This is a genomic window from Cryobacterium sp. Y62 (assembly GCF_002929785.1).
Classification (GTDB): domain Bacteria; phylum Actinomycetota; class Actinomycetes; order Actinomycetales; family Microbacteriaceae; genus Cryobacterium.
In genome coordinates this window covers 1-56,464 of record NZ_PJJK01000114.1, presented here as the reverse complement: position 1 = coordinate 56,464, position 56,464 = coordinate 1, and the positions used below count along the sequence as shown (strand labels likewise).

Genomic DNA, 56,464 nt, shown 5'->3' with positions numbered 1-56,464 from the left:
CTGTGCGGCGAAGGGGGTCGACTTGCGCGAACCCTTGAAACCAACCTGGCCCGACGAGGCCCAGCTGATGACGGCACCGGTCGTGTCGGTAATCGACACGATCGTGTTGTTGAAGGTGCTCTTGATGTGGGCCTGGCCCACAGCAATGTTCTTCTTTTCTTTCTTACGCGGCTTCCGTACGGCCGACTTGGGTTGTGCCATGAATTTCTCCTGAATCCTAAAGGCGTTAGCGGGCTAGGCCGAGGCCTAGCGCGCCTTCTTCTTGCCGGCTACGGTGCGCTTCGGGCCCTTGCGGGTGCGAGCGTTGGTCTTGGTGCGCTGACCGCGAACGGGCAGGCCCTTGCGGTGGCGGATGCCCTCGTAGCTGCCAATTTCAACCTTGCGGCGGATGTCGGCGGCAACCTCACGGCGGAGGTCACCCTCAACCTTGAAGGTGCCCTCGACGTAGTCGCGAAGAAGGACGAGCTGGTCGTCACTCAAATCCTTGACGCGGATGTTTCCGTCGATTCCAGTGTCGGCGAGGGTCTTGAGGGCCCTCGTACGGCCAACACCGTAAATGTATGTCAATGCAACTTCCACGCGCTTATCGCGCGGGATGTCGACGCCGGCTAGACGTGCCATTGTGTCTCCTGTTTAGTGATGGAGGTCTGTAACAGTTCCTGTACACCGGCCTCCAACCGATGGTGTCACCCCGAAGAGCTCCCGGAACTGCTATCTAGCTGTGCTTATTTACTGCGGATACTCAGGTAAATCTCGAAGGGAGATTAACCCTGGCGCTGCTTGTGACGCGGGTTCTCGCAGATGACCATCACGTTGCCGTTACGGCGGATGACCTTGCACTTGTCACAGATCTTTTTAACGCTGGGCTTGACCTTCATGGTGATTCCTTGTTTTTCGCTGTCTTCGTACCAACGGGATGCCGTCGGCCGTTACTTACAGCAGTCGTTACTTGTAGCGGTAGACGATCCGGCCGCGGGTCAGGTCGTACGGGCTCAGCTCAACGATCACGCGGTCCTCTGGAAGGATACGGATGTAGTGCTGACGCATCTTGCCCGAGATGTGGGCAAGAACTCGGTGGCCGTTTGACAGCTCAACGCGAAACATCGCGTTGGGCAGAGCTTCGACTACCGCGCCCTCGATTTCGATGACACCGTCTTTTTTGGCCATACCCTCACTGTCGCTCTGTATTGAATGCTGGTCACGCGGGATTGGTGCCAGACACGCCACGAAAGACGGCACCAGACACCAAGGATCAATCTTATGGTACGAAATTGCCTTTTGGCAATTCAGTCCTATAATCGACCGGCGCCGGCGCGCCAGGACCGCCATCGGACGACGTTGGCTGCCTGCGAAATGCGCGAAGCGTTATCTCGCGTTTACCTCCTGTTTACCTTGCGGTCGGTCGGCGGTTACCTGCCTTGTTTAACCTCGTTCTGGGTCAGCACCGGCCCACGCACCAGCAATCATGTCTTGTTCTCCATCTTGAAAGGGATTCACGTGAACTTCAAGCGTTTCGGCCGCCCCGCGGTCATCGCCATTGCCGCAGGCCTCGCACTCTCCTCCTGTGCAGCAAACGAAGGCGATGTTGCCACCACCGGCGACGGTGCATCTGCTAGCACGCTCACCGGCACCCTGAACGGCGCCGGCGCCTCCTCCATGGACGCCGCCCAGCAGGCCTGGATCGCCGCGTTCCAGACCGCCAACAACGGCGTGACCATCAACTACGAGCCCTCCGGCTCCGGCGGTGGCCGCGAAGCCTTCATCGCCGGCGGCACCGACTTCGCCGGCAGCGACTCCTACATGAGCACCGAAGAGCTCGCGGGCACCTTCGCCTCTTGCGCTCCCGACTCCAAGGCTGTCGACCTTCCGGTTTATATCTCCCCCATCGCCGTGATCTTCAACGTCGACGGTGTTGACGAACTCAACATTGACGCCGACACGCTCGCCAAGATCTTCTCGGGCGCCATCACCAGCTGGGACGACGCGGCCATCGTTGCGCTGAACCCCGACGCGACCCTCCCCTCCGAGGTCATTCACGCCGTACACCGCTCAGACGACTCGGGTACCACCAAGAACTTCACCGATTACCTCGGCCAGACCGCACCCACCGTCTGGACCGAAAAGGCGTCTGACACCTTTCCGTTCGGCGGAGAAGGCGCCAAGGGCACCTCGGGCGTCGTTGACGCTGTCACCAACGGCACGAACATGATCGGCTACGCCGATGCATCGCAGGCCGGAACGCTCAGCACCGCCAAGCTCATGGTCGGCACCGACTTCGTCGCTTACACCCCCGAGGCCGCGGCCGAAGTTGTCGCCGGATCGCCCCTCGTGGCCGACCGCGCAGCCGATGACCTCGCGCTTGACCTGAACCGCAAGACCACCAACCCGGCGGAATACCCGCTGGTTCTGGTGAGCTACGCGATCGTCTGCAACGAGTACGCCGATGCTGCGCAGGGCGAGCTCGTCAAGGCCTACATCGAGTTCATCTCCAGCGCTGCCGGCCAGGCCGTTGCTGAAGAGCACGCCGGTGTCGCGCCGCTGTCTTCCGAGCTCGAAGCCAACGTCGCCGCGGTTCTCGCGACCGTCAAGTAGCACCTGAACACACCTGCCCGGTCCGCTCTCGCACAACTGCGTGGGCTGATCGGGCAGACTGGGGTGTGCACGTCTTCTTGAATGACGCTCGCAGCCCAATACCGATACCCCGCATCAGGATTTCACCATTTTTTTGTTTTCTAGGGAGACCCCGGCATGACCACAGTTGCCGCCACGAACGTCAAGGCCAGGCAACGACCGGGTGACCGCATCTTCTCCTCGGCTACCGTCATTGCCGGCAGCCTGATTCTTGCCATGCTCGCCGCCGTGGCACTCTTCCTCCTCGTGGAGAGCCTGCCGGCGTTCGTCGCCGCACCCGATGATTTCAGCGGCGACGTGACCAACTTCTGGTCCTACGTGGGCCCGCTGGTTTTCGGCACCATCTACTCGGCCATCCTGGCCCTGCTCATGGCCGTGCCCGTCGCCATCGGCATTGCGTTGTTCATCTCGCACTTCGCCCCGCGCAAGCTCGCTCAGGGGCTCGGCTATCTGGTCGACCTGCTCGCCGCCGTTCCCTCGGTGGTCTTCGGGCTCTGGGGCATCGGCGTACTCGCCCCGATGGTGCAGCCGTTCTACACCACCCTGGTGGAATGGTTCGGGTGGTTCACCCCGTTCCAGGGCCCCGCCTCGGGCACCGGACGCACCATCTTCACGGTCGCCATTGTGCTCGCCGTCATGATTCTGCCGATCATTACCGCCATCTGCCGCGAAATCTTTCTGCAGACGCCGCTACTGCACGAAGAAGCCGCCCTGGCCCTCGGTGCAACGCGCTGGGAAATGATCCGCATGGCGGTACTGCCGTTCGGACTGCCCGGCATCATCTCCGCCTCGATGCTCGGCCTCGGTCGGGCTCTCGGTGAGACCATGGCAGTTGCCATGGTGCTTTCCCCCAGCTCGGAGGTTATCTTTCAGCTGTTCACCGCTCAGAATTCGAACACCATTGCCTCGAACATCGCGTTGAACTTTCCGGAGGCCCACGGCGTCGGCGTGAATATTCTGCTGGCCACCGGCCTCGTGCTGTTCGTGGTCACCCTGCTCGTGAACATGCTGGCCCGAGTCATTATCAACAGCCGTAAGGCATTTTCGGGAGCCAACTGATGACATCCGTTTTGGAAGCTTCCCCGCTGACCAACTCGCTCACCGCCGGCAAGCTACCCCGGCGCTCCTCGCTCTGGATTCTGCTGGCCAGCTGGGCCGTGTCGGCCGCGTTCTTCGCCATGCTCTTTCTGTCGGGGACCGTTGATGGTTTCAACATCGTGGGCACGATCGTGTTCGGCACGGTGCTGTACTGCGTGGCGATCTACGTGCTGTCCCGCCTGGTCGAGGGCTCGCGCAAGGCCAAAGACCGCTTGATGACGGCGCTTGTGACCGCGGCCTTCATCATCGCGCTGCTGCCGCTCGTGTCGATCATCTACACGACCGTGGTCAACGGGCTACCCGCGTTTCTGACGCCGACGTTCTTCACCTCCTCGCAGCGCAACGTGGTCGGTGCCGGCGGCGGCGTGCTGCACGCCGTCATCGGCACGCTTCTGGTGACCGGCATGGCCACGCTCATTTCAGTGCCGATCGGGCTGCTGGCGTCGATCTACCTGGTTGAGTACGGCCGTGGCAAGCTCGCCAAAGCCATCACCTTCTTCGTCGACGTGATGACCGGCATCCCCTCGATCGTCGCCGGACTGTTCGCGTTCGCACTGTTCGCGCTGCTGTTCAACGACCCGGGTATTCGCTTTGGATTCGGAGGCGCAATTGCCCTGTCGGTCCTGATGATTCCCGTGGTGGTGCGCTCGAGCGAGGAGATGCTCAAGCTCGTGCCGAACGAACTTCGCGAGGCTGCTTTTGCACTCGGGGTGCCGAAATGGCTGACCATTCTCAAGGTCGTGCTGCCGACATCCATTGCCGGAATCGTCACCGGCGTCATGCTGGCGATCGCCCGCGTGATCGGTGAGACCGCGCCGCTGCTGATCATCGCCGGATTCACCTCGAGCATGAATTACGACCTGTTCGGTGAGCGCATGATGACGTTGCCGGTGTTCGTCTATACGCAATACGCCAACCAGGGAGCGGATTCGCAGGCGTACGTCGACCGGGCCTGGGCCGCGGCGCTCACCCTGATTGTGATCGTCATGGCGCTCAACGGACTAGCCCGCCTGATCGCCTACTGGTTCTCGCCCAAGCTGGGCCGCTAACACTTCTTCTTAGAAAGGGACTCATGTCTAAGCGCATCGAAGTCAACGACCTCAACGTCTATTACACCAACTTTCTCGCCGTCGAAGGCGTGTCCATCGTGATCGAGCCCCGCACTGTGACCGCGCTCATCGGGCCGAGTGGCTGCGGAAAATCCACGTTTATACGCACACTCAACCGCATGCACGAGGTCATCCCCGGTGCCCGCGTCGAGGGTGAAGTGCTCATCGACGGCAACAACCTCTACGGTCCCGGCGTTGACCCGGTGCTCGTGCGCCGTCAGGTCGGCATGGTCTTTCAACGACCGAACCCGTTTCCGACCATGTCGATTCAGGACAACGTGCTGGCCGGCGTCAAGCTCAACAACCGACGCATGTCGAAAACGGATGCCGACGACCTCACCGAAAAAGCCCTCCGCGGCGCAAACCTGTGGAACGAGGTCAAGGACCGCCTCGCGCGTCCCGGATCGGGCCTCTCCGGCGGGCAGCAGCAGCGACTCTGCATCGCCCGCGCCATTGCGGTCGAGCCCGACGTGATCTTGATGGACGAGCCGTGCTCGGCGCTCGACCCCATCTCGACGCTCGCCATTGAAGACCTCATCGAGGAGATGAAGAGCGAGTACACGATCGTGATCGTGACGCACAACATGCAGCAGGCCTCGCGAGTGTCTGACCGCACCGCGTTCTTCAATATTGCAGGCACCGGCAAGCCGGGCAAGCTCATCGAGTACGACGACACGACGACGATGTTCTCAAACCCCAGCGTGCAGGCGACCGAGGACTACGTTTCTGGTCGGTTCGGGTAGGTCGCTCGCTGGTCGGAGTCGTGAGTTTCAGGGCATCGACTCAGTAGACAACTTTGGTGGGTGACGCCCGACCTTCACCCACCGAAGTTGTCCACTGAGACCCGTCCGTGGTCAGCTAGCCCGCGAAGAAGTCGGCGCCGTGGGTGACGCGACCGGCCAGGAGCGTCGCGGCGACGGGCATCCGTTCGAAGACTGCGTCGGAGACGGTCAGCGGGTCACCGTCGAGGATGGCAATGTCGGCGACGTCGCCGACGCGCAGGCGGGTGCGTCCGCGGGCTGAGGCGGCGAGTGCCTGGGCGCGGGTCACGACCTGGTCGGGGCGCCAGGGTTCGCGGCCGTCGCTGCGGGCCCGCGACGACGCGGCGCTCATGGCGGTGAACGGGTCGAGGGGTGCGACGGGGGCGTCGGATCCGAATGCGAGTGTCGCCCCGGCGTCGAGCAGTGAGCGCAGGGCGAAAACACGGTCGGCGCCCGCGGCCCAGTTCAGTTCTACGGTGTCGCGGTCGTCGAGCGCGTGCTCCGGTTGCACGCTTGCGATGACTCCTAGGCGGGCGAAGCGCGCAAAGTCGTCGGCCTGCAGAAACTGGGCGTGCTCGATGCGGCCGGCGGGCGCGCGACCGGTCATCCCGATGCGAGCAGCCAGGCTTGCTGGGTCGATGGCCTCGGCGAGGGCGGTGCGGCCGGCGCTGTCGAGGCGGCCGGCGGCGGCCCGTTCGAAGGCGTTGAGCGCGATCGTGTTCGCAGCATCGCCGATCGCGTGTACCGCGGGCAGCAGCCCGGCCGCGTTGGCGTTGAGGAGAATTTCAACCAGCTCGTCTTCACTCACAGTGAGCACGCCATGCCCGCCGACCGGATACTCGTCGACGCAGAACGCCGTGCGGGTTCCCAGCGACCCGTCGATGAGCAGCTTGAGCGGTCCCACGGTGAGCAGGCCGCGGGTGTCTGCGATGCGGTCGCCGGTGTGCATCCGCTCGGCAATGGCGCGGTCGAGGTCGGCCAGGTAGACGCCGGCGTCGATTCGCAGGGAGTCGAATCCGCTGGCGATGCGGCGCTGCCAAACGTCGCGGTTCCAGGTCATTTCGAAGTCGACGACGCCGACGACGCCGCGGGCTGCGGCGCGGGTTCCGGCCTGGGCGGCCAGGGCGTCGACCTCGGCATCGGGCAGCTGGCCGAGCGCAATCGTGAGGGCGAACGCGGCCTGTTCGCGCAGCAGTCCGGATTCGTCGACCCGCACACCGAAACGCTCGGCGGCCGCACTATTGAGCCAGACACAGTGCAGATCGTGGCTGATCAAAGCGGTCGGATGCCCCCGCGTCACCTCATCGAGATCGCGCAGCGTTGGTATGTCGGCCCAGATCGCATCACGAAATCTGACGCCGATCAACGGGGTCGACCGCGCCGCGGCCGTGGCCTGCGCGCGCACGAGTTCGAGGGCGTCGCGAGCGCACGAAGCGGCGGAAAGGTCGAACCGGGCGCCGGTGAGCGCCCACTGGGTGAAGTGCACGTGTTCGTCCCAGAGGCCGGGGATGACGGTACGGCCGTCGAGATCCACGGCGACGGGCGTGCCCGTCGAGCCTGCAGCGGGGGCCGGGGCCGGTCGGGTTGCGTGAGTGCCGGTTGAGTGTGCAGCGACCGGGCGCGTGCTGGCTGAGTCTGCACCGACGACCGCTGTGCTGCTTGGCGTCGTGCTGCTTGGCATGGTGCCGGCAGGCACAATCTGCGTGATGACGCCGCCGGTTATGTGCACATCCGAGAATGAAGTGTCGCCAGGCTGCCTGACGGAGCGCAAAACAAGATCGGGCATGGTTCGTCCGTTCGGTCGAGGGCTGGCGCCGCAACAGTCACCCTACAGCCGAGTGCGCGGCTAGCATCGCCCCGCCATGACGGCCGACGAACTTCTTGAACTGCGCAGCACTGCGGGCGTGCCAAAGTTCGCAACCGCCACATCAGCAAGAATCTAGCACCGAAGGCCAATGCGCCCCGTCAGGTCTGACGCAGCGGGGCAACGCCCGTATTAGGCGTACTTGGCGACCAGAAGCTCGAGGGCGAAGACGTAGCCGAGCAAGCCGGCGCCGGCGATGACGGCATCCGCTTTCTCGGAGATATAAGAGGTGTGACGAAACTCCTCGCGCGCATGCACGTTGGTGACATGCACTTCGACGGTAGGGATGGCGACGCCGACAATCGCATCGCGAATGGCTATCGAGGTGTGGGTGTAGGCCCCCGCGTTGAGGATGAGTCCGGTGGCCACACCACGGGCGCCGTGGATGGCGTCGATGAGCGCGCCCTCGTGGTTGCTCTGAAAAAACTCGACCCGCACGTTCAGCCGGGCGGCCGCGGCAGTGACGCGCGCCTCGAGGTCGAGCAGGGTTTCGAACCCGTACCGCTCAGGCTCGCGCGTGCCAAGGAGGTTGAGATTCGGGCCGTTCAGCACCAGAAAGAGCGGCGGGGGCGAAGTCTCGTTGATCATACGTAATTGTTCCACGGTAAATTTCGCCGCGCAGCGCGGCCAGAGAGCATAACAGTCAGCCGAAATAGGTGACAAATCGTCAATTCCCCGTAGATATCTACGGTAAAGCTCGGTACGGTGAGGCGTTCGAGGCAGACCCGTCGCCTCGATTCGTGCCAAAACAACCGTTCTGACAGGAATTTACTCATGCTCAAGAAGCTCCTCGCCATCACCACACTGGCCGCGCTGACCCTCCTTACCGTGCCGGCCGCAGCATCCGCTGTCACCTACGTTCCCGACGAAAAGTCGTCCCTGGCCGTGACGGGTGCCGCGGTGCCGCCAGATGAAAAATATGTCGGCTACATCGGGCTCGCCTCCACGGGCTACGACACCCCCATGCTCCTACTCGCGGGTGGTGGCGCCGCGCTCCTCCTCGGCCTCGCATTGGTGACCACGAGCAGGCGACAGCGCGCCACCGCCTGATCCGGTTGAACGACGCTGCACAGACTGCTCGCGCTGGTCGATGGCGGCCTTGGCGAGCGGATGCGGGCGGCTCACACGCCGGCTGCGGCATCCGCTCGCCGAACTATGAGTTTCACTCACCGAGTCATGAGTTGCGGGCCGATTTGAGCGGCACACTCATGGGAACAGCACCCCGTTCACGGACTCCCACTTGCGCCCCCAGTGGTTAGGATACCGCCATGGGGAAAATGGGCATGGCGAGACACCACGCGGACTATGCCCGATCCCTGTGGGAATTTCAGATCGTAGTGCTCGGGGCGCTGTTGGTCGTGGGCACGGCCGTGGTGGTGGGCCGCTCGAACACCCTCGACCCGGTGCTGTACGCCTGCGGGGCAGCCATGATCGTGCTCGTGACACTCGCGACCGTTCTGTGGAGCCGCACCGCACTATTTCAGCGGTTGTCACTACTGGTACCCCTGGTGGATATTCTGGGGATCCGTTTAACGGCGCTGGCCGACGATCCCATGCTTTCCGGCGGGGCGCTGCTGCTCATGCTGCCGATCATCTGGATCGCCTATTCCTTCGGCCCGTGGGGTTTCGTGATCTGCCTCACCGTCGTGATCGCGACAAGCCCGAACAACTTTTTCGCGGGCTACGCCGAATTCGACTCCAGGGAGTTCACCCGCCTCGTCGCTTTTCCGCTGACCATGATCATTATGTCGGCGGCAGCGGGGGTGTCGGGCACACGAATCCGTCGTAAACGCCGCGAATTGGCAGCACAGACGGCGCTCACCGAACAGGCGGTGCGGGCCCGTGACGACCTGATCGAGGCGGTCGTCCACGAACTGCGCACTCCGCTCACTTCTATTTTGGGCAACGCCGAGCTGGTGCAGCGCTCGAGCGAGCAGGCACAGACGGTGAAGCGGCGAGCCGGGGTAATTGTGCGGGGCGTCGAGCAGATGGAGACGATCCTCGCCGATCTGCTGCTCGCGCGCAGCACCGGCACCCCTCAGCTAGAGCTGCACCGCGCGGCGACCGACGTTCGGGTGCTGATCGATCATTCCCTGGCTGCGAGCCGTGCTGCCGCCGATGCGCGGCAGGTCAGCATCGATGTCACCGCCGCCGCCTTGGCCTGGGCTGAGGTCGACCCGAATCGCATTCGGCAGGTCTTCGACAATCTGCTCTCCAACGCCGTCAAGTACAACCGCGTCGGCGGCACGGTGACCGTGAGCGAGACACGCGATGGCGACACGGTGACGTTTGCGATTACCGACAGCGGATGCGGAATCGCTGCGGCCGATCGCGCGCGGGTTTTCGAGCCGTACTTTCGCACCGAGTCGGCACGGCTGTCGACCCAGACCGGTACCGGGCTGGGCCTCGGCATCAGTCGCGACATCGCGCGGCGGCACGGCGGCGATCTGCGCCTGGCGCACTCGTCGACTGCGGGCAGCCGGTTCGAGCTCACGCTGCCGCTCACGGCGCTGCCGGTACCCACACCGCTGCGCTCGACCGTGACCGCAGCGGTGTTGACTGGAATCAGCGGTGTAGACACCGATGCCCTTAAAAGCGCCCGCACCTGAGAACCACCGGTCGAACCCAGACCGGCAGCACGCAGCTAATACGCCGATCAGACGGGTAAAGTTCGAGTGGCACGCAAAACGGGGGGCGCCATGACTGAGATCGTTGAACGCGTGGCCGTGGTGATCGAAGATGACGCCGACATTGGCGAGGTGCTCGAGGCCATTCTCATCGAGGCTGGATTCGTCGTGGAGATCGCCCGCACCGGCGCCGCGGGAGTGCAGCTCGTGCAAGACCTGAACCCAACCCTGACGACCCTCGACGTCAACATGCCCGGCATGGACGGTTTCGAAACCCTCAAACGCATTCGCCTACTCACCGACCGGAGCATCATCATGATCTCCGCCCGCTTCGAAGAGATCGACGTCGTGCGCGGCCTGAGCGCCGGAGCCGACGATTTCGTGGCCAAGCCGTTTAGAACCGGAGAACTGCGCGCCCGCATCGACGCCGTGCTGCGACGAACGACGCCTGTGACTGATCTCGATCCCTTGAAAAGCGGCTGGCTGCAACACGACGGCTTGCGCCTCAACCCCGAACGGCGCCTCGTGGAGGTAGATGGGGGATCTGTTTTGCTGACGCGCAGCGAATTCGACCTGCTCGCGAGCCTGATCCAGCCCGGCAACAGGGTGCACAGCAAGGCCGAACTCATTCTGAAGATGCACGGAGAGAGCTACGCCACGAGCGGTCTCGTGGCGGATTCCGACCGGCGATCACTCGAGGTGCACGTGGCCAATGTGCGCAGAAAGATCGGGCACACGAGCTCGGGGGCCGAGCGCATCGAAACCGTGCGCGGCGTCGGCTACCGCCTGGCGGCCGCGGGCTCGTAGCCCGGCGCAGCGCAACCCAACCCGCGTCGGTCGACCTGAGTCGAAGGGTCTGTGACCGAGTTTGCGCTCACTCGTCGGCCAGCAACTGTTCGCGAATGTAAATGTTCGCCGAAGTACTTGCACCGTCGTCCCGTGCCATTGCCTGGAGGTATCGACGATCGGTGGAAGAGAGTGCCTGCACGGCGGGCGCATGAACGAGATCCCCGAGCCGGGTACTGGCTTCCGGGATGGCCCGGTTAGCGTGCCTGGCCGTGATGGTGGCGCTATCGCCCGCGTATCGCCACAGACGACGACCGACGCAGGCAAGCCCGGGCGTGCGTCTTCCGTGATAGTGAGCCTGATCCTCGATTGCATTGAGCGTCGCCGTCTTGCCCGTACCACCGGCGCCTCTGATGAGCATCGCTCGATCTGGAGCGCCAGGGCCATCGGTAATCGCTTCATCGGCTTCACGAATGATCGACCGCCGGCCGACCAGCACAGGTGGCGTGACACCAAAAGTCGGCGTAAACGGAATCGGCCCGCTCATACCGCTCCTCTAAATTTCTATTAATCCGTATCAATTTTATATACCGAGCGTACGCGCGCTCCTTTTTCATGTCGACGCTGCTCACCGTTATGCTCTTCCACGTGTTCGCGGTCATCGCGCTCGCGGTGTGGTTGAGCGGTTCGAAAAACGTATTATTCTTTCAGGGATGCGTCGGAATCAACGGTCAACGCTTTCACACGATCAAATTTCAATCGATGACAGCAGTTGCCGAATGGCCAGCCACCCCAGACACCCTTAGTTTTCAAGACTATTAGCGTCTTTTCATTTTTCAATAGGGCGTCAATATTCTTGTCATGGATTCGCTGGAGAGCCCCCTATGCGCCGAACGCGGACGTGCATATGGCGCTTTCGCGAGTCGCGCAGGGTGCACGCTGCAGTCTCTCCCAGCAGAGTTTTCCATAGGCGCATTCAAGCCGAGGCGAGATGGCTGAGTTCTGCACGCGGCTCGCCTTACCCCGCCCGGTCGAGGTGCGAGGCCCGACGCACGAGGCGCGTGATACGAGCGATCGAGACCAGGCGTGCGAGCAACCCGGCGGCGGCCCGCTACTTGGCCAGGTTCACTCCGGCGTCAGAGGCGAGAACCTTGATGAGAGCGGATGCATTCTCTTCGCCGTATCCGGCGTCAAAGGCTCGCTCGATGGTTGAAACGGTGGCCATCGTGCCCGGTACCGCCACATCGAGACTTTCGGCGAAGTCCTTCACGAGGTTGCCGTCCTTGAGCATGAGCTTGAGCGCAAAGCTTGGGGAATAGTCATCCGCGATAACCGCAGAACCGACACCATCAAAGATTGGAGAGCGAAAGTCGGTGACCGAAAATACGCCGAGAACGTCGTGAAGATTAAGACCGGCTTTTTTCGCGAGGGACAGTGACTCCCCCAGCGCTTCCAGCTGGGCAGCAACCACGAGGTTTCCCACGAGCTTCATCTTCGCGCCATTCCCCGACGGCCCCATGTAGTGCATGGTGGCACTGATCGGCTCCAGCACGACTTTGGAACTTTCGAAGGTCGCTTCATCCCCGCCAACGACGATCCACAGACCTCCGTTGGCCGCCTCTCCCTTGGATCCAAAAACAGGCGCGTCGAGAAAGCGCACGCCGCGCGCAGAAAAGGCCGCGGCTTCAGCTGCGCTGGCGGCCGGGGAGATGGTCGACAGGTCGATGACAATCGACGTGACATCGACGCTCGCCGCAATTCCCCGGGCTCCGAGAACGACATCGTTGACTGCCACGTCGTCGGCCAGGGCATACATCACGAACTCGGCACCGGCGACGGCTTTTGCAATGCTGTCGGCAACAACAACACGCTCCGACGGCAACGCATCGGTCACGACGGTGCTGCGGTTCCAGACCGTAACGTCGTGCCCGCCAGCAACGAGGTTGGCGACCATGCCTTGTCCCATGGTGCCTAAACCGATAAATGCGACTGCGCTCATGTTATTCCTGACTTATAGAAGGGTTCGCGTCACCGGTACGCGAATGATGGGGACTGGGTAGTTTGCGGCGACGATCGGATCGAACAGATCGTCGGTGATTCCCGCCGTCATCTGAGCGAGTGAAAAGACGCGAAAGAGCGCCTGACGCTCAAATTTGGAACTGTCCGCAACGAGAAAGGCAGACGTTGCAATGGAGAGCATCGTTTGTTTCAGCTCTAGCTCGTACCCATTGGTATTGGTGATGCCGTTCGCATTGACGGCATCCGCACCAAACACGGCGACGTCAACCTTGAGTTTCTTCAGTTGAGTGACTGCGTTGTCACCCCAGAGGGTATAGACATTCGGCAGCAACTCGCCGCCCAGAACGACGACGTGCGCATGCTTATGCGTTGCAATTTCGAGGCCAATGCGCAGATCGTTGGTGATCAACGTGAGGCCACTGCGGTTGCTCAGGTGACGGGCGACTTCGAGGGTGGTTGACCCGCTATCGAGGAGCACGGTTTGCCCGTCACCGATTCGTTCGGCCATGGCCGCGCCAATAGCTGACTTTTCGGTGCCATGCTGTCGCTCCTTCACGCTGAAAGGAACGTCCTGCCGCGAAGCCGGCTCCGGTAGCGAGGCCCCACCATGACTGCGTTCAATCGTGCCGAGCTTCTCAAGCTTCTCGAGATCACGTCGAATGGTGGAGGCGTCAACGCCGAGGGCAGATGCGAGGGCGCCAACCTGCTGATATCCGGCTTCTTCAACCATTTTCAGAATGATCGACTGTCGAAGTTTGCTCACGTGCCCCCCGTGCTGAGTCTTTTATAACATTTGCGCGACATATACGGAATTCTTGCACGTTTCTGCGCGAAATTACATATTTCTGCCTAAATCTGTTTGACAAGTGCGCAAACGCACCGCATTCTAGAAACACAAAATGCGCTGGCCCTTCTGAGGCCAACGCCGGGGGCGTCTAAAGACATCACCTGATCCGCACACAAAGGAGTGAAAGATGAAGCGCAGAGGCTATAAGTCTTTGGCGGTTGCCGGTCTGGCAGCACTGGCCTTGACGGCCTGTGGAACGACCGGCAGCACGGGCGGCGGCGACAACGCCTCGGGGTCCATCGCCCCAGAGGACATGACGATGGTGACGGTCGTCAAGATCGCCGGTGTTGGTTGGTTTGACCGCATGGAGGTCGGCGTCGACAGCTACGCCGCCCGCACCGGAGTTGACGCCCGCCAGCAGGGCGCCGACGATGCCAGCCCGGAAAAGCAGATCCAGATCATTCAGGACCTTCTGCCGCAGTCCCCGACCGCCATCACGGTGGTCCCAAACTCCCCCGAAGCCTTGGAAAACATCCTTACTCAGGCCCGCGAGCAGGGGATCATTGTCGTCGCTCACGAAGCTGCCGGTATGAAAAACGTCGACGTTGATATTGAAGCGTTCGACAACAATTCCTACGGCAGGTTGATCATGGAAAACCTCGGCGACTGCATGGGCGGCACGGGCGAGTACGCAGCCTTCGTTGGAGGGCTCACTGCCAAGACGCACATGGACTGGGTCGGCGGCGCACAGGAATACGCCGATGAGAACTTCCCAGAAATCACTCGGGTCTCCGACCCGATCGAGTCCAAGGAAGATGAGAACACGGCCTACCAGCGGGCCAAGGAAGTTCTCGCCAAATACCCGAACATCAAGGGATTCCAAGGCTCAGCAGGAACTGACGTCGCAGGCATCGCCCGCGCCGTGCAGGAAGCGGGGCTGCAGGATGACGTCTGCGTAATGGGCACATCGATTCCCTCGGTCGCCAAGAAATACCTTGAAGACGGCTCCATCGACAAGGCCTTCTTCTGGGACCCGGCACTCGCCGGAGAAGCGATGCTCGCCGCCGCCCAGATTTTGGCCAATGGCGACACCATCAAAGAAGGTACCGACCTCGGCGTTGAAGGTTACAACTCGCTGATCCCGGTTGAAGGCATCGCCAATGCGTTCAACGGCAATGCATCGATCATCGTGGATAAGGACAACGTCGGCGACTTCGACTTCTAAGAACAGCAGCCACAGGGGATCCATCGCACCTGCAGCGATGGATCCCCTTCAGCGAAGGATCCCCTTCAGCGAAGGATCAGCATGAGCAACACAGACTCCACCGCACCCGATCGCTCAGTTCCCGTGCTCGAGGCACGCAACATCGTCAAGACCTATGGGGGCGTGACTGCCCTCAAAGGGGTATCACTCACGCTAACCTCAGGCCACGTTCATTGTTTGGCTGGCGAAAACGGATGCGGTAAGTCAACTCTGATCAAGATCATCAGCGGCGCTGAACGCCCGGATTCCGGTGAAATCCTGATCGACGGAGTTTCGCATCCATTCATGACTCCCAAGAAGGCCATCCAGCTGGGCATCCAGGTCATTTACCAGGACTTCTCGCTGTTTCCAAACCTCACAGTGGCAGAGAACATCGTGCTGACCTCCGCCGTCGCCCAAAAGCGTAAGACGTTTTCTCTGGCCCAGAGCCGCCCGCGCGCTCACGCTATCGTGCAGGAGCTGGGTCTTACTCTCAACCTCGATGCCTACGTGGAAACGCTCTCGGTGGCAGACCGCCAGCTCACAGCAATCTGTCGGGCGCTGATCAACGACGCCCGGGTCATCATCATGGACGAGCCAACGACGGCGTTGACTCACACCGAGGTCGACCGGTTGTTCGCACTGGTACGAAAACTTCAGGCCCGCGGAGTGGCCCTGATGTTTGTCAGTCACAAACTAGAAGAAGCCCTGTCGATCTCGCAGGACATCACAATCTTGCGCAGCGGCGATCGCGTCTCATCAGGCCCAGCGACAGACTTCGACCGCAGATCGATCTCTCGCCATATGACCGGTCGCGACATCGACGAGTCTCGGGTCATCAACCCACCCCAGTATGACGAACGGCCCGTGCTGGAAGTGCACGCTCTCACCCGCATGGGCGAATTCGAGAACATCACATTCGACCTGCACCGCGGTGAAATCCTGGGAATTACCGGGCTGCTCGGCTCGGGCCGTTCCGAGATCGCCGAATCGCTGTTCGGAGTGTTGCCGACCGAGTCCGGGCACACCACCGTCAACGGCAGCAAAGTGCACATCCGTAGCATCCGCGATGCCATCGACGCCGGAATCGGCTACGTGCCCGAGGACCGGCTCACACAGGGGCTTTTCCTGGACAAATCCATCGCCGACAACATGATCGCCAGCTCACTCGACAAATATCGTATGAAAAATCACCTGCTCGATAACAAACGAATCGCCCGGACCATCTCGGTTTTTTTCGACAAACTACACATCAAGGCTCCCAATGTGAGCGCCCCAGTGCGGAGTCTCTCTGGCGGAAACGCGCAGCGTGTCGTCCTGGCCAAATGGCTCGCCAATCAACCCCAAATTCTCATTCTCAACGGTCCGACAGTAGGCGTTGACGTTGGGTCAAAGGAAGAGATCCTCACCCTCCTGCGCGCCGAGGCCGCGCACGGAATGGGGCTCATCGTTATTTCCGACGACGTTCCCGAGCTCGTCTCTGTGTGTAATCGCATCATTGTCATTCAGCAAGGCCGGTTGACGTCGTCGTTCACCGGCGACGAAATTCAGGTCGATGCGATCCAAGAACGGATGTCCGCATGAAGACGACGACGAGATGGTCACCGGCCGCTCTCCGTGGGGCCAACAACGAAGGCATCCTTGGGCTCATCGTGTTGTTCCTGATCATCGGAATGACCGCCGTCAATCCCGATTTCTTCAGTTTTGGCACATTCTTCTCCATCATCCGTGCTTCTGTCGTTCCGATGATCTTCGCCCTCGGCGTTCTCATCGTGATCGTCTCGGGTGGAATCGACGTATCTTTCCCGGCCATCGCGATTTTCTCCGCGTACACCACGGTCGTGCTGATGCAGACCAGCGGGATGGATTTCGGTGTACTCGGCGTTCTCGGGGTCGCGCTCGTGCTGGGGGCCCTGCTTGGGCTCATCAACGGCGGACTCATCGCGCGTTTCAAGCTTCCGACCCTCATCGTGACGCTGGGAACGCAGGGAATCTTCAAGGGAGTACTGCTCGCCTACGTCGGCTCCCGCTATATCGCCGAACTGCCCGCCAGCATGGCCAACTTCTCAACCATGGATCTTGTCTCGATCGGTGACGGAAGCACGGTCGCCTCGCTGCACGTTCTCATCGTGCCCGTAGTGATTCTCTGCCTGCTGGTTCACATCATGCTTCGCCGCACGATGTTTGGTCGAGGCATTTACGCAATCGGCGGTGATACCGAAGCCGCGCGGCGGGCCGGTTTCTCCGTCGTGAGAATCCAGCTGGCCCTATACGCCCTGGTCGGTGCTCTGGCCGCCTTCGGCGGTGTGCTGCACGTTACGCTCACTCGCAGCGCCAACCCGCAAGATCTGCTCGGAACGGAACTCGACATCATCGCGGCCGTTGTGCTGGGCGGGGCATCCATTTTCGGCGGTCGCGGGTCGGTACTCGGCACCGTCCTGGGCGTGCTGCTGATTCAACTCATCAACAACAGCCTCATCCTGATGGGAATCCCCTCGGCTTGGCAACGCACCGCAGTGGGTCTTCTGCTCGTCATCGGTGTCGGTATTCAAGCGCTGGGCGCACGTCGAGCGTCCAAGAAAGTCATCGTGCCCCGGGAAACGGTCGTGCCGTCATGAGTGAGCAGAAATCAAACGAGACGCGTCAAATTGCGTTGCAGACAGCCCGGAGCACCAATCAACGAATAGACAACGTCGTCTCGTCTTCTCTGGCACGTTTTCATGTCTCTCACGGTGTTGGACGCATGATCTTGCTCACGCTACTCGCGTTCGTCATCTTCACCATCGCCGCGCCGCAGGTGTTTCTGAACCCGCTGAACCTGCAAAACATTGCAATCACGTCGCCCGAGATCGGTTTATTGGCGTTGGCGGTCATGGTAGCGCTGCTCACGGGCGGCATCGACCTGTCGGTCGTGGCCATCGCCAACCTCACGACGATCACCATCTCCACGCTCTATTCCACCATCGCCGCCACCGACGAGGGCCTCGCGGACTCCCTCGGCCCGGTCATCGTTTTGGTCGGGTTTGTGGTGGGGCTGTTCGGCGGATTCATCAACGGACTTCTGGTGAGCAAGGTCGGAATCACCCCGATCTTGGCGACCCTGGGAACAATGCAAATATTCAACGGCATTGCAATCGTCTGGACCGGCGGCGAAACGCTGTACGGCGCGCCGGCCATGCTCAACACTGTGGGAACGGGCGCCATCGCCGGCATTCCCCTGCTCTTCGTGGTCTTCATCGCCGTCGCCGTGATCATCGCCGTGATCATCAACAAGACCGCATTGGGATCGACGATTCTGTTGCAGGGCGCTAACCCGGTAGCCGCAAAATTTTCGGGAATTCGCACGACGCGCACCCTCATGAGCACCTACCTCATCAGCGGGGCGCTGGCCGCACTGGCGGGCATACTCATCATCAGCCGTAACCCCACGGCGAGCGCCGACTACGGGTCGTCCTACGTATTGCTCGTCATTGTCATCGCAATTCTCGGCGGTACCAACCCCACCGGCGGCTTCGGAACGGTGCTCGGCGTTGTTCTGGCGACACTGACCCTGCAGATCGTATCGAGCGGATTCAACATTGTGCGCCTCAGCTCTTACGAATACGCGATCGCGCAGGGCGTCATTCTGATCGGAGTTATGGTCATCGATCAGGTCACCCGCAACCGCCAGCGATCCGCGGTCCTCAAGCAGAGAAAATTAAAAGTGCAGCTACAGGCAAAGGACTCAAACCAATGAGAAAAATCATCAACAATCCCGACGACTTCGTCGATGAGTTCGTCGAGGGGATCTTGCTGGCGCACCCTACCCTGCTCAAAACGCCGGGTGACGATCGTCGTGTCCTGGTGCGTGCTGACGCCCCCGTTGCGGGCAAGGTCGGAATCGTCACCGGTGGCGGTTCCGGCCACCTCCCGCTGTTCAAGGGATACGTCGGCATGGGACTGTGCGACGGCGTCGCCATCGGAAATGTCTTCTCCTCACCGTCGTCAGAGCAGGTCTTGAAGGCAACCCAGGCGGTCGATGGTGGTGCCGGGGTGCTGTATCTCTTCGGGAATTACGGCGGCGATGTGTTGAACTTCGAACTCGCAGCAGATCTGGCCGAGATGGAGGACATCGAGACACTCTCGGTGCTCGGCACCGACGACGTCGCCAGCCAGCCGCATGAACGCAAGGCTGACCGTCGAGGTGTGGCAGGCATCCTCTTTGCGTATAAGTGCGCCGGCGCTGCTGCTGAACGCGGCGACGACCTGGCCGCTGTCGCTGCTGCCGCCCAAGACGCCATTGACCACACCGGAACCATGGGTATCGGTCTATCGCCGACGATCCTGCCGAGTGCCGGAAAGCCGACCTTTGAACTGGCCGACGGTGAGATGGAAGTGGGCATTGGCATTCACGGCGAGCCTGGAATCCATCGCGGTGCGTTGGAGAGCGCTGATCTCATTGCGGCCCGGTTGCTCACCCCCATTCTCGATGACCTCGACATCGCGTCGGGCGACCGCATTGCGGTGCTGGTCAACGGCATGGGCGCCACGCCGCTGGAAGAACTTTACGTTCTGTACCGGCGCATTTTCCAGCTGACCAGCGAGCGTGGCCTGACCATCGCCAAGTCGTATATCGGCGAGTATGCCACCAGCCTGGAAATGGCTGGCGCGTCCATTTCCGTGCTGAAGCTGAATGACGATCGGCTGGAGTTGCTCAATGCTCCCGCCCGCTCACCATTCTTTCGAGAGGCCTGATCCATGAACACCCCTGAACTCAAGACCGCCATCGCTGACGGGCTGGCCCGCCTCTCGACGCACGCGGATGAATTGCGAGATCTCGATGCTGCCCTGGGTGATGGCGATCTGGGAATTACGGTTTCATCCGGCTCTCAGGCTGTCATCGATGCCCTCGGCCAGCTAGACGACTCCGTGTCACCGTCTGAGGTGGCGAAAGCCTGCGCGAAGGCGTTCGCTAATGCCAACCCGTCTACCATGGCTGCCCTCGTGGCGGGCGGGCTGCTGGCTGGGTCCAAGGTGTGGTCCGGTAAGACCACGATCGACCTCACCGACTCGATTGACTTCGCCCAGGCGGCTGCAGACAGCATCAGCACCCGGGGCAAGTCCCAACGGGGTGACAAGACCATCCTGGATGCCCTCATGCCGGCGATCGACGCGCTCCGAACCGCACCGACGACCGACACCGCGCTCAGCGCGGCTATTGCAGCCGCTGAAAAGGGTGTCGAAGACACTAAGGGCGTGCAATCGAGGCGCGGCCGGGCTGCCTGGCTCCAGGAGCGCAGCATCGGCCTGGCAGACCCCGGCGCGACAGCCTTTCTCAGGTTCTTGCAGGAATGGAAAACGCGCTAAGCCAGAAGCGGATGCACGATGCCATCGTTGATCAGAGCCAGCTCGCCCACGTAGAGATAGCAGCCCGGAGCCCGCAGATCTTTGACGATGTCCCAGTGCAATGCTGATTCGTTCGTTCCACCGCATTGCGGGTAGGCGCGTCCGAGTGCGATGTGTACGGTACCGAGAATCTTTTCGTCGATGAACAGATCGCCGGTCAGAATCTGCAGTGCCGCGTTGGTACCGATCCCCAACTCGCCGACACGGTTGGCACCCGCGTCGGTTGCCAACAGTCGGCGCGCCAGGCCTTCACCCTGAGTGGCGACGATGTCGGTAACCCGGCCATCGGTAAAGGTCAGTCGCAGGTTGCAGATCTCTGCGCCGGCGAACCAGAATGTGCCCGCAAACGTGATGTGACCATTGACACCGTCATCGAGTGGGGCGGTGGCCACTTCGCCGTCGGGAAGGTTGGCCTCCCCCGCAAACACGATCCACTTTCGCCCGCCGACTCGAAGGCGCAGATCCGTATCCGGAGTCAAGATGCGCACTTTGTCGGTCTGGTCCAAAACGTCGACGACACCTTCCCACCGTTCCCGCTGGGCATGCCAGTCGTCAATGCACCCCGCAAAGAATTGTGTCATCAGCTCGTCATAGCTGCATCCGATGAGCGTGGCCCACTCGGGTGTCGGCACCCGAACGATGGCCCAGCGGGTGTTCTGCCAGCGCAGCTCCGAGACGTGTCCCTTGCTTTTACGCTGCAGGGCCAGGCGCTCCTCGTCGACCGGCACCGGGTCGGGAGCGGCCATGACTCGAAAGGACACGTGAACGTCGGCCCACTCCATCGACGCGACCTCGAGCGCAGCGGGTGCGGCGAGGGTTTCCATCGACGCGTGAGCAACCGCAGCGCGATCAAACCGCTCGTCGGTTAGGAGCACCTGGGGCAGGCCGCCGCGGCGATAGACCTCCCGCACGAAGGCGTCAACGGCCGGAGTGCCCTGCGGGTCGGTCAAAAAGATGCTAACTTTCGAGCCTTCACCGACCCCAGTGCCGGTCGCGATTTGCGCGGCCAATGCATCCCATTGCAAATTCATACCGTCTCCTTTGTGGCGCGGGCGTTGATGAGTTCTTTGGTTGTGGCGTACAGGCGGTGGAAGTCGTCGTGGTCGGCGCGCAACTGCGCCTGATTGGCAACATTCGCCACTACCGTGCGCCCGGTGTGACACCACGACGCGATCTCAGCCCGACTGGTGAGATGACCCGTGCCGAACGCTGCCAGAGCGGCATCGCCGAATGCAGCGCCTTCGGTGTCGACGACGATCTGCGAGCTGTCCGTCAGGTCGCTCACGGTCTGCAGGAACAAGGGATTCTTAGTTCCACCGCCGACCGCATAAATGCGTGTTGGTGGCTTGCCGGCCAGAACAAATGCATTCAGCGCGTCGGCAATCGAGTGACCGATCCCTTCCATCATGGCCCGAGCGATATCGGCTCGAGTGTGATTCAGGGTGAGACCCGCGATGATTCCGCGCGCGTTCGCATCATGGATGGGGGTTCGTTCGCCGCTGAAATACGGCAGAAACAGCAGCCCCCGGGCACCCGGTTCAGAATCGTTGGCCAGTTGGAGCAGCGCAGAGAACATGCGCTGCGGTGACTCCCCGCCCGGCTGCAGTTCGAGCACGTCGCCCAGCCAGTGGGTGAGCGTTCCGGCGGTTGCCGTGCCGGCAGCCAGCACATAACTGCCCGGAAAAACGAAGGGCGCCGACCAGAGCACGTCGCTCGTGATCGGCTCGTCGAGCACTTCGATCATGTAGGTCGACGAGCCGTACATGAGCATCAGGTCTCCGGCGTGCACGACGGAGGATCCCACCGCTTCAGCCGGGGCATCTGTTGTGCCGACGATCACGGGTGTACCGGCAGGAATACCCGTTTGAGCCGCGGCCGCATCGGTGACATGGCCCGCGATATCGGTTGCCCAGGCCAGACGCGGCAACTGCTCAACGCTGATGAAGTCTTCACAGCCGGTGACGTTCCACGCCTGCTTGGCCAAATCGTAGAGCGGATGGAAATAGGCGGCCGTTCCATGATCGATAACGATTTCTCCGGTCAGTCGAGCAACGAGAAATGTCTGACTGGTCACGAAGTATGCGGCGCTATCGTACACGGCCGGCTCGTTTTCTTTTATCCAGAGTATTTTGGGGCCGGCCGACTGACTGGTGAGGGAATTGCCCGCTCGGGCGAGAATGGCGGGCGAACCGAGTCGCTCGGTGAGCGTCTCAATCTGAGCGCTTGCCCGGGTGTCAACGCCGTAGAGAATCGCCGGTCGCAACGGGTTCAAGTTCGCATCAATCGGCAGGACACAGGGCCCAATGGCGCTGACGCCCACCGCTCGAATGGCGCAGTCGACGCGGCCAGCCACGGCGGGGTCGGTGATAAGCGCTTGAGCAATTTCAGTCAGCGCCTGCCACCACACCGTTTCAGCATCGTGCTCGGCATGGCCAGCAACCGGTGTAGCCAGGGTATGCGGGCGCCGCGCTTGCGCCACGACGACGCCGGCACAATCAACCAATACACCCTTAGTCTCAAAGGTGCCGATATCGATGCCCAGAAAGAGTCCGTTTGCGGCCGCCGACATTTACAATCCTTGGCGCAGTGCGTGTACTTCGGTCATGAGCTTGGTCACTCGCGCGGTATCGACGGCATTCTCAAAGACCCCGTCAACCTTGAAGTAGGTTCCCACGATGGCAGCGTCGGCGATGGACAGTTGCTCGGCCACGTTGTTGGCGTTGACGCCCGTGTTGACAACGACGGGCGTGGAGCCCGCGTTGTCCTTCACCGTGCGCAGCACACTCGTGTCGGTCGCCGCGCCGGCGATGAGCCCGGACACGCAAAGACCGTCGGGACGGCAGTTGAACACGGTGGACTTGGCAACCGAGGCAATCGACCGGTCGGCGAGGTATCGCGCCGCCTCCGGAACGATGTTGAACAGAAGGCGCACGTTCTCGCCGCCCACAGCCACGCGGTGACGAGCAGTAGCGCCTACGTCGGTGTTCCACAGGCCAAAGTCGGATGCATAGACTCCCGTGAAAATCTCGCGCACGAATGACGCGCCAGTGGCGACCGCCAGATCGATCGAGGCGTTGGCATCCCAGAGCACATTCACCCCGAACGGCACGGTGATGTGTTCGCGAAGTTGCCCGATAATGCGCGCCATGGTTGTGATCGTGATGGGTTCCACCTTGGTGAGATACGGAAGGCTGAACTCGTTGGAGATGAGGATTCCGTCGACCCCACCGGCCTGCAGGGCCTCGATCTCTCGCAACGCCAGTTCCATGACGCGATCTACGCCGCCAACCTGGTCAAAACCAGGATCGCCGGGCAGCGCCTGCAGGTGGCACATGCCGATAACAGGCTTCTTTACAGGGAATAGCTCATCTAGCCAAGTCACAATGACAACAGACCTTTCAGTCAGGGATCGAGATAAATCGAACAAGTATTGGTTGAATGATACACTGAAAATGTTCGAATAACCATGATTCCGCGTGTTCAGGAAGGCCGATCGTGAAAAACAAGCGCCACCAACGCATTCTGCAAATTCTCGAAGCCTCGGAGCGGGTGGAAGTGTCGGAATTGGCGCGTTTGCTCGAAGTCTCTGAGATGACAACCCGTCGCGACCTCCTGGAGCTTGAATCCACCGGCTCGTTGCGACGGGTGCATGGTGGCGCCGTGCGCGCACTGGGGCGAGCGTTCGAACCGACCTACCGTTCTCGGTCACTACAGTCGACGGAAACGAAAACGGCTATCGCGGCGGCGGCCGCACTCTATGTGAACGATGGGGATGCAATTGCACTCGACGTTGGCTCTACGGTGTTGCCCATGGTGGATGAGCTCGTCGGCCGCAGCAATCTGACGATCGTGACCTCGAATCTGCGCGTCGCCTGGGCCGTGGCCACACATCACGCACTCGACCGCTCTATCCGTCTCATCATCTCTGGGGGCGTCGTTCGCGCAGACGAGCTCAACATGACGGGAAATTCTGCCGTGGCGAACTACCGCACCATGCGCGTTGACAAAGCTTTCATCGGTCTGGGCGGGCTGACCGCTGACGCCGGTGCAACGGATTACAACCTGGAAGATGCTGAACTCAAACGCGTTCTGATCGATTCGGCACGCATGGTGATCGCCCTGGCCGATTCGTCGAAGCTGGGGAACGAAACCTTTGCGCTGGTCGCTGATCTCAACCAAATTGATGTGCTCATTACAGATGACAACGCCGACCCAGACATTCTTTCCCAACTGCGCACAGCGGGGCTCGAAGTAGTCGTGGTCAAAGCCGCGCCGTAAGCTCGGCGACCACCAGCTCACTATGTTCCCGCGCCTCATCCACGTCGGCGGCACCTCACACGCCGAGCGCAATGCCGACAAGGTGCTGCGTTGCTATGGGCAGGCCCCGGTGCCCGTCACCCCTCCACCTCTTCGTACCCTACTTCCACACGCTTGGACTCAAGCAGGTTCAGCACGGGCGTGTGCATGACTTCAAGCGCTCCATACTTTGCATCCGCGCCAATGAAGTAGAACCGAGTCGTCGAGGTCTCTCCCGGAGCCAATTCCACCGCCAGCTGACTCACCGGATACCCTGCTTCACTCGCCGGATGTTACGGCATGGTCTCGCTCCCGCGCGTCACTTCCAGATTCTGTGAGTCAGGCGGTCCATAGGCCAGAATGATCGTCTTGATGTTGACCTGCACCACTCCGAACGCGCCCGGCCCGGTAACCGCTCCGCCTCAGCGACACGTCCGCGTCGAGCGGAGCCGTGTTCATCAGCGCCAGGTCGACCGCGTAGTACGGTCGCCCGTCGTTGCGACAGGCCACCTCGCCCAGGTCGATGCGCGTATCGAGATGAGTGTTCATCTTCGCGCCGGTAGCATCATTGAAATACACCCCAATTCTTTCAGCGGATGCGTCACTCACCGGCAAATCGCCGGTCAGCATCGTGCCCGCGAACAGCCTCTGATCCTTATCGTGGGCGTTCCACAACAGAATACGACGCTCAAAGTCACCGGCCCCAGAATCTCGCTTGAAGAATCGGCTTAGACCACCGGTCGTAACCGTAAACCCTGCATCCCCCCGTCCACGGCCAGCGCCGTCCCGGTCGTCGAACCGGCTGATGGGGATGCCAGAAACGCGATGGCTGCTGCCACTTCCTCGGGCTTCACCAGCCGACCATGGGGTTGACGTGCTTCCAGGGCAGCGCGTTCCGCGGCTGGGTCTGTTGCTGTCTGTAATAGGCGCTCAACCCAAGGCGTGTCCGCGGTACCGGGATTGACGCAGTTGACCCGAATGCCCTCGTGGAGATGGTCGGCTGCCATGCTCAGGGTCAACGCCACCACCGCACCCTTAGATGCTGAGTAAAGCGCGCGATTCTGCAGACCGGCTGTTGCTGCCACCGAAGCCGTATTGACGATGGCGGCTGATGGCGACTTGCGCAGGTAAGGCAAGGCAGCGCGAGTGACACGCACAATCCCGAGAACATTAATGTCCAGCACCCGGTGCCACTCTTCCTCAGAATTATCCGCGATGGTCCCCTGCGCGCCGATCCCAGCGTTGTTGACGACGATGTCCAGTCGACCGAAACGCGTGATGACGGCAGCGACAGCGCGCCGAACAGACTCGTCGTCAGACACATCCGCTTCGACCACTACGTGCGGCACGTCCGCCGTGACGGGCATCAGATCCAGCACCACAACCTGGGCGCCCATCGCTGCCATGCGATTTGCTGTGGCCGCGCCAATTCCCGAAGCACCGCCCGTAACGAGCACTACCAAACCATCCAATTCCGATTTCATCGATTTCTCCAGTCCAGTGCTTTTTGTCAAACGTGTACGAAGGTCTGGCGCTGCCTGCCTAACCCCTCGACTTCGATCTCCACAACATCTCCACCACTGAGATAGGGGTATTTACCGGACAGAGCGACGCCACGCGGGGTCCCGGTCAGCACGACGTCACCCGGTTCCAAAGTGAGATATTGGCTGAGGTGGTAGATCAGGTAGTCGACCGGGAAGATCATGTCGGAGGTGTTGGAGTCTTGCCGCGCTTGCCCATTGACCCAGCTGCGCAGCCGCAGAGAACTCGCATCCACCTCCTCCGCCGGCACCAGCCAAGGCCCGAGCGGAGAGAAACCCGGTGAGCATTTCCCTTTCGACCATTGGCCGCCAGAATCCTCCAATTGAAAGGTGCGCTCAGATAGATCATTGGCCGTGACATAGCCCGCGATGTGGTCGGCGGATTGCTCAACGGTGTCGAGGTAACTCGCTCGCCGGCCGATGACGACGCCTAGTTCGACCTCCCAATCGGTCTTGGAACTGTGGCGGGGAATGCGGGTGTCGTCATCAGGCCCCGCCACGGTATTTGGTGTCTTGAGAAAGATGATCGGCACCGTGGGCGGCGCAGACCCGGATTCGGCGGCATGCTCGGCATAATTCATTCCGATGCAGATAATTGCCGATGGGCGCGCGATCGGTGCTCCCAGGCGTTCCCCGCTTAGGTCGATAACAGGCAGACTGCCCTCCCGGAGCGCCTGACGCACGATTTCGATCCCACCGTTTGCCAGAAATTCACCGGTGACGTCGTCGGTTAACGCGGTCAGGTCGTGCGCAATTTCGACACCGTGCTCGTCCGTGCCGAGAACGGCTGGTTTCTCGGCTCCAAGGGCGCCATACCGAATAAGTTTCATACTCTCTCCTTCACCGGAAGCAGGTTGGCCAGATAGCTGAACAAAGCGCGGATTCCGAAGGTCCACGGAGGGAGCTCCTCTGTGATGCCGGTCACGTTGCGCAGGCTTCCGAGGTGGTCGCTCTGAATAGTCACGATGTCGCCTAGCTCGTGGGTGAAACCGAGCCCCGGCGCGCCTCGATCTTGAGTGGGCGAGAACAAGGTTCCGGTAAATAGGGCAAATCCGTCAGGGTACTGATGGTGCGACCCACGAGCCGCGGCGACCAGTTCTTCAAATGGCCGACTGATGCGGGCCACGGAGTTTTGTCCCCGCAGGGAGTAGCCTTCGACGCCCAACACAGTGAGAGTGATTTCTTCGGTGCGCAGGGCGTCAATGGTAAAGGCACTGTCGAAGAGCCGAATGAAAGGGCCGACCGCACTTGATGCATTGTTGTCCTTCGCCATTCCCAAGAGCAGAGCGCTTCGCCCTTCCACGTCTCGAAGGTTGACATCGTTGCCGAGGGTGGCACCCCGCACCTCTCCCCGCGAGTCGGCCACGAGCACAAGTTCGGGTTCTGGATTGCTCCACGCGGAGAACGTTGGAATACCAACGCGCGCTCCAAAACCGACGGATGAGAGCACGGGCGCCTTAGTGAACACTTCCGGATCTGGGCCGATACCTACTTCGAGATACTGCGACCACATTCCTTGCGCGACCAAAATTTTCTTCGTTGCAGCGGCCTCATCAGTCCCCGGACGCAAGGACGCGAGATTACCCCCCAAAGCCTCGACGACGAGCGCACGCACCTCGGCTGCACGGGAGGGATCGCCAGCGCATTTCTCTTCAATGACTCGTTCAATCATGCTCTCAACGAAGGTCACCCCACAAGCCTTGACGACTTGCAGGTCAACCGGGGCAAGCAGATGAGGCCGAGTCGGGTCTTCGGCTACGGATGCCGCCACCAGGTCGGATAGTTGCCATCGAGGTTTTCCGGCGCAGGAACCGATGATGTCGACGACATCCGTTCTGTCGATCAGCTCCGACACAGTATTGACCGTATCGGTCAGGTCATAGACCTGCCCGCCGCGCACAGAAGCGACACGTGGTCCCCCCGTACGGGGATCCCACACCCGACCAACCAGGAGAGCATCATCTGCATCGAGTGGCAAAATTCCGAGGTTGTCGTCCTCGCTCATGATGTGCTCTCTGTGCCAGAATCTTGGCGTTGCCAATGCCCATCGACGCGGCGGGAGATTTGCCACGGGTTCTCGTCTTGCAGCGAGGGAGGAAGCTGCACCGACGGAAAGCCCTGGTAGGCGACCGGCCGCATGAACCGCGCGATCGCGGCCGGTCCTACCGAGGTCGTGCGCTCGGCGGTTGTTGCAGGATAAGGTCCGCCATGGTGTTGCGCATACGAGACGGTAACGCCCGTTGGCCACTCATTCCACAACACTCGCCCACTTTTTTCCCGCAAGACGGCCAGGAGTGGGTCGATATCCTCCTCGGCTTGCGCCTGCACGCTTGCGGTCAGCTGGCCGTCAAGGAGTGTGGCCAGAGCGGCCAAGTCCTCTCCGGGCTTATAGCGAATCACCAGCGTCGCCGGTCCGAACATTTCTCGTTCCAATATTGCTGGGTTGGCCCGGATGACCTCTGCCGTTGTCAGGAGCACGGTCGGAGCGGGTGATTCGGCGAAGTCGCCCGCCAGTACCACCTCAATACCTTCGGTGGCACACATCTCGTCCAAGACCGAATCAAAGCCCGCTCGGAGTCTGGCGGTCAACAAGGGCGTGCGCTGCCCCTGAGCGACGTGGATTCCCATCACCCGAACCACCTGATCGCGGTTGGTTGGGGCGAATAACAGCCCGGGCTTAGTGCAAAACTGGCCCATGCCCATGGTGAACGACTGCGCATAAGCCGTCAGAATCTCATCTCCACGCAGTGCCCAAGCCCGTTCAGTCGCAAAAACCGGGTTGATGCTGCCCAACTCGCCGTAGAACGGGATGGGACGATCACGCGCGGCGATCCGATCGAGTAGTGCCCGTCCGCCGCGTGTGGAGCCGGTGAAGCCGACAGCCCGGGTCAGCGGATGATCGACGAGGGCTTCCGCAGCGTCGCGGCCAGTGACGGTCGAGAGCAGGTGCTCTGGTGCGCCAGCAGTTCGCAGCGCTTCGATGGCCACCTCTCCCGTGCGGCGCCCGAGTTCCTCGTGCCCTTCGTGAATCTTGTGTACGACTGCGCAACCGGCCGCGAGAGCCGATGCGGTGTCGCCGCCGAGCACGCTGAAGGCAAAGGGAAAGTTTGACGCACCGAATACACCCACGACGCCTAGCGGGATATTCACCCGTCGGATGTCGGGCCGTGGTCCCATACCCCACGCAACATCCACATGGTCGATAGTGGCATCGAGGTTCTCCCCGGCCAGGATTTCCGCAATGTACAGTCGCAGCTGAAAGACAGTACGTCGAAGTTCACCCCCGAGGCGATTGTCGGCCAAGTGGGTCTCCGCCTGTGCCAGCGCCACCAGCTCGTCAGCGTGAGCCTCACACGCCGCAGCTATTGCCTCCAACCAGGAAGCTCTCACGTGCGGGGTCACGTCTCGCGACGCTGTGAAAGCGGAATGGGCGGCCTCGATCTGCTGTTCGGCACTCATTGCGATGATCAAAACTGCCCGTTACCGGCGGCTGCACCCTGCGTGATCTCCAGCCACCCAGCACCGGCCGGGAACTCCCAGCGATCGCGAGATGCGGGATGCATCTCAGCACTCGTACCCGGCAGCCGAGGTGCCTGATAACGGCCATTCTCCACCCGGGCCGGCTCGGTGAAATGCTCGTGCAGGTGGTCCACGAACTCGATCATGCGGTTGTCCATCGTTCCGCTGACGGCTGCGTAGTCGAAGAAGGAGAAGTGTTGTACCAGTTCACACAGGCCCACGCCACCGGCGTGGGGACACACCGGGATATCGAATTTTGCTGCCAAAAGCAGGTTGGCCACGTTTTCGTTCACTCCAGCCACTCGTGTTGAATCGATCTGAATCACGTCGATGGCTTCTGCCTGAAGCAATTGCTTGAAAACAATGCGGTTGGCGACGGCTTCTCCCGTGGCGACCTTGACAGGCTTCACCCCACGGCGAATCTGGGCATGCCCGAGGATGTCATCAGTGCTCGTGGGCTCCTCGATCCACCAGGGGTCGAATTCTGCCAGTTCGTTGACCCAGTCGATCGCCTCTTGCGCTTCCCAGCGTTGGTTTGCATCGATAGAAATTTTGACTTGACTACCCACTGCTTCCCGCGCCAGGCGCATACGGCGCCTGTCGTCGGCGAGGTTGCCACCGACCTTGAGTTTGATCATCCCGAAGCCGTCCGCCACGGCCTGTCGGCTCAGTCGCACAAGCTTCTCATCGCTGTAGCCCAACCACCCTGGGGTTGTCGTGTAAGCGGGGAAACCATCCAGCTGAAGCTGGGCAATACGGGCTTCCTTTCCACTCGCGCCACGACTCAGAAGGTCGAGAGCATCGCTCGGAGTCAATGCGTTCTGGATATGAGTGAAGTCAACGACGCTCACGACCTCTTCGACCGGCATTTCGCTCAGGAGGAGCCAAAGCGGCTTCTTTTCTCGCTTGGCGCGGAGATCCCACAAGGCGTTGGTCAGCGCCCCGCAGGCCATGTGCGAGACTCCCTTTTCTGGGCCGAGCCACCGCATCTGGGAATCGTGCACGAGCCGTCGGGAGGCTTCTCCGAGGTCTCCTATGAGCTCGTCGATGTTGCGGCCGACGAGGAGCTGGCCATATGACCGGATGGCGGCGGTGACTATCTCGTTGCCGCGGCCACAGGTGAACACGAATCCGTGACCGGTCTCACCGCTGTCGGTCGAGATGACCACGTAAGCGGATGAATAGTCGGGGTCAACGTTGACGGCGTCCGAGCCGTCCAACTCGAGTGAAGTGGGAAAGCGCACGTCCTGCGTGCGAACTGAAGTGATCTTGGACATGGAAAACTCTCAATCTGATTTAGGTGAAGCCCAGCACGGCCGGTAGCCACATGCTGAGCGCGGGTACAAAAGTGATGACGACGAGAGTTGCCAACATTGGGATGAAAAACGGCACAACTCCCTTGATGACCCGAGTGACCGGCACATTGGTCACACTGGACAAGACGAAGAGGACCAGCCCGACCGGCGGTGTAAGGAGTCCGATCAGAAGATTGAAGATCACTACAACTCCGAAATGCACGGGGCTGATGCCGAAGGTCTCGGCAACGGGGCCCAAGACGGGCACCAGGATGAGAATTGCAGCGGTGGGTTCGAGAACCGCGCCAATGATCAGCAACAACACGTTGACCAGAATGAGAAATACGATCGGGCTTGATGTGAAATTCAGAATGAATTCCGCCGCAAGCTGTGGCGCTTGCTCTCGGGCAAGAACCCAACCGAACAGCGCAGCCGCGGCAACGATGAGCAACACCGAGCCCGTCGTCTCCACGGATCCCAGCAGGATCCGGTACACCTTTCGCCAGGTCAGGGAGCCGTAGATCAGCGCGATAACGAAGATGTACAGTACTCCGACGCCGGCCGCCTCCGTGGGGGTGAACACGCCACTGAGAATTCCACCGAGAATGATCACGGCTGCTCCCAAGGCCGGGAGTGAACCGAGCAAGGAACGGCCGCGCGCCGCCCAACCTGTTCTTGGCAACACAAGGTGTCTCTGCTTTCGCATGAGCCACCACACCATTACGCACAAGCAGGCGATCAACACCAACGCCGGGAGGATCCCGGCCATGAATAGTGCCCCGACGGAGACACCGGCCGTAACCGCGTAGATGATAGCCGGGATACTGGGCGGGATCATCGGCGCGATCATCGACGAAGCGCCTGTGATCCCGAGGCTAAATTCCTCGCTATAGCCCCGTTTCTTCATCGCCGGAACTTGAATCTTGCCCATGGCTGCGGCATCCGCGATGGCCGCACCACTCATCCATGAGAACCCGAAGCTCGTGGCGATATTTACGTACCCCAGGCTTCCGCGAATGTGCCCGAGGAAGGCGATAGCGGTGGTGTAGAGCCGATCCGACAACCCTGAGATGTTCGCCAGGTTTCCGAGCAGGATGAACAGGGGCACCGCGAGAATCGCAAAATTGTTAACTCCGGAAACCGTTCTCTGAACAGCGATCCCCAACGACGCGGTCGGGTCGAGGAGTACATAGACGAGCGATGGCACCAGAAGCGAGATTGCGACAGGTACTCGCAGGGCGAGCAGGACCAGAAGTCCTCCGAGCATGAATAGGAGTATCACGAGTGTGGCCCTTCGGGGATATCCGTGCCGGTGACGTCTTCGAGGTTTGCCACAATGACAGGTGCCTGATCGGGGTGCCTAACATCCACGTAGGTGTTGAGCACACCGTGGAGAAAGATCAGCCCAAAGCCGACAACCGCAGAAGCATAGACAACGCTCATCGGAATCTGGGTGGCCGGCGCATTCAATTTGGCGGCTGAAAATGCGAACTGTGCACCGGCGACGGCCATCGAAGCTGACACGGCGAGCACGACCCCGATCGAGAAGCAATTCACGGCCTTCGCAGCGATCCCCGACAGCTTCGCTGCGATCAAATCGACCGTGACGTGCAGTCGTCTGGCCATAACGAATCCAGCCGAAATAAAGGTCAGCCACACCAGCGCGAAACGCGCAAGCTCTTCCGTCCACGTGAACGGAGCAGAGAACACAAAACGACTGATCACTTGGGTCAGAATGAGCACCAAGATGAGCACTAGGAGTCCTGCAGCCAACAGCCGTTCAACAGTGACAACGGCTCGGATCCCCGCGAATCTTGACTCCAGATAGTCAGGTTCGTCCGGATGAACCATCGTTATTTGTCGCTCTGGATGTCTTTGTACAGATCGCCCCACGTGACCTCGTTGGGAAGCATTTCTCTCGCCCGCTTCGCAAAGGCGTCACGGTCGACATCCTCATTGACTGTGATGCTGCCGTCCGCCTTCCAGTCGACGAGGATATCTTGCTCCTGAGTTTCGACGCACTCGCGCACTTCAGCCGCGGCAATGGCCATGGCGTCCTCCAGTGCAGACTGTTGCTCAGAACTGAGCGCCTCGAAGAGCGCAGTATTCGTCACGATGTTGACGCCCTGAATCATGTGACCGGTGATGTTGATGAAGTCCTGAACCTCATTGAACTTGGCCGTCGAAATTGTCGGAATGGGGTTCTCCTGGGCATCAATCACGCCCTGTTGAAGCGCCAGGTAAACCTCACCCAAGGCCATGGGCGTTGCCGTTCCGCCCATGATCTTGATGTTCGTCAGATAAAGGGGAGCATCAGGCGTTCGGATTTTTACGCCGTTCATATCGTCGGGACCGTTGATCTCCTTGTTGGACGTCACCTGCCTGGTGCCGTAATACCAACCGGACAACACCTTGATACCGGTCTCCTCGCTCATTTCATCGTAGATTTTCGCCATGGTGGGCCCGGCGATAGTTTCGGCGAAGTGATCGACGCTGTCGAACAGATACGCGCCGTCCAGGACAGCGGCCTCGTCATGCCAGACCCCGAGGAATGACGGGCCCGCTATTGCCAGGTCAAGGCCGCCGAGAGCGACCTGCTCCAGGGACTCTGCTTCAGAGCCCAGCTGACCGCTGGGAAAACTCTCGATGCTGATACCGCTGTCTTCGAGTTCCCGGTTGAGTGCGGTTACGCCACAGGTCTCCATAGGATGACTTGCCTCATAGACGTGAGCCAGCCTTAGGACCTTGCTGTCGCCACTATTGGAGGCATCACCCACCGCATCTGGCTCTGAGAGCCCGCAACCCGCGAGCGAGAGGGCAGCGACAGCCGCCAACGATAGGTGAAGGCACCTGATCAGGTTCTTTTTCTTCCCTACACGTGCGTCACTGTGCTTCGTGTGATTCAACATTTGCGTTCTCCCTTGAACTAATTGATGAGCTGAGCTGAAGTACTGCTGAGATTGAGTTAGTGGGGCCCTGACCTGTGCTGCACTGGCGCAATGTTCAGATGTTGCGCCAGCTGATCGAGAAGCCGATCGGTGGATGCGCTCAGAGGAATTGACTGTTCATTAGACCGAGCCCGTGATTGTTCGGGATCGCCAGGCGCAAGTATTTCCTCACCCGCTCGACCGGACTCCCGGATGCGCTCTTGAAGTTTTCCAACGCGCGCTTCGGTGTGTGCACGGCCCGTAAAAGCGCTGCTGTCGATCGTGATCAGAAGGTGGCCCGTGTTCATGCGGGATCCCGGATTGTTCCACATGTCCTCAGTTTCATGGGCGAAGGATGCCGTCCCCAGCGACGCCGCGATCGCCTCGAGCAACGCCGACACGGCCGACCCCTTGTGCCCACCGAACGGCGTCAAGGCCCCTGCCATCGCTTCTTGTGGATCTGTCGTGGGTTGCCCAGAGGAATCCATGGCCCATCCCTCTGGAAGGATCGTTCCTTCGTTCCGCGCCGCTATGACCTTTCCGTAGGCGCCGGTGCTTGTTGCCATGTCCGCAGTGAGGGAATGCGCCCCCGAACTCGGGGCGCCGATGGTCAACGGGTTAGTACCGAATAATTTCTCGCCACCACCAAATGGGGCAACGGCGGGTCCTGTGGTCGAGGTCAGAAAGGCGACGAACCCGGCACCAGAGAGTTGGTCTACCCAGAAGGCCCCGGTTCCGTAATGGCTGCTGTTCTGTACGGCCACAGCGCAGACGCCGCGCGCGGCCGTGTGGGTCATGGCGTAATCAACGGCACGCGCCATCGCAACCTGGCCCAAGGCGCCGTCCGCATCTAGCAGGGCGCTGGAACCGGTGTCGGTCATCCATTTCATGTGCGGCAGGCTGTTAATTCCGCCGCTCTCGATCGCTGACACATACAGCGGCAAACGCAGAAGGCCGTGCGAGGCCGTGCCCTGCTGATCAGCGCCGACCAGGGACCGAGCGGTTACTTCGGCGTCAGATGCCGGGACGCCCACCCTGTGGAGTGCCCGCTGGGCAAATTCAGTCAAATCTTGGACGCCGTACGTTGCCGACTCCATCATCATCCCCTCATTGGAAAAATACGATTCATTGGAATACTATATATATACGCCGATGACCGCAAGCACGTTTGGTTCATCAAAAAATTTGGAAGACTATCCCCAGGCCGTAGAAGCAAAGCGAAGGAAGAACAGAAGATGACTCACCATCAGGGCGATACGCCCGATTCGACACCTGCGCGACTGACTACGAGCGGCGTCTACGACCTGCTTCGCACACAAATTCTCGACAACATCATTCCCCCCGGCACTCGGGTCAATATCGACGCCATCTCCCGCAAGTTTGGAGTTTCTCCAACTCCCGTGCGCGAGGCACTGCGTCGATTGCAGGGCGACAACCTCCTGGTCACCGCGTCGAATCGGGGATACAGCACAACCCCGCTGTTGGATCTGGAGGGACTGCGGGAGCTGTTCGAGTTTCGGCTACTCGTTGAACCGTGGGCGGCACGTACAGCGGCAGCGAATCGCCTGGGAAATCCCGCTCACTACTTGAACACCGAGCTACAGGTTTTTATGAAACAGGCAGAAGGGCAAGACGACATACGTCAGCACCTGGTGACTCACGACTCCAGGTTTCATGAGCACATTCAGGCGGCTTCGGGAAACGATGTGGTTCGCCATGCCTATGAACAGACACATTGCCACCTTCATATCTTCCGCCTTTACCCGGCCGATATGAACGGGAGAATCACCATTGAGGAGCATCGTCGAGTCTGGGAAACCATTCGTGATTGTGAACCCGCTCAAGCTGAGAACGCCATGCACGAACACCTCAAGCGGGCGTTCCAAAGGTTCGCCAAGGCTTTCGATGAGGCGGGACGAGACAAAGTCGATCTCAGCGCCTACCTCTCACCGAGGCTCGCCATCGACGACGCTCAGCAGCCAGCTTAAGTAGCGGGCCGCAGGCTCCGCCGCGGGTCAACGCTGCACCTGGGCACCTTGCCCGTTAACCAGGGCCTCGACCTCGGGGAGGGTGGCCATGGAGTTGTCACCGGGGGTCGTCATGGCGAGTGCGCCGTGGGCCGTTCCGTACTCGACGGCCCGCTCGAGTTCGTGTCCCTCGAGTAGCCCGAAGATGAGGCCCGACACGAATCCGTCGCCTCCACCGACCCGGTCGAGAATCTCCAGACGTTTGTATTGAGTTGACACGACCGTGGCCTCGTTTCGAGCCCTGGCCAGAGCGCTCCAGTCGTTGACAGTGGCCGAATGTACTTTTCGCACGGTCGAGGCCACCAGCCACAGATTCGGAAATCGCCCCAAGACCCTGCCCGCCAGGTCTTCCAGCGCCACATCCCCGCTGGGACAGACGCCGAGCCGGTCGGTGAAGTCGGTCGCTCCACCGACCAACACATCGGCGTGCTCGGCCAGCACGGTGAACACGGTGCGCGCCCGCTTTTGGGCAGCCTGGCCTCGCCAGAGGCTCGGTCGGTAGTTTAAATCGATCGAGACAACGGTGCCGTGTTTGCGTGCCGACGCCATGGCCGCGAGCGCTGTTTGCGTCGTGGACTCAGACAAGCCCGCGAAGATGCCTCCGGTGTGCAGCCAGCGCACTCCGAGCGAGCCGAAGAGGTGGTCCCAATCAATCTCGGCGGGTTGCAGCAGGGACGCTGCGCTGTGACCGCGGTCAGAGACGCCCATAGCACTGCGCAAACCGAACCCACGCTCTGTGAAATTGAGCGCATTGCGCGCCTGACGCCCAACGCCATCGAAATCTCGCCAGACAATGAGTGATGAATCGACCCCGCCGGCCAGAATGAGATTTTCGGTCAGCCGCCCGATTTCGTTGTCGACAAGTGACGTCGCTACCGCCGTGCGCTGGCCGAAGGTGCTCGAGAGGCCACGAGCCGCGTTGTATTCTCCGCCGCCCTCCCAGACCGCGAAGTTGCGAGCCGTGCGAATGCGCCCCTCCCCCGGGTCCAACCGCAGCATGACCTCGCCGAGGGACACCGCATCGAATCGACAGTCCCGCTTGGGCCGGACGACCGGCCGGCTCATCGAGACGCCACGCGTACGAGGGAGCTCGCTTCACGCGCCAGCCGGGCAATCTCGTCAAACTGCTGGCTGGCGATGAGTGCCTTGGTGGCCATCCAGCTGCCGCCCGCCGCGAAGATCGACGGGCTCGCCAGAAAGTCGCTGACGTTCGCGGCGTTCACCCCGCCGCTGGGCATGAAGCGCACGTCGGGGAACGGTTCGGCCAACGTTTCGATCATGGACCGCCCGCCCAGCTTGCCGGCCGGAAAGAACTTCACGTGGCTCAGGCCCGCAGCGACAGCGGCCTGAAGTTCGGTCGCAGTGGCGATGCCGGGAATCACCGCCACATTGTGGTGCAGACACCGTTCGACAACCTCGATACTTAACCCGGGGCTGACCACGAACGAGACGCCGGCTTCGACGACGAGGTCGACCTGCTCGGCATTCAAGACGGTACCGGCTCCCACCAGCATGTCGCCGCGGTCGCACAGCCGACGGATGGTCTGGAGGCCGGCATCCGTTCTCAAGGTGACTTCGGCCACGGGCAGCCCACCGCTCTCGAGCGCATCGGCCAGGTCGGTCGCGTGTACCACGTCATCGAGAACGATCACGGGCACAATGCCGAGGTGTTCAAGTCGAAGTAGAACGGAATCTTCGGACGTTTGGGTCATAAGAGCTCCTGCTCTAAGAGGGAAAGGGCCACTACGGGGTTGCGCAGGGTTCCGAGACCGGTCAAGGTGATGGCGACATCGTCTCCGGGTTCGACACTCGCCGACGTACCAGGCGCGCCCATGAGCACGACATCGCCCGCGCCCAATGTCATGATCGAGCTGAGATAGACGAGCTGTTCGATCACGTCGTAGGCCAGGTCAGTCGTGGTTCCGTGCGCTCGCAGCACACCGTTCACCTCGACGTCTATGCTGACATCGCGCCAATCCAGCTGGGTCGTGATGTACGGCCCGAGCGGGGTGAACCCGTCACCGTTCTTGACCTGAGTCATTTTCTCGTCGAAGGCGACCTGGCCAATGGCGGTTACGTCATTGCCGATCGTGTACCCGAGAATGGCACCCGGTACCTCGTCAGGCGTTAAACACCGTGCGTCACGCCGCAGCACGACGGCGAGCTCGCCTTCAACGTTGACCGCACCGGTGCGGGCATCCAGAACGATGGCGCACTGCGGCCCGACCGCAGTGCGGGCCGATTTCAGGAACGCTTGCGGGGGCATCCGTCTATCGCCGGGACCGTTGTGCGCCATGCCGAGAATCACGCGGGGCTCGCAGGGGGCGAGCAGCCGCGCATCCGCTTCAAAGATGTCACCGGTCAGGCGCAACTCGGCGGCAAAAAGGTCACGGATGCCGCACCAGCGATGATCACGCCAGACCACCGCACGCGGCCCAGCGGGGGTGGCGATGCGGGCTAGCCGCTCGGAGGCAGCCCGAAGCCCGGGCAGGGCAGGCGCGGTGCTAGTAGAACTCAACGGTGTCGACCTGGTTGAGAAGCGGATGCCCGTCGAGCAGGTTGGCAGCGTTGGCCGCGAAGAGCTCAGCAATGAGCCGAGGCTCGTTGCCGGCGAGCGCCGCGGAGTGCGGGCTGATAAGAACGTTCGGCATGTTCCACAGCGGGCTCTGCGAGTCGAGGGGTTCGTGGGCGACGACGTCTAGGGCGGCATACCCGAGCTGCCCGTTCTGCAGGGCGGCGATCAGCGCGGGCTCGTCAACGACGGATCCTCGCCCCACATTGACCAGGGTCACACCGGGTTTAAGCGCAGAGAAGACCGCTTCGTCGACTAGCCCCTTCGTGGCGTCTGTGCCCGGCAAGGTGACGACGATACCGTCGACGCGAGGCAACACCTCGGCCAGGCTATCGGGGTGCACGACTTCGTCGGCCCCGTCGCACACCATCACACGCCGACTGGTGGCGATCACGTGGCAGCCGAACACACCGAGCAGGCGAATGATCTGACGGCCGATGCCGCCAGTACCGAGCACCAGAATGGTCTGGTCGGCCAGGTGGCGCATTTGCAGGCGTTCCGACCACAGGTGGTCCCGCTGCTGGGCAATAAGTTCGGGGAGTAGCTTGGCACCGGCGAGCAGCCCGAACAGAGCGAATTCGGCGAGCGGGCGGCCGTGTACTCCGGCCGAGGTCGTGAACAGCACGCGGTTGAGGTCGGCAAGGCTGAGCCCCGCCGCTTTCACCTGCCCTCCCCCACCGGCCGCCATGGTTTGTACCCACCGCAATCGTGGGTTCGCCACAACCGTTCGCTGCAGCGCCGCCGGATTCACGTCTGGAATGCCATAGAGCACCTCGGCAGAATCAATCAGGGTCTCGTACTGCTGTTGCTCGACCGGTGTGCGTGAGAAGGCGGGATCACCGCGATAATCGGTGGCAAACCGCCGAGTCGGCAGAAGACTCGGCTCCCACACCAGGTCGATGCGGGGTTCGAGAGCGACGATGAGATCGCACAATTCTTCGTCGAGCGGCGTGGCCATCACCACCCGCAGCCGCGAGGCGCTCACTCAGAGCAACTTGCTGAGAAAGGTTTGGGTGCGCACGTGCTGGGGCGATTCAAAGATCTGGGCGGGGGTGCCCTCCTCAACAATGACGCCGGCGTCCATGAACAGCACTCGGTCGGCGACCTCGCGGGCGAACCCCATTTCGTGGGTCACGACGACCATGGTCATACCTTCCTCGGCAAGTTTCTTCATGACGTCGAGCACATCCCCGACGGTTTCGGGGTCGAGAGCGGAGGTGGGTTCGTCGAAGAGCATGACGGTGGGTTCCATGGCGAGTGCACGCGCGATGGCAACCCGCTGCATCTGGCCGCCAGAGAGGGTGCTGGGGTAGACATCCGCTTTGCTGGTGAGCCCTACTTTTTCGAGCAGGACCATTCCGCGGGCGTGTGCATCGACGCGGCTGACCTTGCCGACCTTCATGGGTGCCAGCATGATGTTGTCGATGACCTTCATGTGCGGAAACACGTTGAAGGATTGAAAAACCATGCCAACGTCGCGTCTCACCGCGTTGAGGTTGGTTTTTGCACCGGTGAGGTTGTGACCACTGATGGTCACTTGCCCTTCTCTGAACGATTCGAGAAAGTTCAGGCAGCGCAGAAAGGTGCTCTTGCCTGACCCCGAGGGGCCAATCACACAGAGCACTTCACCCTCGGCGACCTCGCAGTCGATGCCTTTGAGCACCTCCAACTTTCCAAAACTCTTGTGCAGGCCTTCGACCGTGATGATCATGAGTTACTCCGTCCGACGACTGAAAAATTTGATGCGCTCATGCCAGCTTCCGTTCGTACCAGGTACCGAGTAGCGAAATGGGATAAGAAATGACGAAGTAGAGTGCGCCCACGATGAGGAACGTCGTCAACGGCTCCTGATTGAGGGTGGTGACGATTCGGCCCGCCCGGGTGAGATCGACGAATCCGATCACGGATACAAGAGAGGATGCCTTGACCAACGCGATCAGAAACCCGATGCCCGGTGGCATGGCGATCTTCATCGCCTGCGGAAAAATCACGTAACGGAGCCGAACAAAATAGTGCATCCCGAGCGCTTCCGCTGCTTCCGATTGTCCTTTGGGAACGGCTTGGATACCGCCACGGATAATCTCCGCCATGTAGGCCCCGGAATAGATCGAGAGACCCACAACTGCTGTGAACCCTCGTGAGAAGGTGAGCGCGGGGAGCATGAGCGGCAGGGCGAAATAAGTGAACAGCAAGATGATCAGGATAGGAACGCCGCGGATGAAGTTGACATACAGGGAACTGATTGCGCGGGCGATCCAGCTCGGGGATGCTTTGGCGGTGCCTAGCACTACGCCAATCAGGCTGCCAAGCACACCCGCGGCAACACAGATGACGAGGGTCAGACCGGCACCACGCAGCAGGGGCGGTAGATATTGCACGAAGTCCATCAGCTCTGCCCTACCATCTGAAAGCCAACCTCTCGGTGATTCTGGATCCGAACGCGATGGCTGCCGACGTCAGAAAGTAGAGCAAGGCACCCACACTGAAAATCTCCAGGGTGCGCAGTGTTTGCGAGTTGAGGTTCTGCAGCGTCGAGGTCAGTTCATCAAGAGCGATGACCGATCCAATCGACGAGAACAGAAACAACACAATGAACTGGTTGGTCAGGGCTGGCAAAACGTTGCGAATGCCCGGCTTGAGAATGACGTACCGAAAGGTTTGGTGAAACGGCATGCCGAGCGCAGTTCCGGCTTCGCGCAGGCCCTTCGGCACGGCACTAATGCCCGCACGAAAGATCTCGGCGGTGTAGGCAGAGTTGTTCAGGGTCATGCCGATCAGCACTGACCACAGAGGGTTGAAGTTGATGCCGATGGAGCCGAGCCCGAAATAGATCAGGTAGAGCTGCACCAGCAACGGGGTGTTGCGAATTACCTCGATGTAGCCATTGCTGAACAGTTGCAGAGCCTTGAACCGGCTCGCCTTCGCGAGGTAGATGAAAATACCCAATACACCGCCGGCCGCGAAACTGATCAGGGTGACGTAAATGCTCACCCAGAGGGCTTTCAGCATCACGGGCAGATACGGGAGAATATCGCCAAAGTAGAGGGTCATGCATGGCCTTTCTTGAGCACCACGTCACTGCATTCGGTACTCGCCGACCGGCAGGCTCCGGTCGACGAGCCGAGGGAACCTAGCCGATGATGTCGGGAAGGTCCTCGTTGCCCCACTTCTGGAACAGTTCTTGATTGGTGCCCGAAGCGTTGAGATTGCGAATGAAGTTGTTCAGGTAGTTGATCCAGACCTGGTCTTCCTTCAAAGCGCCCATGGAGACGAGTGACGGAAAGAGCACGGGCTCGTCAACGACCGCGTAATTTGCGTTGTCTTCGGCAAGTTGCGCCACGGTGGAGCTTCCTTCGACGAGGGCGTCGACCTTTCCAGCCTGCAGTGCCGCCATAGCGTCGGCGATCGTTTCGAATCGCTCGACATTCGTGTCGGGAAAGTTCTTGGTCATGATGGAGTCGTTGGTGCTGCCTCGCGCCACGGAAACGCTCTTGCCAGCCAGATCCGCGTAGCTTTCAACCGGGTTGGCGGTGTTGAACATGACGCCGGCGCCGTGAGCGACGTAGGGAATCGTGAAGCCGGCCTCTTTCGCGCGTTCGTCAGTAGCGGTCCACTCGGAGATGTTCACGTCGACCCGGTCAGACTTGAGCAGGGGCAGGCGGCTGGTGCCATCAGTGCTGACCAGCTCAAGTTCGACGCCGAGGGCCTCGGCGAGCTTCTCGGCGATGTCGATGTCGTAGCCCTCAAAGCCTCCGTCTGGAGTCTGCACGCTCCACGGCGGGTAATCGGGAAGAACGGCGACTCGTACGGTGCCGCTCTTGATCACCTTGTCGAGTTGGCTTGCGGCAGCGGTGCTACCGCCCGCGCTGTTCTCGGGCGACGTGCACCCCGACAGCAGGAGTGCGCACGCAAGCGCGGGAATAAGGACGAGTTTGGAATTCAACCGACGCATGTGCAACATCTCCAGAGTTAACTTCATTGGTACCTACCCGGATGTACTCCCGAATAGTGGGAGCACCTTTTACTATGTGAGAATATAGCATCAGCGAGGCTATTCCAGATAATCCGAATATCCCAACTAGGCTCAGGCGAACCAGCTGCCACCGAGAGGCGAACGACCATGCCAGACACTCCAGCACCGGCACCCAGCCGCGACATGGTGGGCAAAGCCCTGTCATTATTGACGCTGCTCGGCCAGCATCCGCATGGCGCGGTTGCCTCCGCCCTGGCTCGGGAGTCGGGGTTTCCGCTGAGCACAGCACACCGGCTGCTCGGCACTCTGGTGCGCGAGGGCTACGCCAAATTCGACCCGACCACCCGTCAGTACACGGTGGGGCTGCGCATCTTTCAGCTCGCCCAGACCGTGGCAGTGGCCTACGGCTTCGCCGGAATGACCCGCCCCATTCTGGAAGGCATCTCAGCCTTCACCCACGAGGCGACCCTGCTGGCCGTGCTCGACGGGGACCGCCAGCTCTACGTGCACACCGTGCAGGGGCCGCAGCAGGTACGCGTTGTGGGCGAGCCGGGCACACACGGGCCGCTGCACTGCGCCGCCGTCGGCAAGGTACTCATTGCGTTCTCGCCGGACGACGTGCGCAACCACCTGATTAACACGCTCGCCCTTGACCGATTCACCGCGAACACTATCACCGACCGCGACGCCTTTCGCACCGAGATCGAAGCGGTGTACACGCGCGGCTACGCCGTAGCCGACGAGGAGCACGAAGTGGGTATTCGAGCGATTAGCGTGCCCATTTTCGTGAACCAGAAAATCGTGGCCGCCGTCGCCACCGCCGCGCCAGCCTTTCGCGCCAGCATCGACCAGTTGGCACAGCAGGTGCCTCAGCTCGAGGAAGCTGCCCGCTCGCTTTCCACGGTGATGGCGCTGCGCTGAGACGCGACCCGCGTTCGGTACCGTCATTGAGGCCGCCAGGTACGTGCCGCTCACGGTTACCGATGACCGATGGGTCAGAGAGCTCGGTGCATCCGTATATCCCTTGCCTCAATTGCCTTCCAGCCACGACGAGACGAACGCCCGTAGTGTGGCAGTCGAAACAAAATTCGTCCTCCTATACCCCTCAATGGGGAACCCCCACTCCCGTAGTATTAGACACAGTGGCTACTTGCCACAGCAGGCACGCACACTCGGGGGAGGTGACCGCATTTGTCTAGCACGACACACACGCAAAAACGGGTGGATCCGGCTCACGATTGGCATGCCGTCTACTCGTCCCGCCTCACCCTCACCGACTTTCTGGTACTCATCTGGGTCGTGTTCGGCGTGCAGATCGCCTGGTTCGGCTTCGATAACGCCAACCTGGCCGTGCGTTCCAGCGATCTCGCCGTCTCATACACCGCGGTATCGATCATTCTCATCGCCAGCTGGATGGCCGTGCTCAACATCTATGGCACGCGCACCGACCGCGTGCTCGGTACCGGATTCGACGAGTACAAGCTGATCGTCGGGGCATCCGTTCGGCTATTCGGTCTCCTTGCCATCGTCGCGTACCTGTTTAAGATCGACGTGGCGCGCGGTTACATTTTGCTCGCCTTTCCCCTCGGCATCGTCGTGCTCGTGTTCTCGCGGTGGATGTGGCGCCAGTGGCTGGTCGCCCAACGCGCACACGGCCGGTACACCTCCCGGGTGATTCTGGTCGGCACGCAAGAGTCCTCCGCCCGCATCGCAAGCAAGCTGCAGACCCGCCTCGGCGCCGGCTACCTCGTGGTCGGCGCGTGCGTCACTGCCGGCCCGGCCGACCAGCACCTGCCGGGCAGCACCGTGCCCGTGCTCGGCGGCATCGACGATGTGCACGCCGCCCTCGATTCCCTCACCGCCGACACGGTGATCGTCACCAGCAGCGACGCCATCTCACCCACGCGCATGCGCGAACTCAGCTGGAGTCTCGAACCCAGCCGCCACCACCTCATCATGGTGCCGCGCCTCATCGACGTAAGCGGCCCCCGCATTCATACCCGCCCGGTCGCCGGACTGCCGCTCATTCACGTCGAGACCCCCCGCTACGAAGGCCAGACCCACTTCACTAAACGCGCCTTCGACATCGTCGGCTCAGCACTGCTTATTGTGGCGCTCTCCCCCGTGCTGGCGGCCATCGCGCTCACCGTGCGGCTCAGCGGCACGGGTGCGGTGCTGTTTCGCCAGCAACGCGTGGGCCACAAAGGCCAGCGCTTTCAGATGCTCAAGTTTCGGTCGATGGTAGCAGATGCCGAGGCTCGCCTGGCCGCACTGCAAGACTCCCCCCGCGCCGTCGGTAACTCGGTGATGTTCAAGATGAAAAACGACCCCCGCGTCACTCGCGCCGGCCGGTTTCTGCGCCGCTACAGCCTCGACGAACTGCCCCAGCTGTTCAACGTACTCACAGGGTCTATGTCACTCGTGGGCCCCCGCCCACCGCTCGAAACCGAGATCACCGAGTACGAGTTGCACGTGCACCGCCGCTTTCTGGTCAAGCCCGGCATCACCGGGCTCTGGCAAGTCAGCGGCCGCTCCAACCTCACCTGGGAGGAAACCGTGCGCCTCGACCTTTATTACGTCGAAAATTGGTCACTCATGGGCGACCTCGTCATTCTCTGGCGCACCGCCAAAGCCGTACTCGCCAGAGACGGCGCCTTCTAAACGAATGCCGCCGCCCGCGACGATCGGCTGTCCCGCGCCCGATCGCACAACAGAGAATTTCTCATTACCCTGGCAAATTGCCACTGGTTGGGCTAGGTTCGCATCACGAACCCGCGCTTACCCCACGGAATTCGTCGTGCGTTGCCGCCCGAGCCACGCCTGAACCCGATGCAGTAGCCAGCCTAGAAAGTGCACCCGCATGCGCTCTCCCCTCGCTTGGATTCGCCAATGGTTCACCCAACAGCTCAGCACTCCCCTCGATGCCATGTACGAGCGCATAGACGCCCACCTGTTCGACGATCCCTGGCGCTAAGCGCAGGTTGCTGATCGACGAACACCCTTGGCGGCGCACGTTGCCCGGTGAGCTACCGCGCGTCGTCGATCGCCGTGATCCATCCGTTGATGCTCAACATCGCGATTGGAGACAGGGCCCCAGTCACTATGGAGGGTGATCAATACGGATGATTGGGCGAAGATACGCCAGCTGTTTTCAACCGGCCAGCACTCGAAACGAGAGATCGGCAGGCTCGTCGAAGTGACCGCGAGCCTCGACACGGTCAACGTCACTCACAACGGGGTGAACGTCACCATTCCCGAACGGGAATGGGCCCACGCGCTGACTGTGACCAACGCGAGCCACCGCTCGAAACCCGGGATTATTCTCGCAGCGCTCCGACGTTCTCCCGGTACCACTCCGCCGTCGACCGCAGCCCGTCTTCAAGCTCGATGTGCGCCGTCCACCCGGCACCAGCCAGCTTCGACACATCCAGCAGCTTCTGCGGAGTTCCGTCGGGCTTCGACGCGTCCCACAGCGTCTCCCCCGTGAACCCGACCGCCCGCGCGACGACCGCAGCGATCTCCGCGATCGTCACATCGCGCCCGGTACCCACGTTGACCTGCTGCGGCCCGTCGTAGTGCTCCATGAGGTGCAGGCAAGCCTCTGCCATGTCATCCACGTGCAAAAACTCCCGCCGAGGCGTTCCGGTGCCCCAGTTGGTCACCGACGCAGCACCCGAGGCCGCGGCATCGTCATACCGACGAATGAGCGCCGGCAACACATGCGATCCCTTGAGTGAGAAGTTGTCCCCCGGCCCATACAAGTTCGTCGGCATCGCCGAGATCCAGGCCAGCCCATGCTGGCGCCGCACCGCCTGAATCTGCAGAATGCCCGCGATCTTCGCGATCGCATAGGCATCGTTGGTCGGCTCCAGATGGCCGGTGAGCAGGGCATTCTCGGTAATGGGCTGCGCCGCCAGTTTGGGGTAAATGCACGAAGACCCCAGAAACAGCAGCCGCTCCACCCCGTGCTCGAGCGCGGCATCGAGCACGTTCACCTGAATGCGCAGGTTGTCGCTGAGGAACTCAACGGGGAAGGTACTGTTGGCCAGAATGCCGCCGACCTTCGCCGCCGCCAACACCACGTATCGCGGCTTGGTCGCTGCGAAGAAGGCGAACACCGCATCGCGATCCTTCAGATCTAGCTCAGCGGATGTCTTCCCTACCAGATCGGTAAACCCCTCGCCCTGCAGGCGCCGCCAAATAGCCGACCCCACGAGCCCCCGGTGCCCGGCCACGTAGAACCGGGCCGAGCGATCGAGCGGCCCCGGCGTGAACTGCACCTGGTCGCGGTCGTCAACTAGGCCAGCACTCACGCGCCGACGCCCACGGGCTCGAGCGTGCCCCAGCTGGCGAGCTTGACCTGGTCGATCCACTTGCCACCGGCATACTCCAGCGCCGCGATGTCAGCGTCGACCATGATGCGAGCCAGCTCTGCGGTGTCGACGGTGGCCTTCCACCCCAACTTATCGAAAGCGTGCGACGCGTCGCCAACCAGCGCGTCCACTTCGGTGGGGCGCAGGTAGCGTTCGTCGAAGCGCACGTGCTTCTCCCAGTCCAGGCCCGCGTGCTCGAACGCGGTGGCCACGAAGTCGCGCACCGAAAAGTTGCCGCCGGTAGCGAGCACAAAGTCATCGGGCTCATCGACCTGCAGCATGCGCCACATGCCCTCCACGTACTCGGCGGCGTAGCCCCAGTCCCGAATGCTGTCTAGGTTGCCCAGGTACACGTGGTCCTGCGTGCCGGCCTTGATCGCGGCGACAGCTCGGGTGATCTTGCGCGTCACGAAAGTCTCCCCGCGCCGCGGCGACTCGTGGTTGAACAGAATGCCATTGACGGCGAACATGCCATAGGCCTCACGATAGTTCTTGGTGATCCAGTAGCTGTAGACCTTGGCGGCGCCGTAGGGCGAGCGCGGGTAAAACGGTGTGAGCTCGTTCTGCGGCGGCGGGGTCGCGCCGAACATCTCCGACGATGATGCTTGGTAGAACCGGCACGCAATGCCGGCCATACGCACCGCTTCGAGCAGTCGGATGGTGCCCATGCCGGTGGTGTCGGCCGTGTGCTCGGGCTCGTCGAACGAAACCCGCACGTGCGACTGCGCCGCCAGGTTGTAAACCTCGTCGGGCTGAATCTGCGCGAGCAGCGTGACCAGCCGCGACCCATCACTCAGGTCGCCGTAGTGCAGAAACAGTTTCGCGCCCTCGTCGTGCGGATCCACATAGAGGTGATCGATGCGCGAGGTATTGAAAGTGGATGCCCGACGAATCAGCCCGTGTACCTCGTACCCCTTGGCGAGCAGCAGCTCAGCAAGGTAGGAGCCGTCCTGGCCCGTAATCCCGGTAATAAAAGCGCGTTTCGCCATGAAGTCCCCCTACATTTCAGCTGCGCGCGTTGCGGCAGCCAGTCCCGAAGTTTCAAACCTATCGACCGCGCACCACTGTGCAACGCCGCTACCTCACCGCTCGGGTGCGTGAACTCTGCGCAGCTAAACGCCGTAACCAGTCCGCGTACCGATCGATCGCCGCATCTTCGCCCAGCACTTCGAGGCGGTAGCGCAGCCCGTTGGTGCCCAGTCTCGCGGCAGCCGTGGGATCAGCAGCCAAGCTCATAGCCGCATCGACCATCGCCTGCGCATCCCCCGCCTGAACGATGAGCCCAGCGTGCGACGCGGCAATCTCTCCGGCCGTGATGCCAGTCAGGTCAGTCGCCGCAATCACCGGCCGCCCCGCGTTGAAGTACGACGTGAGCTTGCTCGGCACGGCCATCTCAGACACCCCCGGCTTTTCGTTCACCAGCAAGATGTCCGCTGCGCTGAGCGCGCCTTGAAATCCCGCGTCGTCGAGCGAGTCAATGAAGTCAAGGCGCTCAATGCCCGCAGCCAGTGTGCGCAGCTCGTCGCGCTGACTGCCGTTGCCCAGCAGCACAAAGCGAAGCGGCAGATGGTGTTCGTCCGCGAGCCGAGCCGCGTTCACGACGTTCTCGAGCCCCTGCTTCACGCCCATGTTGCCGGCGTGCAACACCACGATCTCGTCAGAAGCCCAGCCGTGCACTTTGCGGATGGCTGGCAGGTTTGCCAGCGGCGCCGCGTCCAGGTGAGTCCAGTTGCGCACGATCTCGACGCGGTCTGCGTCAACCCCGAGCTTGTCAGTTACGTAGTCAGCGAAGCGCGTGTGGATGACTACAACCCCAGAGGCTGCATTCAGTGTCTTCATCTCAACCCAGGCAATAATGCGCGCGACTAAACTTCCGCCCAGGCCGGTTTCGCTAATCCCCAAGCTGTAGATGTCTTGCAGCCACACATTGATAGCCGGCTTGTGCCGCCTCAAGCGGATACGCAGCGTCGCGATGGCGGTGGAGAAGAGCGCAGGCGAGACCATTACGACGACGTCGGGCTCGCCCCAGCGCAAGAAGGCGAGCCGGAGTCCGAAGGAAATCTCTGAGAGCAGTCGTTTCACGCCACTGGGCCGCGCCGGAACATAGTGCCGCAGCCGCCGTACCGTGACACCATCGACGGTGTCGCATTTGGTCCAGGAGCCAAATCCAGGTTGAATCTTCCACTGTGGGTAGTGGGGGTGCGCGGACACGACCTCGACGTGCATCCCGCGTGCCTGAAGACCACCAGCCAAGGCGCTCGTATAGGGGGCAATTCCCGTCTGTTCAGGCTGATAGTTGAGCCCGAGAACGAGCACGCAAACGCCTCGATGATCATCGTTCATGAAATCATGTCTCATGGATTCGATAAGTGCTATTAGTGAGACATATTCTCATCAAAGGAACGATCAAAATATCGACCGGCGTTTGATGGATCGATGTTTGCTATCACTACCACGATTATCCCCCATATGTGTGACACGGCCGCTCAAACCGTGATCCAACGAACTCGCTTCCGCTGATTCAGCAAAATACGCGCACCGCATATAAGTCTACAGTTCGCGGAATCGAGCGGCGACAATCCCAGTAACTAGTCAGGTTTTTGGGAATGGCCGAGTGTTTCCGTGACCGGTCGTGTTTCGACTGGGGGGATGGCGGTTGTGGTCAGGGCCGTGCGGGGATCCAGCTGGTGCCGGTGAACGCGTCGAGGAGGACTTCGAACTCGTTCACTGCTTGTTTTCTCGCGGTGGACATCACCGATCGAACATTCACGAAATATTCCACGCCCGTCGTGGAGCGTAAGCAGCCTGAGATTTTTTGGCGGAGCTTGACCATTCTGATGTCGCGTTCGGCCTGGTTGTTGTCGAAGGGGACGGTGAAGTCTGTGGCGAAGCGCAGCACGTCGTCGTGGTGTGGACCCAACCGGTTGAGCAGTCGTCGCGGCTCGGTTTGCGCGATGCGGCCCCCGGTTTTTGGGTGGACCCGGGCGGGAGACTGAATGTCACCGGTTGCGAGGATCTTCGCATATCCGCGCCGAACCGCGTCGAGGGCCTCCGTCGACAGACCGGTGTCTCCGCGGGCTTTGGCTGCTTGAACCTGTCGATGCGTGCGGACGAGGAATTCGCTCATCTGTTTCGCCCACCCCAGTTCCGGAGTGTCTTCACTGATTTTCTGCAACTCACGGAGGTGGTGGGCGTTGCATAAACCGTGGGTTGCGGCGGTGAATGTTTTGTAGGGCTCCCACCCGTCGTGAAACATCACCCCGGTGAACGACTGCAGCACCCCACCATTCAACGTGCCGGCCAGACCACGCTTCGCATCGACATGGAACACGGTGTGCGTTGTGGTGCCCGCGCAGTGCACCCAGGCCAGGCCGCCACCCACGCGCAGGCCGGTCTCGTCAACATGAGCCACCGCACTGGCAGCGACGGCCTGCTTGATTAGGTCGACCGTCTCGGCCAGCAGTCCGGAGGTTTTCGATCCCAGGGCGGACACCCAGCCGGTGGACACGGGCAGCTGAAACAGATCCTTGAACACGGCCGCGGTACGGGCGACGGGTAGATAGTGCACGTTGAGTAGGTAGGCGCCGATTGCGTGCAGTCTCGGCCCGTAGGACACCGCGCATTTCACGTCAGCGGGAAGCACGCCGGTGGTGACGATGTCGCACCGACACAGTTTTTCGATCCGTTGGTGTTCGACCGTTTCCGCCCGGATCGGCGGGACGTCAACGACTTGCCGCCGCGCAGCGACGGTCCCAGCCACGCCAGCCAAGGAACTCCCACAGCCCCGGCACGTGGCGGGCTCGTGACGGAGAACCCGGTCCGGAGTCGCCGTCATTGGTAAGGAAACACCACCGCTGCCGGTCTGTTTCCCCTGCGGCTTACCGGACGCTTCGCGAAGGGACCGGGCCTTGCTGGCGGGTTTGCTGAAACTGTCCGTGCTGGGTAGTTTCGAGGAGTTCGTTGAGTTCTTATCCAGCCGGGAACGCAACGAAGCGTTCTCCTTCTCCAGACGATCAACACGCTTCTCCAGCCGATCGACGGTCGCTTTGAACTCCGCCCGGTCACCAGCGTTTTCTTTCATCAGGTCGGCGACCGTGCGAAGCAACTCGCCATGCGTGGGTGCCCTAACCATGCCGCCATCGTCGCAGGGAAAAGACCGGAAATATTTTTAAACCGCCGGTAACTGCAAAACCCGCTCAGAGAACCTGACTAGTAACCAATCCCAAACAAGAGCCCCGTATACACTGGAAGCTAGATCTTGGCCGTCTGATCAGCGCGGCGTTCGCAAGGTCTACGAATTTGGAGGAATGTTTGATGGGGAATGATCGCAAAACTTCTCCTAGCGAGATTCCCGTAATAGACCTTGCTAGCGCTTCTGGGGAGCACGTCGCTTGGGACCGACCCAGAATCGTTATCTATGTCTGGGCCGTATTCGAATTACTTTTTGTCACAAACGCTTGGCAAATAAGCTCAAAGATTCGCGTACGAGTACTTCGGCTATTCGGTGCCGAGATCGGTGATGGAGTCATCTTTCGTCCACGAACGCGGGTCAAGTTCCCCTGGAAGCTTCACATCGGTGCTCGGTCATGGATCGGAGAGGGCGTCTGGTTTCACAATCAGGACCACATTTTCGTCGGTCACGACGTCGTCATCTCTCAAGAGACACTTCTAACGACAGGCAGTCACGCGCACCGTCGCGACATGGCCCTGATCACAAAGCCGATTCACGTTGATACGGGAGCATGGCTGGCGAGTCGCTGCATAGTCTTGGGGGGAAGTCACGTTGGCAGATCCGCCTTAGTATCTCCTCTTACGGTGGTCTCGGGAATTGTTGCCCCCAATACGGTTGTTTCTGGCGCGCCTTCCCGTCAGGTAGGGATCCGGTTTTCGTAGTGCTGTGCGTTCTCGCAGTCACGAGCTTTGTATAGGAACTTATGAAAATTGTACAGATAGTGACGCTCATCTCCCCTGATGCCGAATACGGTGGGCCGGTGCGAGTGGCAGTTAATCAGGCGAAGGAGCTAATTCGGCGTGGCCATCAAGTGACCATATTCGGTGGCACCCGGGGTTATGCCACGCTCCCGACCGAAATCGACGGTGTTCCCGTTCGGCTGTTTCGCGTTTGGAGAATGATTCCGAATTCCGGTTTTGCCGGATTAATTTCCCTGTCTCTGTCGTTCCACGTCTTTTGCAATGTTAGGAGATTTGATCTGATCCATGTTCACATGGCTCGAGATCTGATTACACTTCCTGCCGCAGCGATCGCACTGCTCAGACGGGTTCCACTTGTGATTCAATCCCACGGAATGATCGATTATTCATCCAAAACCTTAGCCGGACTTCTCGACGCATTACTGACTCGACGAGTTCTGCAAAGGGCCGGAGCAATCTTTTACCTCACCCCTAAAGAGAAGAACGACCTAACTGTAGTTGGTCGCGGTCGAGTATCTCTGTTAGCCCTCGCCAACGGGGTTCCCAGGTCTGAACTGGTGATCGAAACCGTGCGACCGAACCTTGAAGTGCTCTTCCTGGCGCGCTTGCAAGATAGAAAGCGTCCCAAGGTCTTCGTCGCCGCCGCAAGAACACTTTTGGACGAAGGTCACATCGCCACCTTTGCTCTAGTAGGTCCCGATGAGGGGGCCGCCGGAGGCCTAGCCGCAGAAATCGACGGCGCCTTCGGAAAGATTACGTGGGAGGGTGCAATCTCGTCTGAAATGACAATAGCCCGCATGCGACATTCGTCTATCTACGTGCTGCCATCCGTAGACGAGCCTTTTCCAATGTCTGTCTTGGAGGCGATGTCCATCGGTCTCCCTGTTATTGTTACGCATTCATGCGGCTTGGCACCAAGTATTGTGGCCGCAGGAGCCGGCATCGTTGTGGACCACTCTCAGTCGGCGCTCACTGATGCTGTCCGAACGTTAGTCAGCGATAAGCCGCGACGCGAACGCATGGGACTAAACGCTTTGGCTCTGGCCCGTGACAAATTTTCTATGACTCCCATCGGTCTACGTCTCGAAACCGACTATGCAGATATTCTCGGACACGCCAAATTAGCCACAAGGATTCGACGCGAAAACAGGACAGAGTGAAAAAAATTATAAAGACTATCGTTGCTCTTGGCGTTCAGCTCGGACTCTGGGTTTTACCTCAACGCAGACATGTTGTTATTCACGGGTGGCCGGCCGATGAAGGCAACGTCATCGAGGTAGCCCGCGCGCTTAACGAGAGGTATCCATACCAAATCGTCTGGCTCGATCCGCCTGACACAACGCGGCTTGCGGCCCTCGGCCTCCCCGCTCACGCTCCCAACTTCACGTTCTTGCGCAAGGCATCATTGCGGGGGATATTGGCTTTCTGTACGGCCGAAGTCGTCTTCTTTACTCACGGTCTCTATTTTTGCCCCCGGCCATCGTCTAGAAAGACCATGGTGAACCTTTGGCACGGTGACGGACCGAAAGCCAACGCTGGCGCTGTAATACGGTCAACTTTTCTGGTTTCCGGGAGTTCCGTTTTCGGCGAATACCGTGCCAGGTTTTTCAAGGTTCCTTCTGAAAATGTTCTTCTAACAGGATATCCCCGTTTGGAGCAGTTGAACCGGCCAGTCACCGACCCCGTCCTAATCGCATTAGGCATCGACCCGAATGAAAAATTCATAGTGTGGATGCCTACCTATCGTGAGGCGGCTGGGGAGGGAAAGAATGGGTCTTGGTCAGACACACACGGTTTAAACATCGATGAAGCCCTCAATAGGGACTTCACGAGATTCGTAAGAGTTCTTCGGCTTCACGGGATTCAAACAGTCGTGAAACCTCATCCGCTTGACTCAAGCGGACGCGCGATACCGTCTGCCATCGTTCTTGACGATGACCAAATTCGCCGAGCGGGAACGACTCTTTACCATTTATTGGGAGCGAGCGGCGGAATCCTGACCGACTACAGCTCAATATGGACGGATTACCTGTATCTGGACCGCCCCATAGGCTTTTTCATGCCCGACCTTGAAGCTTACATGCAGGGACGCGGGCTTGAACCAGCGGATACGATGGCTCATCTGCCAGGGCCGAACCTGCTAGTTCCCGCGGACTTTGATGCATTCGCGAGAGAAGTCGTAGACGGAGTCCCTTCCAACCAAGCCAAGAGAGACCACGCCCGCAAGTATTTCGGTCTGGTCTCGCATCATTCATCGGCGAACAGACTTCTCGACGAACTTGCTCATCGTAGCAATCTCACACTGCACACTGCGGAACGAAAGGGCTGACGGAATGAGCCGAAAACGGGTAATTACCTACGGAACTTTCGACTTGTTTCACCCCGGCCACCGACGACTATTGGAGCGTGCGCGCGCTCTGGGAGACCATTTGACCGTTGGCGTCACGACAGACAGTTACGATAGCGGACGTGGCAAGCTCAATGTTCATGAGTCGCTTGCTCGCCGCATTGAAGGCGTTCGAAAAAGTGGACTCGCCGATGAAATCATCATCGAAGAATACGAAGGTCAGAAGGTAACTGACGCACAGAAATACAACATCTCCGTCTTCGCAATCGGTTCCGATTGGGCGGGAAAATTCGACTACTTGAGCGACTACTGCGAAGTCATCTATTTGGACCGAACACCCGGCATTTCGAGCACTGAACTTCGGTCATCCGCCGTGGAGATACTGAAACTTGGCATCGTCGGCGCGGGACGTATTGCGACTCGATTTGTCGCGGAATCCAAGTACGTGAGTGGTGTGAACGTCGAAGGTGTTTTCACCCCGAGCTCTGCGTCGGCCAGTACGTTCGCCTTTGAACACACGTTGGGGTTTGCCGAGTCGAACTATGAATCGTTCCTGAATCGCGTTGACGCCGTCTATATCGCGAGCCCGCACCTCGCTCATTATGAACAGGCCCGTCAAGCGCTCTTACGGGGTCGCCACGTCCTCTGCGAAAAACCCATGACTTTGGAAAGTGCGCAGGCGAGCGATCTTTACGACATCGCTCGGGAGCGCAATCTTCTCCTGATGGAAGCGGTGAAGACGGCCTACTCTCCAGGATTCATGCATCTTGTGTCGATGGCGCGCAGCGGAAAGATCGGTACGATTAAAAACGTTGAAGCGACCTTCACCAAGCTCGTTGGGCAAGGAGGCAGGGAACTTGAAAAGGCCCAGGCTGGCGGCAGCGTAACGGAACTTGCAAGCTACCCGCTGCTCGCTATCACGAAGCTCCTCGGCACCAACCCTGTAACTGTGTCGTATGACTCGCTCATGGACCCCGACAGCGACGTCGATGTGTTCACTAAAATCCGGATACGGTATGCGGAGGCCATGGCGACCGCAACTGTGGGGCTCGGGGTCAAAGCAGAAGGTAGTCTCACCGTAAGCGGAACGACTGGATACATCTATGCGCCCGCGCCTTGGTGGCTAACCAAGCACTACGAGGTTCGGAGGGAAAATCCCCGTGACAACGAATCGTTCAATATACGGTTCGACGGCGATGGCCTTCGCTATGAACTGGCCGACTTTGTCTCAATGATCAACTTCGGTGTCCGGGAAAACTACAAACTTACTCGCGCTGAATCATTATACATGAATGGGATAATATCGAGTTATCACACATTGCCTTCTGGTCCCTCTTATGATCAGGAATAAACTGAATATCAATGCTTAAGCGTTCAGCAAGCCTGTCCTCTAGGAAGCCGCCAAGATATGCACCGGGGCGGCAAAATTGCACCAATTGCAAGCTGTAGTCTCCATCTTTTCAAGAAGGGACGAAGCGATTCATCTCATGGTCCAGGATCTGTTGCCCAGGCCGGCTCCAGGGGTCCTGACATGGACGATTGAGCTGGTTTCCGGTTTCGCGAATTCATGCGGTTTCGGTTTGGTCTGGGTTGTTAATTATGCCCACTTTACGGGCTCTCCTGACTCTTCCGTGGGTTAGTTCCGGCCGGGGGGCACGGGTTTGTGGCCGTCGAGGCTGAGCGTGGCGAGGGCGATGAGGGCGTCGGGTGATGTGAAGCCGAAGGCGATGCGGGTCATGAGGCGGATCTTGGTGTTCATGGATTCGACTCGTCCGGTGGAGAGGCCGTGCTCGATGGACGCCAGGATCGCGGTGCGGTGTTTGACGATGCTCTTCTGGAGCTTCACGAACGAGGGAATGCGGAGTTTGACGCTCCTATGAAGCTTCTATATCTCGTCAACCCCCAATTTTGTGGCTGACGCGGTGTTGAGGTGCCGGTAGATGCTTCTGGCCAGGTAGCGTTTGANCGGGTCGTGGACCATTCGGACCATTGCGATGATGTTCAAGGCACGGTTGAGTTGGCGGTCTCCGCCACGGTTTAGTCGATGCCGTGTGGTGTTGCCTGATGATGCGGGAATTGGATTCACGCCGGCGATCGCGGCGAAAGCGGCTTCGCTCTTGACCCGGCCCGGGTGGGACCACGCGACGAGTGTTCTGGCTGCGGTGACGGGACCGATACCGGTTTTTTCCAGCAGTTCGGCTGCAGGGATCGCTGCGACGAGGTCACTAATACGCGTCATGTTTTGGCCGAGCTCGGTGTCTAACTCGAGGATTGACCTGCCGCGGGTATTTCGGACAGCGGAATTAGTGGTTTCTCCTACGCTGCCAATGCTGGCTGTTGATAACCATAATG

General features: G+C 60.6%; 55 protein-coding genes and 1 pseudogene (1 of these 56 cut by a window edge). 21 read left to right on the top strand and 35 right to left on the bottom strand.

Going from position 1 to position 56,464, the window contains the following annotated elements:
• From rpsK to infA, 4 genes are all read right to left on the bottom strand, one after another.
• A protein-coding gene (gene rpsK / locus CXY71_RS13835) for a 30S ribosomal protein S11 (RefSeq protein WP_035834641.1) crosses the window boundary here: on the bottom strand, nucleotides 1-201 show its 5' portion. It extends 198 nt beyond the left edge of the window; only the first 201 of its 399 coding nucleotides appear in the window; its start codon is at nucleotides 199-201; the stop codon falls past the left edge of the window.
• Between the two features lie 45 nt (nucleotides 202-246).
• Nucleotides 247-621 carry a 30S ribosomal protein S13 gene (rpsM, locus tag CXY71_RS13830; protein WP_092449488.1) on the bottom strand — a complete coding sequence of 125 codons (375 nt, stop codon included), beginning with the start codon at nucleotides 619-621 and terminating at the stop codon, nucleotides 247-249.
• Between the two features lie 143 nt (nucleotides 622-764).
• Nucleotides 765-878, bottom strand: coding sequence for a 50S ribosomal protein L36 (rpmJ, locus tag CXY71_RS13825; RefSeq protein WP_035834639.1), 114 nt, complete (start codon nucleotides 876-878; stop codon nucleotides 765-767).
• A gap of 67 nt (nucleotides 879-945) precedes the next feature.
• Nucleotides 946-1,167: a translation initiation factor IF-1 gene (infA, locus tag CXY71_RS13820; RefSeq protein ID WP_035834638.1), complete on the bottom strand. Its 222-nt coding sequence runs from the start codon at nucleotides 1,165-1,167 to the stop codon at nucleotides 946-948.
• A gap of 330 nt (nucleotides 1,168-1,497) precedes the next feature.
• Between infA and pstS the strand changes: the two genes are divergently transcribed.
• The 4 genes from pstS to pstB all read left to right on the top strand — a co-directional run bounded on the left by pstS (nucleotide 1,498) and on the right by pstB (nucleotide 5,581).
• Nucleotides 1,498-2,592: a phosphate ABC transporter substrate-binding protein PstS gene (gene pstS / locus CXY71_RS13815; protein ID WP_233198288.1), complete on the top strand. Its 1,095-nt coding sequence runs from the start codon at nucleotides 1,498-1,500 to the stop codon at nucleotides 2,590-2,592.
• Between the two features lie 156 nt (nucleotides 2,593-2,748).
• On the top strand, nucleotides 2,749-3,690 hold the full coding sequence (pstC, locus tag CXY71_RS13810; RefSeq protein WP_104136385.1) for a phosphate ABC transporter permease subunit PstC: 942 nt from the start codon (nucleotides 2,749-2,751) through the stop codon (nucleotides 3,688-3,690).
• The gene (gene pstA, locus CXY71_RS13805) at nucleotides 3,690-4,778 is read left to right on the top strand and encodes a phosphate ABC transporter permease PstA (protein ID WP_104136383.1); all 1,089 of its coding nucleotides are present in this window, start codon (nucleotides 3,690-3,692) and stop codon (nucleotides 4,776-4,778) included. Before pstC ends, pstA begins: the two co-directional genes overlap by 1 nt.
• Nucleotides 4,779-4,801: 23 nt before the next feature.
• The gene (gene pstB / locus CXY71_RS13800) at nucleotides 4,802-5,581 is read left to right on the top strand and encodes a phosphate ABC transporter ATP-binding protein PstB (RefSeq protein WP_104136381.1); all 780 of its coding nucleotides are present in this window, start codon (nucleotides 4,802-4,804) and stop codon (nucleotides 5,579-5,581) included.
• Nucleotides 5,582-5,696: 115 nt separating this feature from the next.
• Here the strand turns inward: pstB and CXY71_RS13795 are convergent, their stop codons facing one another.
• Nucleotides 5,697-7,385, bottom strand: a complete 1,689-nt coding sequence (locus CXY71_RS13795) for an amidohydrolase (protein ID WP_233204642.1) — start codon at nucleotides 7,383-7,385, stop codon at nucleotides 5,697-5,699.
• Nucleotides 7,386-7,595: 210 nt separating this feature from the next.
• Nucleotides 7,596-8,051, bottom strand: coding sequence for a type II 3-dehydroquinate dehydratase (aroQ, locus tag CXY71_RS13790; RefSeq protein WP_104136379.1), 456 nt, complete (start codon nucleotides 8,049-8,051; stop codon nucleotides 7,596-7,598).
• Between the two features lie 186 nt (nucleotides 8,052-8,237).
• On the opposite strand from aroQ, the gene CXY71_RS13785 reads away from it, so the two are divergent.
• The 3 genes from CXY71_RS13785 to CXY71_RS13775 all read left to right on the top strand — a co-directional run bounded on the left by CXY71_RS13785 (nucleotide 8,238) and on the right by CXY71_RS13775 (nucleotide 10,897).
• The gene (locus tag CXY71_RS13785) at nucleotides 8,238-8,513 is read left to right on the top strand and encodes an LPXTG cell wall anchor domain-containing protein (protein ID WP_104136376.1); all 276 of its coding nucleotides are present in this window, start codon (nucleotides 8,238-8,240) and stop codon (nucleotides 8,511-8,513) included.
• 233 nt (nucleotides 8,514-8,746) lie between these two features.
• Nucleotides 8,747-10,072 carry a cell wall metabolism sensor histidine kinase WalK gene (locus tag CXY71_RS13780; protein WP_233204641.1) on the top strand — a complete coding sequence of 442 codons (1,326 nt, stop codon included), beginning with the start codon at nucleotides 8,747-8,749 and terminating at the stop codon, nucleotides 10,070-10,072.
• A 90-nt stretch (nucleotides 10,073-10,162) separates the two neighbouring features.
• Nucleotides 10,163-10,897 (top strand): response regulator transcription factor, encoded by a 735-nt coding sequence (locus CXY71_RS13775; RefSeq protein WP_104136370.1) that lies wholly within the window; start codon nucleotides 10,163-10,165, stop codon nucleotides 10,895-10,897.
• Between the two features lie 67 nt (nucleotides 10,898-10,964).
• Here the strand turns inward: CXY71_RS13775 and CXY71_RS13770 are convergent, their stop codons facing one another.
• Nucleotides 10,965-11,423: an ATP-binding protein gene (locus tag CXY71_RS13770; RefSeq protein ID WP_104136368.1), complete on the bottom strand. Its 459-nt coding sequence runs from the start codon at nucleotides 11,421-11,423 to the stop codon at nucleotides 10,965-10,967.
• Between the two features lie 68 nt (nucleotides 11,424-11,491).
• On the opposite strand from CXY71_RS13770, the gene CXY71_RS22680 reads away from it, so the two are divergent.
• Nucleotides 11,492-11,698: a sugar transferase gene (locus CXY71_RS22680; protein ID WP_104136365.1), complete on the top strand. Its 207-nt coding sequence runs from the start codon at nucleotides 11,492-11,494 to the stop codon at nucleotides 11,696-11,698.
• Between the two features lie 289 nt (nucleotides 11,699-11,987).
• Here the strand turns inward: CXY71_RS22680 and CXY71_RS13760 are convergent, their stop codons facing one another.
• Nucleotides 11,988-12,875, bottom strand: coding sequence for an NAD(P)-dependent oxidoreductase (locus tag CXY71_RS13760; RefSeq protein WP_104136363.1), 888 nt, complete (start codon nucleotides 12,873-12,875; stop codon nucleotides 11,988-11,990).
• A 12-nt stretch (nucleotides 12,876-12,887) separates the two neighbouring features.
• Entirely contained in the window at nucleotides 12,888-13,658 is a 771-nt protein-coding gene (locus tag CXY71_RS13755) for a DeoR/GlpR family DNA-binding transcription regulator (RefSeq protein ID WP_233198290.1), read from the bottom strand.
• A 211-nt stretch (nucleotides 13,659-13,869) separates the two neighbouring features.
• Here CXY71_RS13755 and CXY71_RS13750 point away from each other — a divergent pair, with 211 nt between their 5' ends.
• From CXY71_RS13750 to CXY71_RS13725, 6 genes are all read left to right on the top strand, one after another.
• Complete coding sequence (locus CXY71_RS13750; RefSeq protein WP_104136360.1) at nucleotides 13,870-14,907, top strand: autoinducer 2 ABC transporter substrate-binding protein; 1,038 nt, start codon at nucleotides 13,870-13,872, stop codon at nucleotides 14,905-14,907.
• Between the two features lie 81 nt (nucleotides 14,908-14,988).
• On the top strand, nucleotides 14,989-16,509 hold the full coding sequence (locus CXY71_RS13745) for a sugar ABC transporter ATP-binding protein (protein ID WP_104136358.1): 1,521 nt from the start codon (nucleotides 14,989-14,991) through the stop codon (nucleotides 16,507-16,509).
• Entirely contained in the window at nucleotides 16,506-17,543 is a 1,038-nt protein-coding gene (locus CXY71_RS13740) for an ABC transporter permease (RefSeq protein ID WP_104136357.1), read from the top strand. The genes CXY71_RS13745 and CXY71_RS13740 overlap by 4 nt, the downstream gene beginning before the upstream one ends.
• A 125-nt stretch (nucleotides 17,544-17,668) precedes the next feature.
• Nucleotides 17,669-18,661 (top strand): ABC transporter permease, encoded by a 993-nt coding sequence (locus CXY71_RS13735; RefSeq protein WP_104136356.1) that lies wholly within the window; start codon nucleotides 17,669-17,671, stop codon nucleotides 18,659-18,661.
• Nucleotides 18,658-19,659, top strand: a complete 1,002-nt coding sequence (locus CXY71_RS13730; RefSeq protein WP_104136355.1) for a dihydroxyacetone kinase subunit DhaK — start codon at nucleotides 18,658-18,660, stop codon at nucleotides 19,657-19,659. The genes CXY71_RS13735 and CXY71_RS13730 overlap by 4 nt, the downstream gene beginning before the upstream one ends.
• Nucleotides 19,660-19,662: 3 nt before the next feature.
• Nucleotides 19,663-20,271 (top strand): DAK2 domain-containing protein, encoded by a 609-nt coding sequence (locus tag CXY71_RS13725; RefSeq protein WP_104136354.1) that lies wholly within the window; start codon nucleotides 19,663-19,665, stop codon nucleotides 20,269-20,271.
• On the opposite strand, the gene CXY71_RS13720 is transcribed toward CXY71_RS13725, so the two are convergent.
• From CXY71_RS13720 to CXY71_RS13710, 3 genes are read right to left on the bottom strand one after another with little or no spacing between them, the layout of a single operon-like run.
• Entirely contained in the window at nucleotides 20,268-21,341 is a 1,074-nt protein-coding gene (locus CXY71_RS13720) for an aminopeptidase (RefSeq protein WP_104136353.1), read from the bottom strand. The two genes, CXY71_RS13725 and CXY71_RS13720, sit on opposite strands and share 4 nt — an antisense overlap.
• Complete coding sequence (locus CXY71_RS13715) at nucleotides 21,338-22,879, bottom strand: FGGY-family carbohydrate kinase (RefSeq protein ID WP_104136352.1); 1,542 nt, start codon at nucleotides 22,877-22,879, stop codon at nucleotides 21,338-21,340. Before CXY71_RS13715 ends, CXY71_RS13720 begins: the two co-directional genes overlap by 4 nt.
• A complete protein-coding gene (locus CXY71_RS13710) occupies nucleotides 22,880-23,692 on the bottom strand; it encodes a BtpA/SgcQ family protein (protein ID WP_146072828.1) in 813 nt (270 codons plus the stop codon).
• Nucleotides 23,693-23,805: 113 nt separating this feature from the next.
• On the opposite strand from CXY71_RS13710, the gene CXY71_RS13705 reads away from it, so the two are divergent.
• Nucleotides 23,806-24,588 carry a DeoR/GlpR family DNA-binding transcription regulator gene (locus CXY71_RS13705; protein ID WP_104136351.1) on the top strand — a complete coding sequence of 261 codons (783 nt, stop codon included), beginning with the start codon at nucleotides 23,806-23,808 and terminating at the stop codon, nucleotides 24,586-24,588.
• A gap of 357 nt (nucleotides 24,589-24,945) precedes the next feature.
• Here CXY71_RS13705 and CXY71_RS13700 read toward each other — a convergent pair whose 3' ends face one another.
• From CXY71_RS13700 to CXY71_RS13655, 10 genes are all read right to left on the bottom strand, one after another.
• Nucleotides 24,946-25,236, bottom strand: a complete 291-nt coding sequence (locus CXY71_RS13700; protein ID WP_104136349.1) for a hypothetical protein — start codon at nucleotides 25,234-25,236, stop codon at nucleotides 24,946-24,948.
• Between the two features lie 98 nt (nucleotides 25,237-25,334).
• Nucleotides 25,335-26,090 (bottom strand): SDR family NAD(P)-dependent oxidoreductase, encoded by a 756-nt coding sequence (locus CXY71_RS13695; RefSeq protein WP_104136346.1) that lies wholly within the window; start codon nucleotides 26,088-26,090, stop codon nucleotides 25,335-25,337.
• Nucleotides 26,091-26,116: 26 nt separating this feature from the next.
• Nucleotides 26,117-26,977 carry a fumarylacetoacetate hydrolase family protein gene (locus CXY71_RS13690; RefSeq protein ID WP_104136343.1) on the bottom strand — a complete coding sequence of 287 codons (861 nt, stop codon included), beginning with the start codon at nucleotides 26,975-26,977 and terminating at the stop codon, nucleotides 26,117-26,119.
• Nucleotides 26,974-28,152 carry a fumarylacetoacetate hydrolase family protein gene (locus CXY71_RS13685; protein ID WP_104136340.1) on the bottom strand — a complete coding sequence of 393 codons (1,179 nt, stop codon included), beginning with the start codon at nucleotides 28,150-28,152 and terminating at the stop codon, nucleotides 26,974-26,976. Before CXY71_RS13685 ends, CXY71_RS13690 begins: the two co-directional genes overlap by 4 nt.
• Nucleotides 28,149-29,606, bottom strand: coding sequence for an aldehyde dehydrogenase (NADP(+)) (locus tag CXY71_RS13680; protein ID WP_104136541.1), 1,458 nt, complete (start codon nucleotides 29,604-29,606; stop codon nucleotides 28,149-28,151). Before CXY71_RS13680 ends, CXY71_RS13685 begins: the two co-directional genes overlap by 4 nt.
• An 8-nt stretch (nucleotides 29,607-29,614) precedes the next feature.
• Nucleotides 29,615-30,943 carry an enolase C-terminal domain-like protein gene (locus CXY71_RS13675; protein WP_104136334.1) on the bottom strand — a complete coding sequence of 443 codons (1,329 nt, stop codon included), beginning with the start codon at nucleotides 30,941-30,943 and terminating at the stop codon, nucleotides 29,615-29,617.
• A gap of 19 nt (nucleotides 30,944-30,962) precedes the next feature.
• A complete protein-coding gene (locus CXY71_RS13670; RefSeq protein WP_233204640.1) occupies nucleotides 30,963-32,228 on the bottom strand; it encodes a TRAP transporter large permease in 1,266 nt (421 codons plus the stop codon).
• Nucleotides 32,229-32,239: 11 nt separating this feature from the next.
• On the bottom strand, nucleotides 32,240-32,716 hold the full coding sequence (locus CXY71_RS13665) for a TRAP transporter small permease (protein WP_158253097.1): 477 nt from the start codon (nucleotides 32,714-32,716) through the stop codon (nucleotides 32,240-32,242).
• A gap of 98 nt (nucleotides 32,717-32,814) precedes the next feature.
• Nucleotides 32,815-33,870, bottom strand: coding sequence for a sialic acid TRAP transporter substrate-binding protein SiaP (locus CXY71_RS13660; protein ID WP_104136326.1), 1,056 nt, complete (start codon nucleotides 33,868-33,870; stop codon nucleotides 32,815-32,817).
• A gap of 56 nt (nucleotides 33,871-33,926) precedes the next feature.
• Nucleotides 33,927-34,991 carry an Ldh family oxidoreductase gene (locus CXY71_RS13655; RefSeq protein ID WP_233204639.1) on the bottom strand — a complete coding sequence of 355 codons (1,065 nt, stop codon included), beginning with the start codon at nucleotides 34,989-34,991 and terminating at the stop codon, nucleotides 33,927-33,929.
• 132 nt (nucleotides 34,992-35,123) lie between these two features.
• On the opposite strand from CXY71_RS13655, the gene CXY71_RS13650 reads away from it, so the two are divergent.
• The gene (locus tag CXY71_RS13650) at nucleotides 35,124-35,876 is read left to right on the top strand and encodes a GntR family transcriptional regulator (protein WP_104136323.1); all 753 of its coding nucleotides are present in this window, start codon (nucleotides 35,124-35,126) and stop codon (nucleotides 35,874-35,876) included.
• Between the two features lie 27 nt (nucleotides 35,877-35,903).
• On the opposite strand, the gene CXY71_RS13645 is transcribed toward CXY71_RS13650, so the two are convergent.
• The 8 genes from CXY71_RS13645 to CXY71_RS13610 form a co-directional block, all read right to left on the bottom strand.
• Complete coding sequence (locus CXY71_RS13645) at nucleotides 35,904-36,980, bottom strand: sugar kinase (RefSeq protein WP_104136320.1); 1,077 nt, start codon at nucleotides 36,978-36,980, stop codon at nucleotides 35,904-35,906.
• Complete coding sequence (gene eda / locus CXY71_RS13640) at nucleotides 36,977-37,627, bottom strand: bifunctional 4-hydroxy-2-oxoglutarate aldolase/2-dehydro-3-deoxy-phosphogluconate aldolase (protein ID WP_104136318.1); 651 nt, start codon at nucleotides 37,625-37,627, stop codon at nucleotides 36,977-36,979. The genes CXY71_RS13645 and eda overlap by 4 nt, the downstream gene beginning before the upstream one ends.
• A complete protein-coding gene (locus CXY71_RS13635; protein WP_199184310.1) occupies nucleotides 37,624-38,433 on the bottom strand; it encodes a fumarylacetoacetate hydrolase family protein in 810 nt (269 codons plus the stop codon). The genes eda and CXY71_RS13635 overlap by 4 nt, the downstream gene beginning before the upstream one ends.
• Nucleotides 38,420-39,472: a D-2-hydroxyacid dehydrogenase gene (locus tag CXY71_RS13630; RefSeq protein WP_233204638.1), complete on the bottom strand. Its 1,053-nt coding sequence runs from the start codon at nucleotides 39,470-39,472 to the stop codon at nucleotides 38,420-38,422. The genes CXY71_RS13635 and CXY71_RS13630 overlap by 14 nt, the downstream gene beginning before the upstream one ends.
• A complete protein-coding gene (locus CXY71_RS13625) occupies nucleotides 39,473-40,198 on the bottom strand; it encodes an amino acid ABC transporter ATP-binding protein (RefSeq protein WP_304481833.1) in 726 nt (241 codons plus the stop codon). It lies immediately after the preceding gene.
• A 37-nt stretch (nucleotides 40,199-40,235) separates the two neighbouring features.
• Complete coding sequence (locus CXY71_RS13620) at nucleotides 40,236-40,874, bottom strand: amino acid ABC transporter permease (protein ID WP_104136316.1); 639 nt, start codon at nucleotides 40,872-40,874, stop codon at nucleotides 40,236-40,238.
• A gap of 10 nt (nucleotides 40,875-40,884) precedes the next feature.
• Entirely contained in the window at nucleotides 40,885-41,538 is a 654-nt protein-coding gene (locus CXY71_RS13615; protein WP_104136314.1) for an amino acid ABC transporter permease, read from the bottom strand.
• A 79-nt stretch (nucleotides 41,539-41,617) separates the two neighbouring features.
• A complete protein-coding gene (locus CXY71_RS13610; RefSeq protein WP_104136312.1) occupies nucleotides 41,618-42,466 on the bottom strand; it encodes a transporter substrate-binding domain-containing protein in 849 nt (282 codons plus the stop codon).
• Nucleotides 42,467-42,607: 141 nt separating this feature from the next.
• Here CXY71_RS13610 and CXY71_RS13605 point away from each other — a divergent pair, with 141 nt between their 5' ends.
• Complete coding sequence (locus CXY71_RS13605) at nucleotides 42,608-43,381, top strand: IclR family transcriptional regulator (RefSeq protein ID WP_199184309.1); 774 nt, start codon at nucleotides 42,608-42,610, stop codon at nucleotides 43,379-43,381.
• Nucleotides 43,382-43,651: 270 nt separating this feature from the next.
• Nucleotides 43,652-45,121, top strand: a complete 1,470-nt coding sequence (locus CXY71_RS13600; RefSeq protein ID WP_104136308.1) for a sugar transferase — start codon at nucleotides 43,652-43,654, stop codon at nucleotides 45,119-45,121.
• Between the two features lie 656 nt (nucleotides 45,122-45,777).
• Here CXY71_RS13600 and CXY71_RS13595 read toward each other — a convergent pair.
• The 4 genes from CXY71_RS13595 to CXY71_RS13580 all read right to left on the bottom strand — a co-directional run bounded on the left by CXY71_RS13595 (nucleotide 45,778) and on the right by CXY71_RS13580 (nucleotide 50,965).
• Complete coding sequence (locus CXY71_RS13595) at nucleotides 45,778-46,773, bottom strand: GDP-L-fucose synthase (protein ID WP_104136305.1); 996 nt, start codon at nucleotides 46,771-46,773, stop codon at nucleotides 45,778-45,780.
• Nucleotides 46,770-47,822 carry a GDP-mannose 4,6-dehydratase gene (gmd, locus tag CXY71_RS13590; protein WP_104136302.1) on the bottom strand — a complete coding sequence of 351 codons (1,053 nt, stop codon included), beginning with the start codon at nucleotides 47,820-47,822 and terminating at the stop codon, nucleotides 46,770-46,772. Before gmd ends, CXY71_RS13595 begins: the two co-directional genes overlap by 4 nt.
• Nucleotides 47,823-47,910: 88 nt before the next feature.
• Nucleotides 47,911-49,149 carry a glycosyltransferase gene (locus CXY71_RS13585; protein ID WP_233204637.1) on the bottom strand — a complete coding sequence of 413 codons (1,239 nt, stop codon included), beginning with the start codon at nucleotides 49,147-49,149 and terminating at the stop codon, nucleotides 47,911-47,913.
• A gap of 346 nt (nucleotides 49,150-49,495) precedes the next feature.
• Entirely contained in the window at nucleotides 49,496-50,965 is a 1,470-nt protein-coding gene (locus CXY71_RS13580) for an IS66 family transposase (protein ID WP_104136297.1), read from the bottom strand.
• A gap of 802 nt (nucleotides 50,966-51,767) precedes the next feature.
• On the opposite strand from CXY71_RS13580, the gene CXY71_RS13570 reads away from it, so the two are divergent.
• From CXY71_RS13570 to CXY71_RS13560, 3 genes are read left to right on the top strand one after another with little or no spacing between them, the layout of a single operon-like run.
• Nucleotides 51,768-52,925 (top strand): glycosyltransferase, encoded by a 1,158-nt coding sequence (locus CXY71_RS13570; RefSeq protein ID WP_104136292.1) that lies wholly within the window; start codon nucleotides 51,768-51,770, stop codon nucleotides 52,923-52,925.
• The gene (locus CXY71_RS13565) at nucleotides 52,922-54,094 is read left to right on the top strand and encodes a CDP-glycerol glycerophosphotransferase family protein (RefSeq protein ID WP_158253096.1); all 1,173 of its coding nucleotides are present in this window, start codon (nucleotides 52,922-52,924) and stop codon (nucleotides 54,092-54,094) included. The genes CXY71_RS13570 and CXY71_RS13565 overlap by 4 nt, the downstream gene beginning before the upstream one ends.
• 4 nt (nucleotides 54,095-54,098) lie before the next feature.
• The gene (locus tag CXY71_RS13560) at nucleotides 54,099-55,463 is read left to right on the top strand and encodes a Gfo/Idh/MocA family oxidoreductase (RefSeq protein ID WP_104136286.1); all 1,365 of its coding nucleotides are present in this window, start codon (nucleotides 54,099-54,101) and stop codon (nucleotides 55,461-55,463) included.
• Nucleotides 55,464-55,754: 291 nt separating this feature from the next.
• Here CXY71_RS13560 and CXY71_RS22120 read toward each other — a convergent pair.
• Nucleotides 55,755-56,390 (bottom strand): annotated as a pseudogene (locus CXY71_RS22120) (transposase); the annotation flags it as partial.
• Between the last annotated feature and the right edge of the window lie 74 nt (nucleotides 56,391-56,464).

Coding starts and splice junctions, on each gene's coding strand:
- CXY71_RS13680 (WP_104136541.1), bottom strand. CDS start 29,606: ATGAGTGCCGAACAGCAGATCGAGGCCGCCCATTCCGCTTTCACAGCG.
- CXY71_RS13605 (WP_199184309.1), top strand. CDS start 42,608: ATGCCAGACACTCCAGCACCGGCACCCAGCCGCGACATGGTGGGCAAA.
- CXY71_RS13770 (WP_104136368.1), bottom strand. CDS start 11,423: ATGAGCGGGCCGATTCCGTTTACGCCGACTTTTGGTGTCACGCCACCT.
- CXY71_RS13720 (WP_104136353.1), bottom strand. CDS start 21,341: ATGAATTTGCAATGGGATGCATTGGCCGCGCAAATCGCGACCGGCACT.
- CXY71_RS13760 (WP_104136363.1), bottom strand. CDS start 12,875: ATGAGCGCAGTCGCATTTATCGGTTTAGGCACCATGGGACAAGGCATG.
- CXY71_RS13570 (WP_104136292.1), top strand. CDS start 51,768: ATGAAAATTGTACAGATAGTGACGCTCATCTCCCCTGATGCCGAATAC.
- CXY71_RS13660 (WP_104136326.1), bottom strand. CDS start 33,870: ATGTTGAATCACACGAAGCACAGTGACGCACGTGTAGGGAAGAAAAAG.
- eda (WP_104136318.1), bottom strand. CDS start 37,627: ATGACCCAAACGTCCGAAGATTCCGTTCTACTTCGACTTGAACACCTC.
- pstC (WP_104136385.1), top strand. CDS start 2,749: ATGACCACAGTTGCCGCCACGAACGTCAAGGCCAGGCAACGACCGGGT.
- infA (WP_035834638.1), bottom strand. CDS start 1,167: ATGGCCAAAAAAGACGGTGTCATCGAAATCGAGGGCGCGGTAGTCGAA.
- CXY71_RS13690 (WP_104136343.1), bottom strand. CDS start 26,977: ATGAAACTTATTCGGTATGGCGCCCTTGGAGCCGAGAAACCAGCCGTT.
- CXY71_RS13650 (WP_104136323.1), top strand. CDS start 35,124: ATGACTCACCATCAGGGCGATACGCCCGATTCGACACCTGCGCGACTG.
- CXY71_RS13780 (WP_233204641.1), top strand. CDS start 8,747: ATGGCGAGACACCACGCGGACTATGCCCGATCCCTGTGGGAATTTCAG.
- CXY71_RS13655 (WP_233204639.1), bottom strand. CDS start 34,991: ATGATGATGGAGTCGGCAACGTACGGCGTCCAAGATTTGACTGAATTT.
- rpsM (WP_092449488.1), bottom strand. CDS start 621: ATGGCACGTCTAGCCGGCGTCGACATCCCGCGCGATAAGCGCGTGGAA.
- CXY71_RS13700 (WP_104136349.1), bottom strand. CDS start 25,236: ATGCTGACCGGCGATTTGCCGGTGAGTGACGCATCCGCTGAAAGAATT.
- CXY71_RS13625 (WP_304481833.1), bottom strand. CDS start 40,198: ATGATCATCACGGTCGAAGGCCTGCACAAGAGTTTTGGAAAGTTGGAG.
- CXY71_RS13675 (WP_104136334.1), bottom strand. CDS start 30,943: ATGTCCAAGATCACTTCAGTTCGCACGCAGGACGTGCGCTTTCCCACT.
- CXY71_RS13670 (WP_233204640.1), bottom strand. CDS start 32,228: ATGCTCGGAGGACTTCTGGTCCTGCTCGCCCTGCGAGTACCTGTCGCA.
- CXY71_RS13735 (WP_104136356.1), top strand. CDS start 17,669: ATGATCTTGCTCACGCTACTCGCGTTCGTCATCTTCACCATCGCCGCG.
- pstB (WP_104136381.1), top strand. CDS start 4,802: ATGTCTAAGCGCATCGAAGTCAACGACCTCAACGTCTATTACACCAAC.
- CXY71_RS13740 (WP_104136357.1), top strand. CDS start 16,506: ATGAAGACGACGACGAGATGGTCACCGGCCGCTCTCCGTGGGGCCAAC.
- rpmJ (WP_035834639.1), bottom strand. CDS start 878: ATGAAGGTCAAGCCCAGCGTTAAAAAGATCTGTGACAAGTGCAAGGTC.
- CXY71_RS13645 (WP_104136320.1), bottom strand. CDS start 36,980: ATGAGCCGGCCGGTCGTCCGGCCCAAGCGGGACTGTCGATTCGATGCG.
- CXY71_RS13685 (WP_104136340.1), bottom strand. CDS start 28,152: ATGAGCGAGGACGACAACCTCGGAATTTTGCCACTCGATGCAGATGAT.
- CXY71_RS13715 (WP_104136352.1), bottom strand. CDS start 22,879: ATGTCGGCGGCCGCAAACGGACTCTTTCTGGGCATCGATATCGGCACC.
- CXY71_RS13560 (WP_104136286.1), top strand. CDS start 54,099: ATGAGCCGAAAACGGGTAATTACCTACGGAACTTTCGACTTGTTTCAC.
- CXY71_RS13795 (WP_233204642.1), bottom strand. CDS start 7,385: ATGCCCGATCTTGTTTTGCGCTCCGTCAGGCAGCCTGGCGACACTTCA.
- CXY71_RS13725 (WP_104136354.1), top strand. CDS start 19,663: ATGAACACCCCTGAACTCAAGACCGCCATCGCTGACGGGCTGGCCCGC.
- pstA (WP_104136383.1), top strand. CDS start 3,690: ATGACATCCGTTTTGGAAGCTTCCCCGCTGACCAACTCGCTCACCGCC.
- CXY71_RS13730 (WP_104136355.1), top strand. CDS start 18,658: ATGAGAAAAATCATCAACAATCCCGACGACTTCGTCGATGAGTTCGTC.
- CXY71_RS13615 (WP_104136314.1), bottom strand. CDS start 41,538: ATGACCCTCTACTTTGGCGATATTCTCCCGTATCTGCCCGTGATGCTG.
- CXY71_RS13775 (WP_104136370.1), top strand. CDS start 10,163: ATGACTGAGATCGTTGAACGCGTGGCCGTGGTGATCGAAGATGACGCC.
- aroQ (WP_104136379.1), bottom strand. CDS start 8,051: ATGATCAACGAGACTTCGCCCCCGCCGCTCTTTCTGGTGCTGAACGGC.
- gmd (WP_104136302.1), bottom strand. CDS start 47,822: ATGGCGAAACGCGCTTTTATTACCGGGATTACGGGCCAGGACGGCTCC.
- CXY71_RS13745 (WP_104136358.1), top strand. CDS start 14,989: ATGAGCAACACAGACTCCACCGCACCCGATCGCTCAGTTCCCGTGCTC.
- CXY71_RS13695 (WP_104136346.1), bottom strand. CDS start 26,090: ATGAAATCGGAATTGGATGGTTTGGTAGTGCTCGTTACGGGCGGTGCT.
- CXY71_RS13785 (WP_104136376.1), top strand. CDS start 8,238: ATGCTCAAGAAGCTCCTCGCCATCACCACACTGGCCGCGCTGACCCTC.
- CXY71_RS13620 (WP_104136316.1), bottom strand. CDS start 40,874: ATGGACTTCGTGCAATATCTACCGCCCCTGCTGCGTGGTGCCGGTCTG.
- CXY71_RS13580 (WP_104136297.1), bottom strand. CDS start 50,965: ATGGTTAGGGCACCCACGCATGGCGAGTTGCTTCGCACGGTCGCCGAC.
- CXY71_RS22680 (WP_104136365.1), top strand. CDS start 11,492: ATGTCGACGCTGCTCACCGTTATGCTCTTCCACGTGTTCGCGGTCATC.
- CXY71_RS13750 (WP_104136360.1), top strand. CDS start 13,870: ATGAAGCGCAGAGGCTATAAGTCTTTGGCGGTTGCCGGTCTGGCAGCA.
- CXY71_RS13610 (WP_104136312.1), bottom strand. CDS start 42,466: ATGAAGTTAACTCTGGAGATGTTGCACATGCGTCGGTTGAATTCCAAA.